This is a genomic window from Marinibactrum halimedae (assembly GCF_021234875.1).
Taxonomy (GTDB): Bacteria; Pseudomonadota; Gammaproteobacteria; order Pseudomonadales; family Cellvibrionaceae; genus Marinibactrum; species Marinibactrum halimedae.
This window is the reverse complement of sequence record NZ_JAJQVM010000001.1, coordinates 230,686-288,356: the sequence shown is the minus strand read 5'-3', so window position 1 is coordinate 288,356 and position 57,671 is coordinate 230,686. Positions and strand designations below refer to the sequence as shown.

General features: G+C 43.8%; 39 protein-coding genes (1 of these 39 running past the window's edge). 21 read left to right on the top strand and 18 right to left on the bottom strand.

The window, feature by feature from the left end:
* From LU351_RS01240 to LU351_RS01215, 6 genes are all read left to right on the top strand, one after another.
* A protein-coding gene (locus tag LU351_RS01240; RefSeq protein WP_232592171.1) for a di-heme oxidoredictase family protein crosses the window boundary here: on the top strand, positions 1–3,525 show its 3' portion. It extends 228 nt beyond the left edge of the window; only the last 3,525 of its 3,753 coding nucleotides appear in the window; the start codon falls outside the window, past its left edge; its stop codon occupies positions 3,523–3,525.
* A gap of 344 nt (positions 3,526–3,869) precedes the next feature.
* Positions 3,870–5,222 carry a homogentisate 1,2-dioxygenase gene (gene hmgA, locus LU351_RS01235; protein ID WP_232592170.1) on the top strand — a complete coding sequence of 451 codons (1,353 nt, stop codon included), beginning with the start codon at positions 3,870–3,872 and terminating at the stop codon, positions 5,220–5,222.
* 261 nt (positions 5,223–5,483) lie between these two features.
* Entirely contained in the window at positions 5,484–6,803 is a 1,320-nt protein-coding gene (gene fahA, locus LU351_RS01230; RefSeq protein ID WP_232592169.1) for a fumarylacetoacetase, read from the top strand.
* A gap of 221 nt (positions 6,804–7,024) precedes the next feature.
* Entirely contained in the window at positions 7,025–7,600 is a 576-nt protein-coding gene (locus tag LU351_RS01225) for a TetR/AcrR family transcriptional regulator (protein WP_232592168.1), read from the top strand.
* 925 nt (positions 7,601–8,525) lie between these two features.
* A complete protein-coding gene (locus LU351_RS01220; protein WP_232592167.1) occupies positions 8,526–9,851 on the top strand; it encodes an endonuclease in 1,326 nt (441 codons plus the stop codon).
* Positions 9,852–10,668: 817 nt separating this feature from the next.
* Entirely contained in the window at positions 10,669–14,199 is a 3,531-nt protein-coding gene (locus LU351_RS01215) for a di-heme oxidoredictase family protein (RefSeq protein WP_232592166.1), read from the top strand.
* Positions 14,200–14,298: 99 nt separating this feature from the next.
* Here the strand turns inward: LU351_RS01215 and LU351_RS01210 are convergent, their stop codons facing one another.
* Positions 14,299–15,414, bottom strand: coding sequence for a GGDEF domain-containing response regulator (locus LU351_RS01210; RefSeq protein ID WP_232592165.1), 1,116 nt, complete (start codon positions 15,412–15,414; stop codon positions 14,299–14,301).
* Between the two features lie 348 nt (positions 15,415–15,762).
* Between LU351_RS01210 and LU351_RS01205 the strand changes: the two genes are divergently transcribed.
* From LU351_RS01205 to LU351_RS01195, 3 genes are all read left to right on the top strand, one after another.
* Entirely contained in the window at positions 15,763–16,818 is a 1,056-nt protein-coding gene (locus tag LU351_RS01205; protein WP_232592164.1) for a bifunctional nicotinamide-nucleotide adenylyltransferase/Nudix hydroxylase, read from the top strand.
* A gap of 149 nt (positions 16,819–16,967) precedes the next feature.
* Positions 16,968–18,074 (top strand): nicotinate phosphoribosyltransferase, encoded by a 1,107-nt coding sequence (locus tag LU351_RS01200; RefSeq protein WP_232592163.1) that lies wholly within the window; start codon positions 16,968–16,970, stop codon positions 18,072–18,074.
* Entirely contained in the window at positions 18,004–18,354 is a 351-nt protein-coding gene (locus LU351_RS01195) for a hypothetical protein (protein ID WP_416053921.1), read from the top strand. The genes LU351_RS01200 and LU351_RS01195 overlap by 71 nt, the downstream gene beginning before the upstream one ends.
* A 154-nt stretch (positions 18,355–18,508) precedes the next feature.
* On the opposite strand, the gene LU351_RS01190 is transcribed toward LU351_RS01195, so the two are convergent.
* The 8 genes from LU351_RS01190 to murJ form a co-directional block, all read right to left on the bottom strand.
* Complete coding sequence (locus tag LU351_RS01190) at positions 18,509–19,018, bottom strand: type IV pilin protein (RefSeq protein WP_269783214.1); 510 nt, start codon at positions 19,016–19,018, stop codon at positions 18,509–18,511.
* A 227-nt stretch (positions 19,019–19,245) separates the two neighbouring features.
* Positions 19,246–20,175, bottom strand: a complete 930-nt coding sequence (locus LU351_RS01180) for a PilW family protein (RefSeq protein WP_232592162.1) — start codon at positions 20,173–20,175, stop codon at positions 19,246–19,248.
* Positions 20,176–20,595: 420 nt separating this feature from the next.
* Positions 20,596–21,537 carry a 4-hydroxy-3-methylbut-2-enyl diphosphate reductase gene (gene ispH, locus LU351_RS01175; protein WP_232592161.1) on the bottom strand — a complete coding sequence of 314 codons (942 nt, stop codon included), beginning with the start codon at positions 21,535–21,537 and terminating at the stop codon, positions 20,596–20,598.
* A gap of 65 nt (positions 21,538–21,602) precedes the next feature.
* On the bottom strand, positions 21,603–22,052 hold the full coding sequence (locus LU351_RS01170; protein WP_232592160.1) for an FKBP-type peptidyl-prolyl cis-trans isomerase: 450 nt from the start codon (positions 22,050–22,052) through the stop codon (positions 21,603–21,605).
* Positions 22,053–22,179: 127 nt separating this feature from the next.
* A complete protein-coding gene (lspA, locus tag LU351_RS01165) occupies positions 22,180–22,701 on the bottom strand; it encodes a signal peptidase II (protein ID WP_232592192.1) in 522 nt (173 codons plus the stop codon).
* Between the two features lie 8 nt (positions 22,702–22,709).
* Complete coding sequence (gene ileS / locus LU351_RS01160) at positions 22,710–25,511, bottom strand: isoleucine--tRNA ligase (protein WP_232592159.1); 2,802 nt, start codon at positions 25,509–25,511, stop codon at positions 22,710–22,712.
* An 11-nt stretch (positions 25,512–25,522) separates the two neighbouring features.
* Entirely contained in the window at positions 25,523–26,527 is a 1,005-nt protein-coding gene (gene ribF, locus LU351_RS01155) for a bifunctional riboflavin kinase/FAD synthetase (RefSeq protein WP_232592158.1), read from the bottom strand.
* Between the two features lie 114 nt (positions 26,528–26,641).
* Positions 26,642–28,243: a murein biosynthesis integral membrane protein MurJ gene (gene murJ, locus LU351_RS01150; protein WP_269783213.1), complete on the bottom strand. Its 1,602-nt coding sequence runs from the start codon at positions 28,241–28,243 to the stop codon at positions 26,642–26,644.
* 367 nt (positions 28,244–28,610) lie between these two features.
* On the opposite strand from murJ, the gene LU351_RS01145 reads away from it, so the two are divergent.
* The 4 genes from LU351_RS01145 to LU351_RS01130 all read left to right on the top strand — a co-directional run bounded on the left by LU351_RS01145 (position 28,611) and on the right by LU351_RS01130 (position 31,765).
* Entirely contained in the window at positions 28,611–28,919 is a 309-nt protein-coding gene (locus LU351_RS01145) for a YebG family protein (RefSeq protein ID WP_232592157.1), read from the top strand.
* Positions 28,920–29,608: 689 nt separating this feature from the next.
* Positions 29,609–30,166, top strand: a complete 558-nt coding sequence (locus LU351_RS01140; RefSeq protein WP_232592156.1) for a hypothetical protein — start codon at positions 29,609–29,611, stop codon at positions 30,164–30,166.
* Between the two features lie 247 nt (positions 30,167–30,413).
* The gene (gene rpsT / locus LU351_RS01135; protein WP_232592155.1) at positions 30,414–30,683 is read left to right on the top strand and encodes a 30S ribosomal protein S20; all 270 of its coding nucleotides are present in this window, start codon (positions 30,414–30,416) and stop codon (positions 30,681–30,683) included.
* A gap of 377 nt (positions 30,684–31,060) precedes the next feature.
* The gene (locus tag LU351_RS01130; protein ID WP_232592154.1) at positions 31,061–31,765 is read left to right on the top strand and encodes an OmpA family protein; all 705 of its coding nucleotides are present in this window, start codon (positions 31,061–31,063) and stop codon (positions 31,763–31,765) included.
* Positions 31,766–31,930: 165 nt separating this feature from the next.
* Here LU351_RS01130 and LU351_RS01125 read toward each other — a convergent pair whose 3' ends face one another.
* The 4 genes from LU351_RS01125 to LU351_RS01110 form a co-directional block, all read right to left on the bottom strand.
* The gene (locus LU351_RS01125) at positions 31,931–33,322 is read right to left on the bottom strand and encodes an L-serine ammonia-lyase (protein WP_232592153.1); all 1,392 of its coding nucleotides are present in this window, start codon (positions 33,320–33,322) and stop codon (positions 31,931–31,933) included.
* Positions 33,323–33,468: 146 nt separating this feature from the next.
* Positions 33,469–34,932: a family 31 carbohydrate-binding protein gene (locus LU351_RS01120; RefSeq protein WP_232592152.1), complete on the bottom strand. Its 1,464-nt coding sequence runs from the start codon at positions 34,930–34,932 to the stop codon at positions 33,469–33,471.
* Positions 34,933–35,433: 501 nt separating this feature from the next.
* Positions 35,434–36,180: a class GN sortase gene (locus LU351_RS01115; protein WP_232592151.1), complete on the bottom strand. Its 747-nt coding sequence runs from the start codon at positions 36,178–36,180 to the stop codon at positions 35,434–35,436.
* A gap of 2 nt (positions 36,181–36,182) precedes the next feature.
* On the bottom strand, positions 36,183–38,555 hold the full coding sequence (locus LU351_RS01110; RefSeq protein WP_232592150.1) for a marine proteobacterial sortase target protein: 2,373 nt from the start codon (positions 38,553–38,555) through the stop codon (positions 36,183–36,185).
* Positions 38,556–38,786: 231 nt separating this feature from the next.
* Here LU351_RS01110 and pdsR point away from each other — a divergent pair, with 231 nt between their 5' ends.
* A complete protein-coding gene (pdsR, locus tag LU351_RS01105; protein WP_232592149.1) occupies positions 38,787–39,485 on the top strand; it encodes a proteobacterial dedicated sortase system response regulator in 699 nt (232 codons plus the stop codon).
* Between the two features lie 64 nt (positions 39,486–39,549).
* Positions 39,550–41,799, top strand: a complete 2,250-nt coding sequence (locus LU351_RS01100) for a histidine kinase dimerization/phospho-acceptor domain-containing protein (RefSeq protein WP_232592148.1) — start codon at positions 39,550–39,552, stop codon at positions 41,797–41,799.
* A 195-nt stretch (positions 41,800–41,994) separates the two neighbouring features.
* Here the strand turns inward: LU351_RS01100 and LU351_RS01095 are convergent, their stop codons facing one another.
* Entirely contained in the window at positions 41,995–44,103 is a 2,109-nt protein-coding gene (locus tag LU351_RS01095) for a beta-propeller domain-containing protein (protein ID WP_232592147.1), read from the bottom strand.
* A 521-nt stretch (positions 44,104–44,624) separates the two neighbouring features.
* On the opposite strand from LU351_RS01095, the gene LU351_RS01090 reads away from it, so the two are divergent.
* The 4 genes from LU351_RS01090 to LU351_RS01075 all read left to right on the top strand — a co-directional run bounded on the left by LU351_RS01090 (position 44,625) and on the right by LU351_RS01075 (position 48,610).
* Positions 44,625–45,548, top strand: a complete 924-nt coding sequence (locus tag LU351_RS01090) for a MipA/OmpV family protein (RefSeq protein ID WP_232592146.1) — start codon at positions 44,625–44,627, stop codon at positions 45,546–45,548.
* 230 nt (positions 45,549–45,778) lie between these two features.
* Positions 45,779–46,336 carry a DUF3019 domain-containing protein gene (locus LU351_RS01085; RefSeq protein WP_232592145.1) on the top strand — a complete coding sequence of 186 codons (558 nt, stop codon included), beginning with the start codon at positions 45,779–45,781 and terminating at the stop codon, positions 46,334–46,336.
* The gene (locus LU351_RS01080) at positions 46,333–47,109 is read left to right on the top strand and encodes a response regulator (RefSeq protein WP_232592144.1); all 777 of its coding nucleotides are present in this window, start codon (positions 46,333–46,335) and stop codon (positions 47,107–47,109) included. The genes LU351_RS01085 and LU351_RS01080 overlap by 4 nt, the downstream gene beginning before the upstream one ends.
* A gap of 148 nt (positions 47,110–47,257) precedes the next feature.
* Positions 47,258–48,610 carry a sensor histidine kinase gene (locus LU351_RS01075; RefSeq protein ID WP_232592143.1) on the top strand — a complete coding sequence of 451 codons (1,353 nt, stop codon included), beginning with the start codon at positions 47,258–47,260 and terminating at the stop codon, positions 48,608–48,610.
* Between the two features lie 108 nt (positions 48,611–48,718).
* Here LU351_RS01075 and LU351_RS01070 read toward each other — a convergent pair whose 3' ends face one another.
* From LU351_RS01070 to LU351_RS01060, 3 genes are all read right to left on the bottom strand, one after another.
* Positions 48,719–49,441, bottom strand: coding sequence for a carbon-nitrogen hydrolase family protein (locus LU351_RS01070; RefSeq protein ID WP_232592142.1), 723 nt, complete (start codon positions 49,439–49,441; stop codon positions 48,719–48,721).
* Between the two features lie 95 nt (positions 49,442–49,536).
* Positions 49,537–50,598: a CvpA family protein gene (locus LU351_RS01065; RefSeq protein ID WP_232592141.1), complete on the bottom strand. Its 1,062-nt coding sequence runs from the start codon at positions 50,596–50,598 to the stop codon at positions 49,537–49,539.
* 163 nt (positions 50,599–50,761) lie between these two features.
* Positions 50,762–51,490, bottom strand: a complete 729-nt coding sequence (locus tag LU351_RS01060; protein ID WP_232592140.1) for a helix-turn-helix domain-containing protein — start codon at positions 51,488–51,490, stop codon at positions 50,762–50,764.
* 366 nt (positions 51,491–51,856) lie between these two features.
* Between LU351_RS01060 and gcvP the strand changes: the two genes are divergently transcribed.
* Both gcvP and LU351_RS01050 read left to right on the top strand, forming a co-directional pair.
* Complete coding sequence (gene gcvP, locus LU351_RS01055; RefSeq protein ID WP_232592139.1) at positions 51,857–54,754, top strand: aminomethyl-transferring glycine dehydrogenase; 2,898 nt, start codon at positions 51,857–51,859, stop codon at positions 54,752–54,754.
* Positions 54,755–55,283: 529 nt separating this feature from the next.
* Positions 55,284–56,390, top strand: coding sequence for an acyltransferase family protein (locus LU351_RS01050; RefSeq protein WP_232592138.1), 1,107 nt, complete (start codon positions 55,284–55,286; stop codon positions 56,388–56,390).
* Between the two features lie 64 nt (positions 56,391–56,454).
* On the opposite strand, the gene LU351_RS01045 is transcribed toward LU351_RS01050, so the two are convergent.
* On the bottom strand, positions 56,455–57,552 hold the full coding sequence (locus tag LU351_RS01045; RefSeq protein WP_232592137.1) for a CNNM domain-containing protein: 1,098 nt from the start codon (positions 57,550–57,552) through the stop codon (positions 56,455–56,457).
* Between the last annotated feature and the right edge of the window lie 119 nt (positions 57,553–57,671).

The window sequence follows — 57,671 nt, the reverse complement described above, 5'->3', positions numbered from 1 at the left end:
AATGATGCCGGCGATAATAACATGGCGCAATTGCATCAGGACTACCCCAACAGCGCCCTGGCCATTGGTGTCTATCTTGTTGGCGAGCTTGACGCGATTAACCAAGGCACACTAGATCAAAATCTTCAAACTCTGGCCCAAACATTAAAAGACTGGAACCGCCCTGTTTTTCTGCGTTGGGGCTATGAATTTGACGGTATTTGGAATACCTATGAACCTAATGCCTTTATTCAAGCTTGGCAACGCATGCACCAGGTTTTATCGAATATTCAGGCTAATAACGTCGCGATGGTATGGCAAGGCGCCACCTACTGCGGTGGCAGCTATCTCAGCCAAGGCATTGAAGAGTGGTATCCTGGAGACCAATATGTAGATTGGATGGGCCTGTCTTACTTTACCCCTCAAGATTGCAACAACGGTGCCCTTTCACCAATGGTGTCACTTGCGCGCTCCCGTAATAAACCCTTAATGATTGCGGAATCTGCCCCTCAGCGTTATGACACGACAGAACTGACCTACAACAGCAGCCTTCAGCGCACTACTTCCGATGTCGTCAAAACTGGGCCGCAGATATGGAACGAGTGGTTTGCAAACTACTTTGCCTTCATTGAAAGCAACAGCGATGTCATTAAGGCCGTTGCTTACATTAATGCTGATTGGGACAGCCAGCCAATGTGGGCAGCTCCCTATGAAAACGGGTATTGGGGTGATACAAGAATACAAGGCAACACGGATATACGCTCACGCTGGCTTGCAGAAGTCACTGGCGACCAATGGTTAACACCAAGTTCAGACCTATTGGACAGGCTGCACACGTCCGCTTCACCTCAAGGGCCTAATACCACCTCCCCACCCTCTTCACCGGAAACTACCCGTGTTGTTATTGAAGCTGAAAACAGTACACTGACTGGATCTGCCACAGTCTATTCAGACACAGCGGCATCAGGAAATGCTGGTGTTGCCTACATTAGTAATACGGGGGCAGGTTTTATTATTAACGATGCACCCTCAGCCACTTCTGTAGAGTTACATTACGCTTCCGCATTCAGCGGCTCCATTACCCTTAGCGTCAATGATGTAAAACATCCGATTACCTTTGAAACTACTGGGGCATGGACCGGCACCTATAACACAACCTCCATCGCACTTCCTATCAATCAAGGTGACACTGTCGCCTTGGCGTTCAATAACGGCGATACCGCAGTGAATATTGACCAGCTCACGTTCCTCTCTTCTCAGCCAGCCAGTCCAGGCCAAGGAAGCGACACCGGAGGAAACGCAGGCACAGGAAGCACGAATGGAGATGGAAGTACAACAACAGGGGGCACAGCAACAGGAGGTACAACAGGAGATAATACATCGGCCGGAAGTCATACTGATGAAGAACCTGTCGACACAGCATCTTGCACCGATTTAGGCGTATTGGCTCAAAACCAATCCTTCCAGTGGACACTAGAAGGGACTGGCAATGACCGAGTCGAAGTCACATCCAATAGTGCTAGCAACAGCCAACTTATCGAGCTGACCTATGGTACTCACAACACCACCAACGCCATTGATTCAGGAATGCGCTTACCACTTCAGTGGCAAGGCATTACAGGCAGCACCTCATTAACCCTCACCGCACAAAGCGATTCAGTCTCGATTGGGGAAGTCATCTTCAATGGCGCGCCACTCTCTTGCCCACAAGGTACCGGAAATACCCCTACCAGCCCCACCAACGACTCAGACAGTAATAGCGGAAGCAACAACGGGCAAAGTGACAATGGACAAAACGGCAATGGGCAAAGTGATAACGGAAATAACGGAAATAACGGAAATAACGGCAGCAATGATAATGGCACTATCGTTACTCCGCTTATTCCCACCAACGGAGACATTAAAAGCTACATCTCCACTACAGAAATTATTAATGATGTCGTCATCACACGAAGAGCTGAACGATACCGCGTTCGACACGAGCTCAGCCACAGTGACTTTAACAACTTCAATATCGAGTATTGGCGAGCCCGATTCGGGGCCTTTGAGATGCGCGATTACACTCGTGATAGCGCCACTAGCGAGCGACTTCAAAACTGCGGTACTACAGACCCTTGTGTTGTCGTTATTCTCAGCAGTGCCGTACCTATGTCCATGATTGATGTTTTTGGGAATACCAAAGATTGCAATCAACAAGTACCTAACTGGCGCTTCTCCAAAGTCTATGGGGATGAAACCAACTTCGAATACGGTTATGTGATGGACCTTGTTTTGGATAACGGTGATATCGTTCCGGCCTGTAGCGCTAGCGCCTCACAACGAGCCCAAGCCACTCGTTGGAGAGCCGTAATGAAGCCAGATCAAAACCTAAGCATTCCGTTTAACTACGGCACACAAATTGAGTTTGAAACCACCATTAATTTTGATCAAGCACAACTTACAGGCGATAACGTTAATTATTACGGGCAAACCTTTCGGTACATACTGGGAGAAGGGTTCACGACCAATAACCAAGACCCAGCAGCAGGGCTTACTGGTATCAATGATGCGTATTCCTCACTTGGAGGCGACACCACCATACCGCAACTGTCACCAACCGGAGGAGAACAGCAACGATTGGCGTACATGCAACACGCCTATAACATTGGTGGAAATCACATTGAATCTTGGCTGAGAGGCCGTCGCTTATTTCACACCGACTTTAACGACGGGCATCATGTAGAGCAGCTATTACCTGGCCCCCAAGCCTCAAATGGAAACTTAAATTTCCCTGAAATGGCGGGCAAAACAACTCAAGCCATTCAAAACTCATGTATTGATTGCCACTTTGCCAATGGCTCAGGGGAACGCCAAACAACCCAAGCTGTCATCCCCCCACGTATGCTTGGCATGGGATTACTAGATGCTATCCCAGATGCCACTATAAAATCTTGGGCACGCATGAATGGCGGGCGAGTCAATTACGTCAATTTTGAAGGGGTAACACGTGTTGGAAAATACGGCTGGGATGCCAATACTGCCACCGTAAAACATCAGATTGTCGATGCCTTAAAATCTGATATGGGAGTAGGAACCAGTGTGAATGGCTTTGGCCCTCAAGAAATTGATGATGAAACATTAAACGATTTAGTGGTATATGCCAGCCTCACCGCCATTCCGTCTCCTCGGGCGAACCTTACCGAGCACCCAGGACACCAGCGCTTTCAAGAATTTGGTTGCAACCAGTGCCACATTATGGAAGTGCAAACCGGTGAAAGTGAGTTTTCAGAACTGTCCGATCAGACCATTCACCCTTATACGGATCTACTCTTACACGACTTAGGGGAGGGTGAATTTCGAACTGCTCCATTATGGGGAGTAGGATTATCTTCCTATGTACGTACAGGTAATCAAGATAGTTTCCAACTCATGCACGATGGCACCTCTCACACTTTTGATGCGGCTATCCAACGCCATAGAGGCAAGGGCAACAATGCGAGAAACGCCTACCTCCAGGCATCGCCATCAGCACGTAAAGCAATTATCGACTATCTGCACGCCTTATGATTTTCTATACGCTTTCATTTTATTAAACATATCCATTGCGCGTATTCTTAAACCGGCCACTGGCCGGTTTTTCTTTCCAAGTTTGAGTTAATCATCCTCTAACACCCAATCGCCTAACATTGCCCCTAAGGTTGGCCAAAACCAACTGTGTTGCCAACAACGTGCTAACTAGCCACCATTTCCATAACCTTTCTACTATCAATAAAGATGATAAAAGCTCGAAAAATGGATTACCATATTTCAAAATTAGGTTAACGTAATCATTCAATACAATGAATCAAAAATAGAAATTCTGAAGCTAAGACGACAATAACAACATAAAAGATAAAAACTAAGGGGCGATGATGAAGCTTCACAATGAGATTAGTTACTTATCGGGTTTTGGAAATGAACATGAAACTGAGGCTCTACCAGGTGCCTTGCCGGTTGGACAATTCAATCCTCAACGCTGTGCTTACGGCTTATACGCTGAGCAATTTAGCTCGACCGCTTTTACCGCACCACGCCACTGTAACCGGCGCTCTTGGCTGTACCGAATTCGTCCTTCTGTGGCAATGAATGATTTTGAACCCTTAGGTTTACTTAACCAAAATACCGATAAAACAAGCATAAAAAACGAAAAAAATCTTGGCGCCATCAAAAGCGCCCCTCTTAATGATTCTTATTGCCCGCCAAATAACATGCGTTGGGATCCCATTCCTATTCCAACACAACCTACCGATTTTATCGATGGGCTTACTACCATTGCAGCAAACGGTAACGTCAAAACAAAAGCAGGTATTGCCATTCACATCTATACCGCCAATAAAAGTATGGAAAATAGATACTTTTATAACGCAGACGGAGAGCTTTTAATTGTTCCTGAACTGGGTGACATTTGCGCCTATACAGAATTCGGGCTGCTTTATGTTGAACCTGGTGACATTTTAGTGATACCAAGAGGTATCAAATTTAAAATTATGCTAATTAACGAACAAGCTCGTGGTTATATTTGCGAAAATTATGGACAAAGCTTTACGCTACCAGAAAGAGGGCCTGTAGGAGCGAATGGTTACGCCAATGACCGTGACTTTGAATATCCCAAAGCCTATTTTGAAGACATTGATGAGCCCTGTGAATTAATCACAAAATTTTTTGGCCAACTGTATCGTGCCAAATTAAACCATTCTCCACTGGATGTTGTAGCTTGGGTTGGTACCAGTGCGCCCTACAAATACCAGCTTAGTCGCTTTAACGTCATCAACAGTGTCAGCTTTGACCACCCAGATCCTTCTATTTTTACCGTACTCACTTCTCCAAGCTTTGCTGAAGGAACCGCTAATGTAGATTTTGTGATTTTTCCACCACGCTGGCAGGTGAGTGAACATACCTTCCGCCCACCCTGGTATCACAGAAACACAATGAGCGAATTTATGGGGCTCATTAAAGGGCAATACGAAGCAAAGCCAAACGGATTTCTTCCTGGGGGGATGAGCCTACATAACTGCATGTCTCCTCATGGGCCTGAAGCAGAAGTTTTTGAACAGGCCGTTAACGGCAAGCTAATTCCCGAGCAACATCAAGACACATTGGCCTTTATGTTTGAATCTCATTGGGTAATAGAGCCAACAGAGTTTGCTCTCCATACACCATTACGACAAACTAACTACATGGAATGCTGGGCGAACTTAAAAAAATATTTTAATGGACAACCATAATACACTATCAAGAAACTAACGGAGAAAGTAACGTAGAACGGAAAATAACGCCTACAACACACTCAATAAAAGTATCAGATAATGCCAAAATACTGACAATATCAAAGTACGAACAATATCAAAGTACGAACAATATCCAAGTACGAACAATATCAAAGTACCACAGAGATCAGAATTGCAATAACACGATGAGTCTCTTAAGTTGACACACCGGTTTTTAAAATACAAAAAGAATAACAATGAAAATAGTAGGCTATAAAAATGATCAACCTCAATGAAACTCACGATGCGATGTTGGAGTCATGGCTTGATAGTGCAAATGACCCAAACACAGACTTTCCAATTCAAAATCTACCCTTTGGTGTATTCAAACGTAAAAATACAGACGAAGCATTTCGTGTCGGTGTCGCAATAGGCGACAGCATCATTGATCTTACTGCTATTTCATGGTTAAAAGATTTAGAAGAAAATACCCAGAAAGCGTTACACTCATGTAATTCACCTAGCCTTAATGCATTAATGAAGTGCGGACCTGAAGTATGGTCATCCTTAAGATTAATGCTATCTAGAGCGCTAAGAAAAGGATCTGAACAAGAAGCCCTATTGAGACCCACATTAGTGCCTCAACAGAGTGTTAAGCTAAAAATACCTGTAGATATTGGCGACTACACCGACTTCTATTCCTCTATACATCATGCAACGAATGTCGGTCTATTATTTCGGCCTGAAAATCCATTACTGGCTAACTATTCTTGGGTACCCGTGGCTTATCATGGTCGTGCCTCGTCAATATACCTCTCTGGTACTGATATCAAGCGGCCTCAAGGGCAACTCAAAACTTCATTTGCCTCGTACCCAATTTATGCACCAACGGAAAAGCTCGACTATGAAGTGGAGCTAGGTGTTTATATTGGAAAAGAAAATAGGCCCGGTGAAACAGTTAATATTGACCAAACGCCCCAGCATATATTTGGTCTATGCGTGCTCAATGATTGGAGTGCACGAGATATACAAGCGTGGGAATATCAACCTTTAGGCCCGTTTTTGTCAAAAAGCTTCGCAACGTCTATCTCACCCTGGGTCATTACACTTGAGGCATTAGCTCCCTTTCAAATGCCGCATGAACGCCCTCAAAGCCACCCTTCCCCCCTATCCCACTTGAACAGCTCACAAAATCAAGCGCTTGGTGCTATTGATATTCAACTTGAATGCTACCTTTCCAGCAAAACCATGCAATCAGATAAACTTAATCCGCAGCGACTATCAAAAACGTCTTTCAAACACAGTTTTTGGACTATTTATCAAATGCTCACTCATCATGCCAGTAATGGCTGCCAATTACGCTCTGGAGACCTTTTTGGTACAGGCACACAATCTGGCCCAACGCCTTTAGAAGTTGGTAGTTTGTTGGAAATGACAGAAGGTGGTAAACGTACAGTTGAACTTAACTCTGGCGAAGAACGCAATTTTTTAGAGGATTATGATAAAATCACATTAACAGGATTTTGTGAACGTATTGGATTTCGCCGTATAGGACTGGGATCTGTCACTGGCAAAATAGTCCCAGCAAAACCCACTTAAATTAACAATAGATATTCATTTTGAGTACGAAGTATAAAATAAATATCTCATTGTTACATTTAGCTTTGAGAAGACCACAAGAAAATAATTACTGAGACATAAAAAAAGACCGCTAAATTAAAACAACGATAAAAATAAAATCGCCACCTCCACATGAAAAATTATTAAAAAAGCAGTATCTTAATAAAACTGACTTAAATTTGATAATGAGGCAACCATAAGTGGTCAGAAAAAACACGAAACTAACGATTATAGAATGTGGTTTGAGAATATTAGAGGAACACGGCGATCACAGTTTAACCATGAGAAAAGTTGCCACCTCTGCAGGCATCAGCCTCGGTAACTTACAATATCATTTTAAGAATCGAGAAGCATTACTCAAAGGTATGGTTGATCATTATCTTACCCATTGCTCAGCCTTCATCAAAATGCATCTTGGAAATTTGCCACGCAGAGAAAAGATCAAAAAAATCCATATTTCTAGATTTTTACTGAATATTATCAGTGACGAAGAACTTATAGCGTCATGCAAAACTTTTAGAGAAATATGGGCAATATCATCACGTAGTGAATCAATAAAAGATTATTTAGAAGAGTATTATTACTCAACTGCAAGACTATTGGAGAATATATTCGAGAATATTGTAGAAAATAAAAGACAACTTAATCAGATAAACAGCTTACTGATTCCATTTCTTGAGGGCTATACATTAACGTCAGATATATTACCACTGTCAAACAAACAAATTGCAGATATGCTAGCAGCAGCAATATGGAACATCTTAAAGCTAGATTAAAATTAATAAACTAGATAATTTTTAATGTCCCTTACCTAGAACGCTCTTCCCGAATTCTATTCGGGCTATTATTGAGAGCGCTTTCACACATGCTCTTATCGAGTGCATTTCACTTTATCAAGCACGCTTAAAAATTCAGCTCTAAAAACGGAATCAACAGTTTCAAGCAGAGGAGTAAGAATCAACAATATTTTTTCAAATAAATGATTATGCATATTATTAATGAAAAGGTAACGAAAAATACAAATAGTGTGATTCTTTTCAATAATCAAAACTCGAACTGATTAATATTCAACCAATTCGATTTTACAGTATCAACACATCATACCCAAATACCCCTTAAAACGTCTCTCACTTAAAAGGCGCATTCACTGAGTTGAAGTAGTTACCTATCGCACTATTTGAGAGCAATTATATTATTTTGGAAAAAATAGAAGCAATTACCGTTAAATTTAAAAGCCATTTAAAAAGGAGGTGATTTTGTTTTTCAAAAAAGCGGTAAAACCTACATCAACGTTAGTAATTTACATCATGATTAATCTGCCTCATCAAAACAAAACAAAAACGAGTTAAAAATCATATATAAATCAATAACATAGAGATCCAATTAATTTTCATACGAAAATATCAACTCGAACTTAGCATGATAATCACAAAGGATTTACAAATATGACCATACAGTCAACTCATAAAATCTCTTTTTTATAACAAAATTTCCATTTTATTAAAGACTAGGCACAGAATTCGCTTATGGATTTCAAAAAATTAACTAACCCGACAACTAAATCGGTATTCCATTATGAAATCAACTAGAAAGAATCAGCACTTAGGGATAAAAAAACTCTCAAACACAATTACTTTGCACCTAAATCACTTTATAAAGAATCCGCTATTAAGAAAATCTCACATCATCTCAGCATTAATAATGATGATGGCTTCAATCAACGCAGCAGCATTAACAAATGGGGATTTTGAATCTTGGAATAATAACCAGCCTACTGGCTGGACAACAATTGATAGCGGAATTACGATTTCTCGCTCCACTACAACAAGGTATTCTGGCAGCGCCTCCGCCTTAATCAACGTAACCACACGAAGTCAAGGTAACACCGATTTTCGCCAAGCGATCTCAGTGACCGCCGGACAAACTTACGATGTAGGAGTATGGGTGTACCACACTGACGGCGGTGTTCAAACTCGGTTATACGTAGATGGCTTTTATACCTACTCTGATGCAAATCTAACCAATCAATGGCAATACGTTTCTTATCAATACTCCGCTTCTCGAAATGGAAGTATCGAAGTGGGCCTGCGCTTCTATGATGTGAGTGGGTTTGATGGAAATGAAACCGTATTTATTGATGACTACCAAGTAAATGGCAGCACTAATGGTGGAGGAAATACGGGTGGAGGAAATACGGGTGGAGGAAACACAGGGGGAGGAAATACAGGTGGCTCAAATGGAGGAAATAACTCTGATTCATCCAATTACTATTCAAGTGCGAATGGGCTAAGCGGTTTCGCTTTAAAAACCGAATTGTTCAACATTACTAAACCACCTAAAGAATGGGGTGGCTCGCAATATGGAAAAATATGGACCTTTATTCGAGATCATGAATTAGATACATACTATGAACGTGACCAATCCGTATTGGATATGTATTCAGAAAACCCTCTCAATCCTGATCCGTATAACTTTACAGCCGGTACGCACCAATGCAGTCAAGACTTGAAGTACAGTGGGGAAGGAGATTGTTATAACCGCGAACATTCTATGCCCAAGGCATGGTTCGGTAAAGGCGAGCCTATGCACTCTGATGTGCATCATGTTTTTCCTACTGATGGCTCGGTTAACAACAAGCGTAACAATCACCCTTTCGGAGAGGTCGGCTCTAGAGAGTACACTTCCAACAATGGCTCCTTATTAGGTACCGGTAGAAGTGGACTTGGGTATAGCGGTACGGTATTTGAACCTATTGACGAATTCAAAGGCGATTTTGCAAGAGCCCATTTTTACATGGCAACTCGATATGAGGATAAAGCCTCTTCCTGGAAGAGTGATAGCAATGCCGTATTTAACGGGACGGGCAGCCAAGTGTTCCAATCTTGGTACGTCAATATGCTAAAACGCTGGCACCAGCAGGACCCTGTCAGCCAGAAAGAAATTGACCGAAATAATGCTGCATACGAATTCCAAGGTAATCGTAACCCATTTGTTGATCACCCTGAATTTGTTGAAAGAATTTGGTAACTCTCTTATTAGTGGCTCATATTGATTGCTGAACCACACCGAACCGATCTGATGGAAAGGTAAGTAGTCACATCGGTTCGTTTTTATTACTCCGCCCTTAACGCTCTCTGTTCATTCATTTAAATTTTTCTTTTCCTTATGAATGAGATTTATCTTATAAATTTCATTCATACCTATCTTTTTTCTTAATAACTCAATGCATTACCTTCATTATTAATGTCTGCCTCCTACATTTAGAAATAACCAATAAAAATTTTAGTTAAAACTATACTTGTAATCGTTTACATTCTATTCATAATAAACACACAGCGAGAAAACAGTGCGACAGCAGAGATCATCCTCTGCTCAATAAAAATGATAATTAAGTTAGCCTTGTCAATTCGTTGCTTTCCGCCTGATCTAAAAAACGGAAAATAATTATAAAAAAGTTTTTCCATCTTGTTCATTGCCCCACTTTGGGCACCTTAACGATATTCGATCAAATTATATTTTGATTTCTTCATACGCTGATTAAGTTCAAACCGATGAACCCAAAGGCATCATGAAGCGCGGTAAATACACACAACCCAAAATACTGGAATGGCCCATTGGCAATATGGAATCGATACTTTTTTGGGAATGTCTTACAGAGGTCTTGTCAGCACTCCACATTCTAAGTCAGTGGGACACCGTTTCGGTGATTGCTAACGTTGCAAAGGATTTTAATTGCTGATTTATCGTATGAATGTTTTTTTATTGATACAAACAGCCGCATTCCTATCTTTTGCACTCAGCTTTCTACATTTGAAAGCTGTTTCTATTATAGAGAGGCCTCTCGATGACAACTCTACGAAAACAATTGATGCTGGCTGCCGTCTGTACGGCAATGAGTATCAACGGAAATGTTCATGCAGATGAAGGGATACGAGCAACCGGCCCTGACTCTGGTGTGATTTATTTTCAAGATAACAATTACTCTGGGCTTTGGAATTTTATTTGTCTTAACAGTGAGGGTAACTGTCAAAGTGGCGAAAAGGTAAATGGATACTGGGAACGTCCAGTGAACGGATTAACCGATGGCTCCACTTATAATATTTCAGCCAAAATTCAAGATAATTCCCAAGGGCAAATACTAACAGGTTTTATTCCCGTTACGTTCGATTCATCGGTAACCAGCGGTGGCAGTGTTGGAGGGGATACCGGAGGAGGAGAAATTTGTACGGGTGCGGACATCCCCAGCGCGAATATTTCTGTTACCCACGAAACCGACGTTGATTTCAACGATGGTAGTCTTTCGTTTTCCTTCAGCCCAACGACTGGTCGCTCCAGCATTCAATTCAGCATAGATGGTGGTAACAATTACGACTACAGTGCTGACTTATCTGACGGTAGCTTAGATATCATTAACCTAGCACCGGGTGACTATGGCGTGAGTGCTCGCTGGGGCAACGGTGAGTGCCCTACTGTACTGGACACCATCACTATTATTGAAGCCACCCCCACAGGAGAGACATGCACGGGTTCGGACATTCCCGCCGCAACACTATCGAAAATCGATGAAAGTTCTGCCGGTGCCAATGACGGCAGTATCATCTTTTCATTCAATGATGATGCCAGTAGTGGCGGAACTCGCTCAACAATCGAATTCAGCGTAGATGGTGGTACCAGTTACCCATACCGAGTTCCAGACAATTCCGGGTCTACCACCGTTTCAAATTTGGCACCCGGTATCTATAACACATGGGCACGCTGGGGGAATAATGAATGCCCGACCTCTTTGGGAAGTATTGCCATTGTCGGTGGTGATGATGACGGAGGCAGTTGTGGCGAACCGGATGTGGACTACCCCGCTGATTTCGGCGAAGGTTATGCTTTTGGTATGACAACCAGCGGCTTGGTTTACCATAGCGCTATGCCCAATCACGGGCCCGGTTTTGCTATCTTGGGGCTCATCAGCAGCGGCGCCAACCTTCCTGAAACAGGCCCTTTCACCTACACCACCAGCACAGACGACGACGTACTTCGGTATGAAACCCAAGTACCGGGTGTCAACGCCAATACCACTTATACCCTTGAGATTCGATTACAGGGCGATCAATTTGGCGGTGGGCAATGTATCCATTCCATCAACGTGAAACCCGGCGAAGGTGTTTCTACCTCACCTTGCTTTGTCAGTAATGGTGGCGGGCAACTCCCCCCTTCCGCACCTAAAGCAGCCGTGGGCACATTGATCGAAAACGGTGGCCAATCGGCTCGACTTATCGGTGGTGCGGGTTCTGTCTCACCTAATTTCGCGCTCTATACCTTTGCCAATGACACCAATGGCAGTAGTAATTGCGAAGGAAGTTGTGCCGAACAATGGCCACCATTAACCATTGCAGATGCAGAAGATTTGGTGGGTGCAGGTGGTGTGACCGGAGGTTTTGACACCATTACACGCACTGAAGAAGTGACCGATGATTGTGGAAACACAACCGTGAAGACGGTTTATCAAGTCACTTACAATGGTAAGCCTCTTTACTTCTTTAGCAATGATACTGGCCCATCCAGTACCAATGGTGCCAATATCCCGAATTGGGATTTGGCCAGTGCGGAGTTGATTCCTCAATTACCACTGGTGGATTATCCTGCTCCGGCATTAAAAACCGCCGTGAATGGAATCATACCGAGAAGTTATGGTATGGCCATTGATATTGAAGATCGCACAGTAACCTGGAGAGCCGGTACAGGATTAACCTATCAGTTCTCGTTCGTTTCCGACACCAATGTGCGTTCTCCCAAAGATCCGAGCTTGGAGTTTTGGTGTTCCAATAATCAAATTCAATTCCATAAATCGGATATGCCCGGAACCCTCGAAGGCCCGTATTCAACGGAAATTCCTGGTGCCTGTTACGGCAAATTCTATTATTTCTTACGCTACCGCATTCGTGGCACTGTCAATGCTGAGCCGGAAGATAATTGGGTGTACACCGCGTTATTTGAATACGATGAAACCCAGCCCAATGATCGTATTAACCCGGAAGATCGCCCCACCATCACCCACACCAGTGCAAACTGGCAGCGCCATGGTCATCCTCACTCACGGGATCGTCCCGAAGAATTCATCACCTTTGATGCGATGCCTTATAACACCTCATTGCTCAGTGGTTTAGAGCGTTACACCTCCACTTACATTGATGGCCCAGGCACCGCCTTCCGCTTGCAGCCCAACGCATCCGTCGCACCTATGCGTATTGAGGCCTTTGAGTGGGGAGCCGGCAATTGCCAAGGCCCTCAATACATTATCAATGGTGGTAACCCCATTCCGGCAGAAGGGTTCGATTACGGACAAATTGTCAGCTGGGAAGCCACTTTCCCCACTTCCAATAACAGTAAATTTGGCGGCACCTCCATCAGCTCACAAATCTACAACACCATGCAAAACGTGACGGTCGGAATGGGATTCAGCACCGCCACCGGCGACCCTCGCCTAAACTCCGCAGGCCGAGGTGGTGTGCGTATGGTACATGCCAATGGATGCAACCCTGTCGAGCAAGATGAGCGCAACGCCAAATTTGCCCAACAACTCACCACCGTGGAAAGCGATGTCATGGTGAATGATTTTATCCTTGGTCATAACCTTTTCCATGGCATGGCAGACGTCAGTCAGGCAAAACCCGGCGGCACAGGCCTTGCGGGAAGCGTGGAGATTCGTGATGTAAACGGTGTACTGGTAAAAAGTGCAGGAGTTGCTTCTTGTGGCGATTGTCACGTCCGAGATGGCCGCTCTGAATTCGTCTTTAACACCCCCAAAGGGCCTCGTATTGCACCACCGACCTATGGCGTTGGCTTATTGCAATGGATTGAAGGAGCTGAAGTAGGGTTAACTTGGGATGGCTCTGTTGCTACCGTTGAAGAACAATCGGAAATTGCACTCAGCGTCGACTTAGGGTTAACACCGGCACAGATTGGTGCAGATAACTTCGACAAAATTGTTGAATACACTCGGACATTGCACGTTCCCGTCAGGCCCTATGACTCCTATACAGACCCGGAAGTCGAGGAAGGAGAGGTCGCCTTCTACAATCGCGGCTGTGCCGATTGCCATACACCAACCGCAAAAACCCGTAGCGACGCACCGGTGGAACTGCGTGATATTTATATTCGCCCTTACACCGATATGAAGTTATGGGACGTGGGTACCGGTGGTAAATTCCGCACAGCTCCTCTTTGGGGAATTGGACAAAATATAGAGATGTTGGAGCGGATGGGAATGAATCAACTTTACTTGCACGACGGTCGTGCCACTACATTAGAATCTGCCATCAGTGCGCATTCTAATGCTGGCAGCGATATGAATAGCATTGTGAAGTTCTTACGCTCATTGTAACTGATTAATGTAAGCGTACGTTTTTTACCATTTTATTTAAACTGTTACCTCAATACTCTCATGGATGTGAGTATTGAGGTTTAACGAAAATAAAGTCACTTACCTTAGCTGAGAAATAAAGTCTGCCTTTTGCTCCTCTGAAAGTAACGACGCTAGTGCTACCATTCGCTTGACTAACATTGTCTGCTCAAAATCAGATAATTCACACTGACCTTCTTGCAATTGCTCCCACAACGCATCCATCGAAAACGGTGTGGTTTTTTCCATGGCTTCCGGTGTTTCAACTTTTAATAATTGCACCTCACCCGGGCCAACGGCTTTTGCATTCTCCAGCGCCTGTTGGCAGGCTAACATCAGTTTTACCGTATCAATTTGACTGCCTTTGGCATGTGTTGAAATGCCCGCAGACGCTTTAATAGCAACCTGCCTGCCACTCACTTTTAATTTAAAAGAATTCACTTTTGCCAACAAACGACGCGCAAGCCCAAGTACACCATCATTTTTGGCCATGGGTAACGACACAACAAATGTTGCCAAACCCAGTCGAGCTGCACTGTCTTCTTTTCGCAAACTCGCAGATAATAACTTAGAAATCTCTTTGACGATTAAATCCGTGGCTTTTTGCCCAAGGGCCTTATGAATTTGATCGAAATGATCAACCTCAAATCTCAGCATGGCAATGGTTTCACCATGACGATTCACAAAAGAAATATCTTTTTTTAATTGCTGGTTAAATCCTGCTTGATTGTACAGCCCTGTAACCGGATCAAGGTTAGAACTTTCTTGCAACGTATGATTAATTTTACGATAACTGGAATGGGCATCCGCACGAGCATTTAAAATCGTCGCAGTGAACGGCTTAGTTACGAAGTCTGTGGCACCAGCATCAAAAATCTGACGCTTAATATGTTCATCATCCGATGCACCCGTGATCACGATAATAGGCAAATTCCGAATTTTTTCATCATCGTGATGTCGGATTCGTTCTATCAAACCAATTCCGTCGAGCTCAGGCATTTTTAAATCTGTAAACACCACTTGTATGGTGGGATCTTTCATTAAAAAATCCCACCCTTGCTCACCATTTTCAGCAAACACCAAGTCAAAGCGTTCAGATAACATTTTCTTTGCCGTCGCTCTGACTATTCGAGAGTCGTCACAAATTAACAACCTCGACATTTGTGTATTGCTTTCTTTATCGTGCTCTAATGCCATAACATGTCCAACAACTTATCCGGATACAATTCGTACTTATTTATGCCCAATGGCACTGATGATGCCCACTGTTCTACCCAAGGTTTTCTTAGAACTTTTCTTCAAGCTCCTCTTCGCAGTGTAGTCGCACTTTACCTCCAACCATAACAAAAACAATGGCCATGCCAGTCATCAGCCGAACCTCATCCTAAAATGATGAAAAAATAGCCTTGACACAATTAGTGGCTTTAAGCCACAATTAGATCATCAATGATTAACCCGTAGACAGTTGAGGACAGACCTCAGCCATCTACCCCCCTTCACACAGTGAATGGGTTAACGTCACTCACAGCAAGGAGCTTGCTGATCATGTCAAATTCATATGATTTTTTGGTCTTCATCGGCCGTTTCCAACCTTTTCACCGAGGCCACTTGGCGGTGATTCAAGAAGGCTTACGCCATACTCAACAAATGATTATCCTCTGCGGCTCAGCACATCAGCCACGCACCACACGGAACCCATGGAGCGTAGAGGAAAGAATGGAAATGATTCGTGCCAACTTCACCGACAACGAAAATCAGCGCATTCACATCGCACCGTTGATGGACATCGTTTATAACGATGAAGCCTGGGTGCAAAATGTGCAAATGACGGTCAACGGTATTGTGGCAGCCCATTTTGGAGTCGTACACAAATCACCTAAAATTGGGCTTATTGGCCACAGTAAAGACCAAAGCTCTTACTACTTAAAGTTGTTTCCCCAATGGGCATCGGAGAGCGTCAAAAATTATGAAGGGATTAGCGCGACACCGATAAGAGAACGTATTTTGAGTACCTCAAGTATCGATCAATTTTTACAACACGATTCCATGGCTGATTTATTAAGCCCAAAAACTGCTGAAAAACTTGAGAGCATTTGCGTCGGGGACGAATTTCTGCAATTACAGGAAGAGCACGCATTTATTGGTCAATACCAAAAATCTTGGGAAAACAGCCCCTACCCTCCGACGTTTGTTACTGTAGACGGCGTTGTTATTCAGAGCGGGCATGTGCTTATGGTAGAGCGCAAAGCACGGCCAGGAAAAGGCTTATTAGCTTTACCTGGCGGGTTTGTTGATCAAAACGAAACTCTAGAAAACGCCTGCTTACGAGAGCTCAGAGAAGAGACACGGTTAAAAGTGCCCACGCCTGTATTAAAGGGTTCAATTCGCGCTCATCGAGTGTTCGATAATCCACATCGCTCAGCTCGAGGCAGAACCATTACCCATGCATTTTATTTTGAGCTTGCTCCCAATCAGCAATTGCCTAAAGTCAAAGGAGGTGACGATGCCAAACACGCGGTGTGGGTTCCTCTTTCACAATTAGACCCAAGACGCATTTACGAAGATCATTATTTTATTATTAAAGCCATTACTGGCCTGTAGCAAAATAAAAAACGTATGAACAAAGTTGACCAAAGTAAAATTAGAATAGAATTAATTAGGTACTGTTTTTAAATAAGATAAAACGGTATCTACAACGAAGACGCAAAGACAGACTTTGCGCACACGACTAAGACTGGAGGATTTCCATCATGAGCATGTTCGACAATATTATTTTAAATGCCGACTCTTACAAAGCATCACACTATCTACAATACCCACCCAATACTAGCCGGGTATCCAGCTATGTAGAGGCCAGAGGGGGCGAATTTAAACATGCCGTTTTCTTTGGGTTGCAAATGTTCATCAAACAAACCCTGATGACCCCAATTACCCATGCTAATGTCGATGAGGCTCAAGAGATTTTTCGTGCTCACGGCGTACCGTTTAACGCAGAAGGCTGGCGTTACATCGTCGACACACACAACGGCAAGTTACCCATTGAAATTGCAGCCATTCCCGAGGGAACAGTACTGCCTATTAAAAATGCCATGGTACAAGTGGTGAATACCGACCCCAATTGCGCTTGGCTAACCAGTTACGTGGAAACCGCGCTGCTCAGAGCCATTTGGTATCCCACCACCGTTGCCACACAATCTTGGCACTGCCGGGAAATCATTCGCCAATACTTGGACGATACCGCAGACAGCAGCGAAGGGCTGCCGTTTAAGCTCCATGACTTTGGTGCTCGCGGCGCCACCTCTGAGGAAGCCGCTGCGATTGGCGGTGCCTCTCACTTGGTGAACTTTATGGGTACCGATACCCTTAGCGGTATCATGGCTGCTCGCCGTTACTACAACGCGGATATGCCTGGGTTTTCTATTCCTGCCGCAGAGCACAGTACCATTACCAGTTGGGGACGAGAGAAGGAAAAAGACGCCTACGCCAATATGCTTAAGCAATTTTCAGGGCCCGAGAAATTAGTTGCTGTGGTTAGCGATTCTTACGACTTGTGGAACGCGATTGATACACTTTGGGGAGAAGAGTTAAAACAAAAAGTGCAAGCCTCTGGTGGCACTTTAGTGATTCGCCCAGATAGCGGTGATCCTGTTACCGTCGTTACTGAAACCATCGAACGCCTAATGAAAAAATTTGGGTATGAAGTCAATCAAAAAATTACCTGCTTGCGTCAGAGTTATACAAGGCGACGGTATTTCCATGCATACGATAGGCGCTATTTTAGAAACTATGAAACAACGTCGCCAAAGTGCGGAAAATATCACTTTCGGCATGGGAGGAGAGTTATTACAAAAAATTAACCGAGACACCATGCAGTTTGCCATGAAAGCCTCTGCCGCTATGGTGGATGGTTTATGGAGAGATGTTTATAAAGACCCCATTACTGACTCTGGTAAACGCTCTAAACGAGGCCGTTTGGCATTAATTCCTTATGATGGATCCGTCAAAACCATACGAGAGCAGGATTTAGGTGAACGAGAAAATTTACTAAGGACCGTATTTAAAGATGGAGAGCTCTTCATTGAGGATGACTTTGACACCATCCGTGCTAGAGCCAACGATACTCAGTTTATAAACTGACTCAATGAACCTACTCAATAAACCTACTCAATAAACCATGTTTTACTGAGCAATAACCCAAGCGCTTCTTTTTAGAAGCGCTTGGGCATTAAATCTATCATCACCTAAATTCTACTTCCAACTTTCGCCCTTTTCTCAATTTCATTTATTGAGATTAACAACTCTGTTCCCAGCATTGGTTTTCAGCATCACCAAGAGGATCATCTCCACCACCACGATCCCACCCTCGTAATCCCGTATTCGTCAATGCCAAAGTTCCATTCCCCTCCATACGACCACCTCCTATAGGCACTGCCGCCAAAATGTAAGTGTTGGCAGTTACCATACGCAGAACCAAATTGTACATTTTATTACCCCCATCCAAAGGGGCTTGAGTAGGAAAGATGGTCGGGGCTGTATCGGTTGTAATTTCATCCATTGAACCATCGGCTCCAATGTAAGTTCCATTATTAGTGAAGTGCCGCTCCATCGCCTGCGCGAAATTCATTAATGCCCCTTGAGCGTCCGCGCGACTGCTTTTATCAACATGAGATTGATACGACGGAAACGCTATGGCTGCCAAAATCGCCACAATAGCCACTACAATCATCACTTCTATGAGCGTAAATCCTCGTGCAGCCCTCGTAAATCTAATATCCAATAACCTAGTTCTCGACAGCATCATCGCCCCCTCACTGACTTATTGATCCACGCGACGTCGTACTCATGCGATGTGTGAGCAGAGTCAACGTTCGTCAAGATTCATTCAATTCAAACCTATTTGCACTATAGCACTTTTCTTTTAGGTCTCAGGGCGGCTTTAATGCCGAAAGGGTAGAAACAAAATGTTAAGATTGAAGCGATATAAACAACGCCTGGAAAGAAAATCTCGGTATAGGGAAAGAGAGCGACTTATAGCTCATAAGTTGGCAAATCTGCTGTCATACTAAAGGTACTTTTGGCGGGAATCACTCCACCCAATAAATCATGGTCGTTATGACTATCGACGGTGATTTGAACTTTTACTGATAAGACTTTACCCATATCGGTGATATGGCCTGGATTTTTAAAGGCATTAACGGACCCATCGCCATCAGAATCTTCCCCATACAATACATTTAACTCTGACACATTGGGAATCAGCTCAATTTGTGTTCCATTCTCCCCAAGCATAAGCGCGTAATGGCCATTCGCTCCTTCATCAATGAAATATGTCTTATCTCGGTATGATGAAGATAAAGCAGAATGCAGCGTCTCAACGTGTTTGATTTCCAAATCTGGTATCGCTTCAGAGACACTAACAAAATTTTGATTATTATCAGGAGAGACACTCCAATCCCTGTCATCAAAACGGGGGGAATTCTGAACAGAGGCCAATTCCAATTGCGGCTCGGAAAATATCGCTTTTGTTTTGCATCGTGCCGCCACATCACGGAAAACCAATCGATCCTGGTCACCACTCTCCAACGTTAATAACGTACTCATGTGACTTGCACTATTAGCAAAGTTATTAACATCAACAGAATTAATCCCATTGACGGAGTCATTGACATTGGGTGTAACCACTCCATTCACTGTAGAAGAATAACGATACGAATCATGTTTTTGCTGGCTTTCACCTTGATTTTCGCAATGGCCATCAACCACAACACTATTCAACTCCTGAGCAATTAACGCCAAGGCCAAACGGCCCGACTCTTGCGCATTCACTGACGTTTCTATACTACTGGAAAAAAGCTTGCCGCTATTAACGGACTTAATCGCACCCAATACAATAATCAGAAATAAAATGAGTGCGGCAGCAATATCAAGCACAGAAACTTTGGAATCATCTTTTAGCATTATTTTGGACTCCAATTGCAATTTGAATAGATGACTTAGAGAGTTAGTACAATAACCCTAGATTCAACTCCCAGAGATATCACTCCATAAATCAATAAAAATAGGGCGTCGCCCTATACATCAAAAACTTAAGCCTCCACCTCTTAGATATAAGAGGCGATGAAATATAAGGATTTAGGAATGTACGCCACTACATTCCCTGAGACTCAAGCCCATTTCGCTTTCTCAAAAAAAAACGAAGAACTTTCAGCTTTTGGGATACAGTTAGAAAAAAAAGGCTGATCAACTTCACTCATTGAAGTAACGTATTTCAGTATTCAATCCGCCTACGAAATACGTCAACCCCAAAAGAGTAGCGATAGAATGGAAAAGAGGTAAAGACAAAGTTTGCTTACAAAAGCGACTGACAAAGTATATGGGCTACACCCGTAACTCTACAGGAAGAGAAAAGCGAACATTTTCCTCTGTACCCTGTAATTCTTCAGGGGTCATACCCCCCAAGTCTTTTAATGTGTTAATTACACCTTGAACAAGCACCTCAGGCGCAGAGGCACCAGCGGTGACACCAACCCGTCGGACATCGGTAAACCACGATTGATCGATGGAGGTAGCGTCATCCACCAGAAACGACTTAGAGCCACATCGCTCCGCTAACTCACGTAAACGGTTTGAATTGGAAGAATTCACTGAACCAACCACCAATACAAGATCGCACTCTAATGCCAATTGACGGACCGCATCTTGACGATTTTGCGTGGCATAACAAATATCATCTTTTTTAGGGCCACGAATATTAGGGAAAGTCTTTTTCAGTGCGTCTATCACAATGGCAGTATCATCCATAGACAGCGTCGTTTGAGTAACATAAGCCAATGTGTCAGGGTCTTTTACGACCGAGGCCAACGCTTCTACATCACTCTCGTTTTCCACTAAATACATTTGGCCACCAGCACTGTGGTCGTATTGGCCCATGGTACCTTCGACTTCAGGGTGGCCATTGTGACCAATCAATACACACTCTTGGCCATTTTTACTGAACCGAAGTACTTCCATATGCACTTTGGTCACAAGCGGACAAGTGGCATCGAATACCTTCAAGCTACGATTTTTTGCCTCATCCTGTACCACACGAGAAACCCCATGAGCACTGAAAACTACAATTTTATCATCTGGCACTTCGTGTAATTCATCCACAAAAATAGCGCCACGATCACGGAGGGAATCAACCACAAATTTGTTATGAACGACTTCATGACGAACGTAGATGGGGGCCCCAAATACATCCAAAGCACGATTTACAATATCGATCGCTCGATCTACGCCCGCACAAAAACCTCTTGGGTTCGCTAATTTAATTTCCATGATTAATAATCGCCTCCGCAGTAAAAATTGAAGATGACTTAACTGCTCTCACTCAAGTTAACAATTTAATGCGTTGTCACTGGAGCAATGTCAATAATTTCTACTTCAAAATGAATGTCTCGCCCAGAAAGAGGATGATTGAAATCCACAAACACAAACTCTTCATCAAAACTGCTTACAACGCCGGGCAATTCAGCGTTTTGAGCATCCGCGAAAGACAATACCAAGCCTTCTTCCATCTCAATACCAGGATCAAACTCTTCTCGTGGTATCTCCTGAATATTTTCAGGATTTCTTTGACCAAAGCCATTTTCAGGTTTAATTACTAACGTTTCTTTGGTACCAGGGGCCATACCAAATAAAGCGCGCTCAAACCCCTCAAGTAGATTACCGTCACCCACATCAAAAGTAGCGGGCTCGCCACCAAAAGTGGAATCAACGACCTCGCCATCTTCCAGTTTCAGCGCAAAATGCAAAGTTACCCTGGTTCCAGGGCCAATGGTTAAATCACTCATATAATCTTAGGTATTCTCTTTCGTCACCGACGAACAAAATGAAAATAGTCTCTCAATGCTCGTCGTTTATTAAATGCGGTCTTAAATGGGTAAAAACAAATACGTAAACAATGTACGTAAAAACAAGTCAATGAGACTGCTGGGCATCTTTTTCGGAACTTTTTATCCAGAACAGATCAATAATCAACATCATGGCGCCACCACTGATGGCCATATCCGCAATGTTAAAAGCCGGCCACGCATGCTCTTCATAATGAAAGACAATGAAGTCTACGACATACCCTAGAACCACACGATCGTATAAATTACCAATCGCCCCCCCTAAGATAAGCGCCAGCGCAAGTGGCTCCCAACGTTTGTGAGCCTCAATGCGGGCAATCCACACCACCAGTACACTACTAACGACAGCCGCAATGATGCCAAAAAACCATCGTTGCCACCCACCTGCATCACTTAAGAAGCTAAATGCAGCGCCATAGTTGTGCAGCAAAGTAAAATTGAAAAACGAGGTAAACACGACTGGCTCTCCGTATTGCAGAGAGGCACTCACAGCAGCCTTACTCCACTGATCGAGGCCAATGACCACAAGAGCAATGGCATACCACAACCAAGTTACTTTGGAAATTGACAACCCAGATCCAGCTTTCATCAAAGCCATTATGCAAAAGACCTCTTCTCACCTTCGCCTTCTATATTATCCACACAGCGCTGACAAATCTCTGGGTGATCTGGGTTCGAGCCAACATCTTCGCGGAAGTGATAACACCTTACGCACTTCTTCCCTGCGGCTTTCTCAACAGTAACACTCAAACCAGAAAGCTCTGAAGGTTCCGCATCATTGGCTTCACTCAAACGTTTAAGTGAGGCTTTAGAGGTAATCAACACAAAGCGCAATTCATCACCCAATGATGCTAATACATCATACAAATCACCATCCGCAAACAAAGTTACCTCGGAGTTTAATGAGCCACCAATAACGCCTTCATTACGCTTAGCTTCCAGAACCTTATTCACGGCCACTTTTACATCTGAAATCTGCTCCCAATATTGAAAGTCAGTATTCACTTGAGGCAAGGAGATCCACTCTGCGGTAAAGATAGTCGAATCACGTTCGCCGTGTGCTGGTGCCGGCATAGACGCCCAAACTTCCTCGGCGGTAAAGCTTAAAATGGGTGCCACCCAACGCACCATCGCCTCAGCAATGTAATACAAGGCCGTTTGGGCTGACTTACGCGCCAAGCTATCGGAACCTGTTGTGTAAAGACGATCTTTGATGATATCTAGGTAAAAACCGCCCATGTCCACCACGCAGAAGTTATGCAACTTCTGATAAATCAAATGGAATTGATAGGCGTCATAATCCTTGATAATGGATTCTTGCAATTGCACCGCTTTTGCAATGGCCCACGCATCTAAAGAAAGCAGTTCATCGTCAGCGACCAGATCAGCGGTGGCATCAAAACCATCCAAGTTGCTAAGCAAGAACCGAATGGTGTTACGAATACGACGGTAGGAGTCTGCGGTACGCTTGAGAATTTCGTCAGATACGCTCATCTCACCACTGAAATCTGTGGCGGAAACCCACAAACGCAATACATCTGCACCCAGCTCGTTAAACACTTTCTGAGGTGGGATGACATTACCAATGGACTTAGACATCTTACGGCCATCCTGATCGACCGTGAAACCATGGGTTAGAACGGCTTTGTAGGGCGGCTCATTATTGATGGCCATTGAGGTTTTTAAGGATGATTGGAACCAACCTCGGTGCTGGTCAGACCCTTCAAGATAAAGGTCTGCCGGGAAACCCAGTTCTTCACGGGCTTTCATTACAGCAAAATGGGTAACCCCTGAGTCAAACCACACATCAAGAGTATCGGTAACTTTACTGTAAAATTCAGCCTCCTCACCCAATAACTCAGCTGGCTCTAAATCGAACCACGCATCCATACCCTCTTTTTCTACCCGCTGTGCCACCGCCTCAAACAATTCAGCCGTCTTAGGGTGCAGTTCTTGAGTCTCTTTATGCACAAATAACGTGATGGGCGCTCCCCAAGTCCGCTGACGCGAGATACACCAATCTGGACTGTTCGCCACCATAGACTCAATCCGTGCCTTGCCCCAACCTGGAATCCACTCTACCTGGTCGACCGCATCGGCCACCATTTGTTGCAAGTTATTTTGCTTCTGGCTTACAAACCATTGAGGGGTCGCTCGGAAAATTAATGGTGACTTGGTCCGCCAACAATGAGGGTAACTGTGCGTGATTTTGCCCGAGCATAAAAGGTTATTGTGCGCTTCTACTTCAGCGATGATTTTTTCATCCACTTTGTAAACATGCTCACCCGCGAACTTCTCAACAGACTCGCGATAGAGGCCATTATCATCGAGATAATTCAGCGTACCAATGCCGTATTTACGCCCTACATTAAAGTCATCAACACCATGATCTGGTGCTGTGTGAACACAACCTGTACCCGCATCGGTAGTCACATGATCACCCAAAATAATGGGCACTTGGCGATCGTAAAATGGATGATTTAACGCGAGATTCTCAAGCTTGGCGCCGGTGACCGTACCAACAACTGCGTAATTTTCGATACCGGAACGGGTCATCACTGATTCGTAAAGCGCTTCGGCCATTAACAAACGTTCTTCACCCGCTTGTACAACCACATACGGTAAATCCGCATTTAAGCTTACGGCTTGGTTAGAAGGCAGTGTCCAAGGTGTGGTCGTCCAGATCACAACCGAAATACGACCACAACCCTCCAATTCCTCCATCACAGAAGACAATGCCTTTTCATCAGCTACGGGAAACTTCACATCAATGGAAAATGACTGTTTATCTTGATATTCCACTTCCGCTTCCGCTAGGGCAGAGCCACCCACAACTGACCAATAGACCGGTTTAAATCCTTTTTGCAGATGGCCATTTTCAGCAATCTTACCCAACGCACGAATGATATCGGCCTCAAATTGCTTGTTCATGGTGAGGTAGGGGTTACCCCAATCACCCAATACGCCTAAACGAATAAAATCCTTCTTTTGGCCTTCCACCTGTTTGGCAGCGTACTCACGACATTTTTGACGGAAGGTTTTCATATCGACCTTCACACCCGCTTTACCCACTTTCTTCTCAACGTTGTGCTCAATGGGCAAACCGTGACAGTCCCACCCTGGGATGTAGGGTGCATCAAAACCACTTAACGTCTTTGACTTGATAATAATGTCTTTCAACACTTTATTTACCGAGTGGCCAATATGAATATCGCCATTAGCGTAAGGAGGGCCATCATGCAGGATAAACTTATCTCTGCCTGCGCGCGCATTACGCACTTGTTGATATACTTCTTCACTTTGCCACTTTTTCACAAAACCCGGCTCACGTTGAGACAAGTTTGCTTTCATCGCAAAGGACGTTTTAGGTAAATTGAGCGTCGATTTATAATCAGTCATAAGTATCTTAATTACTGTGTTACCGGCTCACTGGCCGTATCTGAGAAATAATTCTGTGCTGCATCGATATCCGCAGCGATTTGTGCTTGCAAAGCCTCCAAGGATTCAAATCGCTTTTCATCTCGCAGTTTGTGCTTAAATTCTACTTTCAATGCCTTTCCGTATAAGTCACCCTGAAAGTTCAACAGATGCACTTCCAAAATGGCCTTACCATCGCCGTCTACCGTCGGGCGCACTCCCACATTCGCCACACCATAATGGGTCTGCTGGGTTTTTTGAAGGGTGTCATAACAGGTCGCCACAACAGCAAACACACCTTTAAGCGGAGACCGGAAGCGATGCAACTCAACATTGGCGGTCGGCGCATTCAATTTACGACCGAGCTGTTTACCATAACCAACTCGACCGGTAATCGCGTAAGGTTTTCCTAATAGCTCTTGAGCAAGTCTAAAATCAGCCTGATCCAACACTTTGCGAATTCGCGTGCTACTGACACGCTCACCGGCCATTTCAAACGTAGGAGTATCACTCACAGAAAATCCGAAGTGTTCCCCCTGCTGTTGGAGGAAGGCGTAGTCGCCGTTTCGATCACAACCAAAACGAAAGTCATCACCCACAATCAAATGCTGTACACCCAAACCCTCCACCAAAACCGTTTCCACAAACGCCTGAGCAGATAATGACCGTAAGGATTTATTAAACTGCAAACAACACACGCGATCGATGCCCGCCTCAAACAATGCACTGACTTTTTCACGAAACCGCATCAACCGTGCGGGTGCTCGTTCACCAATGAAAAATTCGTGAGGCTGTGGCTCAAAAGTCATAGCAACAGATGGTACGCCTCTGGCTTTGGCACTTTCGATGACCTGTTGAATGATGGCTTGATGCCCCAAATGCACCCCATCAAAAGAGCCGATCGTTACCACTGACCCTTGATGACAAGGTCGAAAGTTATGCAGCCCACGAATTAGACATTGTTTAGGTAAACATTGCTCGGAATTTGTCATCGACATATGGGCGTCCTACAACACCATCGGCCTTGAAAAGGCGGCGATTATACATGATCGAAGGCTTTCCAAGCCATACACATTCAACAGCGGCCCAACCAAACGTCGAAATTTTAATCATTACATCGATGATGGTCGTAAGTGTCTCAATCGGAAACCGGTTAAAAACAAGCCCGACACATAAGCAATGGCGCCAAGCACACACATCAACAGCAGTTGAAAGACTCTGTCAACCACGCTCATGGTGAGCCAATCTCCGGCTAGCGACAACCCAATAAAAAGCACAAGAACCATTGCGGCATTGGCAACCAACTGCTGAAGAATCACGCGCATCCATCCAGGCCTCGGTATATACACCCGGTCTCGACGCAACCCTTTTAGCAACAACACTGCATTAATAAATGCAGAAGCAGAGGTGGCCAATGCCAACCCCACATGACCCAAATTAAACCAGAAGTACAAAGGCGCGACGAAAATGACGTTCAACACCATATTACTCACCATCGCAACAATGCCTATTCGAACTGGAGTAGCGGTGTCTTGCCTTGCAAAATAGCCCGGCGCCAATACTTTGATCAGCATAAATGCCAGCAAGCCCAAGGCATACGCACGTAAACTCCAGCAAGCCATATGGATATCATGGGTGGTGGTTTTTCCATAATGAAATAAGGTCGTCAGAATGGCCTCCCCCAAAATGATTAACGCCATTGCCGCAGGCACAGCAATCAAAATAATCATACGCAGCGCCCAATCCAATGTGCTGGAAAATCGCTCCGGTGATTCACTGGCGTGCATTCGAGAAAGATTGGGTAAAATCACGGTACCAATCGCCACCGCAAACACCCCCAGCGGTAGTTCAGAAAGACGATCTGAGTAATACAGCCACGACACACTGCCGGTTGGCAAAAAAGACGCGAGCACGGTGTCTAACAGCAAATTTAGCTGGCTAACAGACACGCCAAAAATAGCAGGACCCATTAATTTTAAAACGCGCCTCACTCCCTCATGCCCCCAATTGACGGCGGGCCTTGGTAACAATTGCAACTGAGCAAGAAAAGGCAGCTGAAACACCAGTTGAATAACACCCGCAACAAACACCCCCCACGCCAGTGCAAACACCGGCTCATCAAAATGAGGGGAAATAACAATAGCCGCTGTAATCAGACAAACATTCAACCAGATAGGTGTAATCGCAGGAATATCAAAACGATCGTAACTATTCAAAACCGCGCCCGCAAATCCCGTCAATGAAATCAGCATGAGATAAGGAAAAGTAATGCGAACAAGATCTGTAGTTAATGCCAGTTTACTATCATCACCAGAAAACCCTGGAGCAAAAATCAAGGCAACAATGGGCGCACCAACCACTGCCAGAAAGGTAAACAAGGCCAATACCAGCCCTAAGTTCCCAGCAACATAATTTATGAAAGCTTTAACCTCATCATGCGCTCCCTTTTCTCGGTATTCGCTGAGCACAGGGACAAACGCCTGAGAAAAGGCCCCCTCAGCAAATAAGCGTCGAAAGAAATTAGGGATTTTAAAGGCAACATAAAAAGCATCAGCGCCCGCTTCTGCACCAATAAATCTTGCAAACGCAACATCTCGCACCAGGCCCAGTATGCGAGAAAGCATAGTCATTACACTGACGACCGTGCTTGAACGTAAAATTCCCGATTGTTTTTTAATCGAATCAGGTTGGGACGACTTATCTGATGGATCCAAAGGGCTATACTCCTCGCATACGTCTCTTAGCCAGTGCCTTGTAATGATCAGTGCATTTTTTCGACATTCCTCTTATGTGTTATCGAGCAACGCAAAAAATGATGCGGTTGTGCAAAAAGCGAGTTTACCCTAAAGTCTTCCGCCAATAGAGCAAGAGAGCCTCTCGTTTCATTTTTTGTTATAAATAGAATCAATACACACCGCATTTTGATTATTACAACTCTGAATGAATCACCAAAGGCCACTATGATTTTCAAATACTGCTCATAAAAAGTACTGTGCATAAAAAATTCACACAAAGACTCATTGACGACATCCACTTTTTCAAATACTGTTCAAAAAAACAGTAATCAACAGGAGACTCACCATGGCAGTAATCGCTGTTTGGAAATGTGATCGGGACGGTAGCATGTTTGATGATAAAAAAGACGCTGAAGCCCATGACAAAATGTTAGAACTCGCCGCTAACATTACTTACGTCATCGAAAAAAACATTCAATCCGTTTCTGAGGAAGATTGCGAAGCAATTGGACTTCTCTTGGCAAAACACAGTGACGTTCTCGCCAAAGCGTGCAAAGGAAAACCGGAGCTTTTATTAGAAGAAGTGAACGCTACCGAGAATAAAGAAACCAATAATACAGATAACAACGTCACCCCCATGACACAGACTGGCTAATGTTATTTGTTTAACGATTCGTAGAGTCAAGTTTTACTGATAGCGTAAAATATACGAACGTCGGTTTAGCCATTTTGATTTTACTCGCAACTCTTTTATTAGCGAGAAAGATGTCAGTGTTTTCCTAAGTACCGCTTTTGATACAAAAGGCAAATCACTGGCTTCGTCTCTCCCTAGCACCCTGCTTTTATTATTTCCCCCATTCCTACCACCGCCCTTTCAACAATAATCACAAACACAACTATTGCGAATGCGACTATCGTATGAAAGACGTACAAACTCATTACCCCTATAATCCTCGATGAAGCTTTCATTACAGAGGCTCCAAAGATTCGCCGAAAGTTAGCGTTCGAATAAAAAGAGTATTTTTTTATTACGTTTTATTTTTCTCTTTTTATATGCACCGTTTATCCGGTAAGTATCGCCAAACAACATAAAAGATTGGCGTCAAAATCAAAAATACTCTTTACTATTAAGACTTTTATTGACATCTTTATGCCGAGAAACTATCTAAAGAAAAAATATTATTCTCCCTGCAACACGCCATGGCGAAAAAATGATAAATTTGCAGTGGGAATAGTTGAGCTGCATAACATTAGTTTTCTTAGTATTAGTGACAGCAATTTTAGTGAAAGTGGCCGTAGTAACAACACGCTCACTTCAAACTCAAGAAACAACAGGACGTTCACATGAATACTTACCGTATTGTGTTTTGGGGAGCCACCTCTCCAGAAAAGGACATCAACGATGTAAAGCGCTTATTTGCTAATCGTTTTGGCATTAAAAATAACGCTTACTTAGAACAACTCTTCTCTGGCCGCGTCGCAACATTAAAACGAGGGCTAGAAGAAACCGCCGCACGACGCTTACAAAATATGATTGAAAGCTTAGGGGTGATATGCCGTCTTGAGGCCGAGAATCAACTATTTTCACAGCAATTGTCAGCGGCCCAGACCATAATAGGAAAACAGGACGCCAACAACGACCCTCCCCAAAACGCTCTATTCAGTAGCACCGACTTCTCCACCGACTTTTCTATTGGCCAGAGATCAAGCTTTGATCGCACCGTCCCCGGTAATGCAGTTACAGAAAAAACGCAGGGTAATAACCCTATCGAAGTGGGCAACCACTACCCACAAGGCCTTGCAGAAAAGCTCAGAAGCGCTCTCAACGAACCACCTAGGGTACTGGAGCCTAATATGACGGAGGTGTACAAACGACCCGTTTTTGCTTCACAGCACCACTAAACCGTTACCCACCAGTAAAGGCTTACCTAAAAATACAGTAACATAATGACTATCGATAACCTCTTGCTCAGATATGCTCGAACCTCGGCCTTTCTGAGCGAATTAACGTCTTCACCAAGAAGTGACATCAAATTTTCGCCCAAAAAAAGAACCGTGGGTTGACATAGGGTGTCAAAAACGCATAATGTCGCGTCCTTGATTTGTGACCCTTACACATTGAGCCTTATTTTTTAACAGGAGCAACACGGTGGCCAATTCACCTCAAGCTAAAAAACGAGCGCGTCAAAACGACAATGCGCGCAAGCACAACGCCGGCCTGCGCTCCATGGTGCGCACTTACATCAAAAAAGTAAATGCAGCCATCGAAGCAGGTGATGCAGCTGCCGCTAAAGCAGCTTACGAAGCGGCAGTTCCAGTGATCGATCGCATCGCTGATAAAGGCATTATTCATAAGAATAAAGCTGCTCGTCATAAGAGCCGTTTGAACGCTCAAGTAAAAGCTTTAGCAGCCGCTTAAGCCAATACAAGACGACGAAGAAACCGGCATTATGCCGGTTTTTTTGTGCCTGTCGTTTTATCACCCGCTTCATCTCCCCAACTTAAGCCTACCAAGTTAAAACCTATCAAGTTTAAAGCCTACCCAAGCCGTACTCACACCAGACCACTCTAAACAAGCACTCCACAAACATCACTCACAACAATATACCCCCACCCTCCATGAGTCTCGCCACATTTCGCCACAATTGATCCTAACCTTGCCCGAAACTCACCTCAGTAGCGCCAGATTTGTTTTGTTTACTAACACTGTACCGGGAACACAGACCCAAAACGTTTTTGAGAAATATCTCTACGAATACAAATCAACGACATAAAAGCGACTTTGAGGAATTCAACATGAAAAAGATTTTATCTATCTCTGCATTAACTCTGACTGCCCTAACCACAACTGTGAATGCTAACGCTGAATATTTAGAAGCCAAACAAAGCGCCAGCTTTTTAGGGGGGGCCATTATGGGAGCAGCCGTTGGCGGACCAATTGGTATGTTTGTGGGTGCACTCAGCGGTGCTTATGTTGCAGAAGAATTAGAAAGCGCCGAAGAAGGCCGTATTGCACAAGCTTCCCTTAACGAAGCCGAACAAGAAATTTCATCATTGAAGAAGGAAATGGCTATGAATGCAGCGCTATATCAAACAGAACTGAACAGCGCAGCCAAGGAAGAGTCGATCGTACTCAATGAAATCGAAATGCATGTTTTCTTTCACACAAATTCAGACACACTCACCGATGAAGCCACTCGTGTCGTGGACTCATTAGCCCAAGTCATGTTGGAAAACCCACACCTCACCGTGAATCTTGCCGGCCATACCGACCCAAGAGGTAACGATGATTACAATAATGTCCTTTCTCAATACCGTGCCGGAGCCGTTGAAGAAGCCTTGCTAAGCGCAGGTATAGAACCTGCCCGAATCCGTACCACCGGCTACGGGTCGGATAAGTCCACATCCCCAAAGGGAGACCGTGAATCCTATGCGTTAGAACGTCGCGTGGATATCGAACTGATCAACAGCGATAACATGGCCCTAACCAGTAGTTTTTAACGCCAAGCTCATAAAACCTAACTTGTAACAACACATGGCCTGTAACGACACATGACTTGTAACACTTGGTTTTTAGCACTCGCCTTTCAACACATGACGCACCGCTAGCAACTTCGCCCAAGCCTTGCTTGGGCTTTTTTCATGAAAAAGCCAATGAAAGCCGAATTAACACTCAACCAAACTCACTGCTAACCCGCCTAATGACGTTTCTTTAAATTTGACGGACATCTCTAGGCCCGTCTGTTTCATCGCCGCAATGCAACTGTCTAACGGCATCACATGTTGCCCTGTACCGTGCAACGCAAGGGATGCAGCCGCATAAGCTTTAATGGCACCGAACCCATTTCTTTCAATACACGGCACCTGCACCAACCCCGCCACAGGATCACACGTCATTCCCAAGTGATGTTCCAAAGCAATCTCTGCGGCATTTTCCACTTGGGATGGCGTTCCACCTAATACCGCACAAACGCCTGCTGCCGCCATGGCAGACGCAGACCCCACCTCTCCCTGACAGCCCACTTCTGCGCCGGAAATAGACGCTCGATGTTTAATGATGCCCCCAATGGCTGCCGCAGTCAGTAAATAATCATGAATTTCCGGGCCAGTAATGCGCTTATGTTTCACCAAATAGTACAGCACAGCAGGAATAACACCCGCTGCACCATTAGTGGGGGCCGTTACCACCAAATGACCTGCGGCGTTTTCTTCATTCACCGCCATGGCGTATGCACACAACCAATCGTTGCTATCAGCACGCTCTGGGTTTTGTTGCAGCACTTGGTATATCCGCTTCGCCCGGCGTTGGACCTTCAGAGAACCCGGCAATACCCCCTCTGTTTTTAAGCCATTTTCGCAACATAACTTCATCGCCAGCCAAATATTCTGTAATTGATGCTCTAACTCTTCCTCTGTGTAAACACTCAATTCATTCGCTCGTTTCAACTGAGCAATACTCAACCCGGATTGTTCGCACATGGCTAACATTTCTTTCGCTGAAGAAAATGGGTATTCACAGATGGGTAACGTGCCAGTCACCACAACCGTATCCCCCCGAGCAAACTCTTCTGCCGTTTTAATAAAGCCGCCACCAATGGAAAAGTACGTTTTCGATAAAAGCACTTTGCCTTGGGTATCCAATAACGATAACTGCAATCCGTTAGGATGCTCTGGTAAAGGCTCGCCATAGTCGAAGATCACATCAGATGTCGGATCAAAACGAACTCTTAATTCAGAATCACTCCATGACAAAGCTTTTTTGCTTTTAAGTGTCGCAAATAAGCCATCAACATCTTCTTGGGCAAGTTGATGGGGCAAGTAACCATGCAAACCTAATATCACGGCTTTGTCTGTTGCATGACCACTTCCAGTAAAAGCCAAAGAGCCTCTTAAAGTGGCTTGCACACAAAACTGATGCGCACTCTTACCTAATCGGTTTTGTTGAATAAAATCATGCAAAACGCCTTTAAATTCTGAGGCCGCCACCATAGGCCCCATAGTATGAGAGCTAGAAGGCCCAATTCCAATTTTAAAGAGGTCGCATACACTAATAAACATTGATATTTCCTACAGGTTAGTAGGTGTTAATTTTGCTCCACTCTTTGTTAAAAATAAACTATTTTAATCTCAAGAAAGAAATAAAAAATGCCTCAGTTAAATAACCGAGGCATCTTTTTACATCGTAGAGAATAGGTATAGCAAAGCTAATCGCAAGGGGTACTTACCACGCCACTGCCCACGGCTACATTGTTAACGGCCGTAATACATTGGCCAGTTGCATTATCTTGAATTTTATATTCAATATTATAAGTACCAGAAGTCACTCCCGTTTCACGCTCATAGCGATTACCCACTAATTGGGCTGATCGACAATCGCTGTTTAAGCATAGATAAACAAAGCCACCAGTTTGCCCACCATTAACATGATAAAGCGTGCCATCGGCTTCAATACCAAACGCAAATCCTGATGGCGTTGGGGTCGGTGTTGGTGTTGGTGTTGGTGTTGGTGTTGGTGTTGGTGTTGGTGTTGGTGTTGGTGTTGGTGTTGGTGTTGGTGTTGGCGTTGGCGTTGGCGAGCCAAGCTGATCAAATAAATCTGGAGACGCATTCAACCACTGACCATTCGTAATCGTATTTACCCAATTATTTTCAACCAAATTATTTACTTGAACTCGAGTATCCCCCCAATAACCTTCCGGGTAATTGTCCGCCCTATTTCCCCATAAAGGTTGACTATCCCAATCGGCATTAATAAATGCTACGGCTTTAATGGCTGAGTGGCTATTCACGAAATTGAAAATACTGCGATACCACTCGTTCCAAATTTGATTACCCGATTTATTTTGCCGACTACTATTATTATTCGGGTTAGAGCCAAAACCATGATAAAAACCTTCTTGAATATCATAACGCTGTGGTGCTGCCTCAGCGATCATCACAGGTTTATTTCTCCGTTCAGCGTAAGAAATAAAATTATTGATGGCGGCATCATTACAATCGGCAGGGGTAAAGTAAGACATGCCTATCCAATCCACATAGTTATCTCCAGGCCACCAACTACGATAGGGATTTCCACCAAAAGTGACCCTTGAATTACCTGGCGTACAATAAGAGGCACTTTGCCAAACCATAACTATATTGTCAGCACCTGCTGCCACTTTTTTATCATACATACGACGCCATGCCTGAACGTATGCACCAGGATCATACTCATTCCAAGGCCCATCAAACTCATATCCCCAACGAACAAAAACAGGTCGTTCCCAACTTTTCAATACACGAATGAGCTCATCAAGATTTCCATCCAGCTGTCCATTATTGATTTGACCCAACTGCCCCTTCATCCAAACACCAATGGCCAAAACGCTGTTAGGATAGTTGGCAAAAAGCCTCCCCATATTGTTAGGACCAGCACCATTGTCTACGTCTGTCGTTAATCCACTTAAATCACCGATATTAATATAACCTGTCACACCACCAGGCGTTACCGCTACGGAATTATTGTAATTATCAATACTGATCGTATCTTGCCCAACAATCAGGATTTTTTTTCCATTTGGAGGAAGAAAAGGGCCTTCCACTGCACTCGAAAATGAAGCACCCAAACTAACAGAAACACCAAGCACAATTTGAGTAATACAATTAGAAAGTACTTTAGGTTTTATCATTATTCTTTCACCTTCATTAGATTTGAAATTACGAATACCCTCACAACAACATCATCACCACAACACAATTCATTCAGGGTTCATTGACTGATAATTTAAAACAACATTCGTGTACGCAAGCACGCCATACACGACAAAAATCGCTAAAAAATAATCAATGCTTCAATTTTCACATTTAAGAAAATGACCAAGGTACAGTCGCCAAGACACACATTACACAGCAAAGCAAGAATGTAATCGTTTACATTTAAAGCCAATAAAAAATGGCTTTTCACTATTAACTGACAAATGGATAAAAGGGGTACTGAATACACACTTAGAATTATTATTATTTTCTCTAAGCGCTTACATAAATTAAACCCATTACCTTCCAAAATCAACACTGCTTGATAAAAATAGTCATTTCAATTTTTAAAAATTGAAAATTATCATTAACCATATTTATACTAATTTCGCCGATCAATTTAAAACCTGTTTCTTATCAAGAAAAAGAATTTATTATCAAAACTCAATGCCGGTATAGCCATCCATGTCTAAACGCCTGTGACTGGACACCAATGTTGCTTTTGATTGTTCCATTTCCAATTCAACAACATAACGCAGTGATCCACCTTGATCAAAAGCATCAAACGGATAGCACGTTACCAATAGTAACGATTGTGGATGACGCGCCGTTGATAAACGACGGTTGTGACTATCTACAACAACCATATTCGTCACAGTATATGTCCTCCAATCTCCCGATTTATTCTGCAGAAATAACTCATCTCCCATCTCAATATTCTTCAAAAATTTAAAATGGGTATCACGATGACCCGCAATGACCGGTGATGCATCAAACACATTTTGAGTGTAATGCCCATGCCTATGATGAGAAAAAGGATTAACCATCAGACCAGGACCAAAGGCCAACGATTGACCATGTACGCCATGCAAAACAACCCAATCAATGTTGTGTTGCTTAGACACTAAACGCGCTACAGGCCAAGTATCTGCCCACCTCCACGGTTTTTGTGGAGGCAATGGCATTATCGGCAGCGAAGATAAATTCACCTCAGAATTTTCATATAGGGGCGCAGCAATGGTTTTCTGCCAAGCATTGTGAATCAAGTATTGTGCAAGTTGCGCTTTACTATGAATCCAAAGAGCGTGCCCCCAACACAATAGGGCACAGAATAATAAAGTTAACATTAATAGGGTACTTATTTGATGTCGATAAAGCATCCGTAAACTCATGATCAATTTCATTATTATTGCCCTCGCGTAAAAAAAGATAACGTTTTTATGCTATTCACTCCTCTACCAACGACAACCTGATACCAGCGAACCATTGCCAACAAACACAATAAAAGCGTTCCAATCCACATTAATAAATTCGCACTTGTCGCTGTAGAAGGATAAGGCTGAGAAAAAGATTGAGAAGGGGAAGCTTGTGTCGAGCCATGTGGCATAAGATTCGGAACACCTGTACGGGATAACCGCTCTGAATGAGGCCTCTCAATAATTTCTTCTACCGCCACAAAGCTAGTATAAGGCGACAATAACTGATGAGATAAAGCAATAGACAACACCTCTTCTCGAACAGAAAATTCATTGGCACCACGGATTTTTTCATCAAGCCAATATTCAATTTTACGACGAGCCCAAACACTCCCAACACCATTAGCAAGCTCACTCTCACTTAAATCATCGTGCAAGTTTCTCCGAGCTACTCGTAATTTTTGCGTCCATACTTCTCCATTTCCTAAAAGACCTCTTACGGTAACATCACCTTCGGCAAGCCCACCTTGATCCCATTTCACGGCAACCAACAAAGGCTCTCCAGAATACAATTCCGGTATTCTCTGCGGCCACATTTCTACTGGTGCCGGCCACTCTATAGAAACCTGGGTTAATACGGCACTTTCTAATTTGGTAAATAAGCGTTGCATTTTTTCTGTAATCTCATCCACTGAACCAATATAGGTGAAGGTACCACGACCGAATTCGGCCGCCTTACTCATAAAATAATGATTCGGAGCAGAACCAATACCGATGGTAAAAAGGCGAGTTTTATCAAGGTTATGATGAATAAGAGAAAACAGTTCAGCTTCGTTACCGACACTGCCATCCGTAATAAAAACCACCTGCCGCAAACGATTTACATTACGATGAGGCTCTGAGAAACGGGCATCCACTAGAGCTTCTTTCAATGGGCCCACCATTTCCGTCCCACCCCCTGCTTTCAACCCTCTGACAAAATGTCGAGCATGTGAAACGTTTCGAGAATACGCCAATTGTGGTTCAGAAAATAATGAGCGAAAATCGCTATTAAATTCAATTACATTAAACATATCATCGGCATGCAAACGATTTAGGGCAAAATCCAAACTTGCTTTTGCTTGTCGTATTGGCTCTCCTCCCATGGAGCCCGACGTATCCAAAATAAAAATAATTTCTCGGGGAATTTTTTCTTGTGTAGTTTGGACAGAAGAGGGCGGCATCACCATCAACAATCCATAGTCTTCTCCGCTCACTGATTCTTGAAAGAAAGCAGCTTTCGGTTCTTTACCCACCGCAGGCCGCCAATGCAAAACAAAATCTCGATCCATTGTGACCCACTTTTCGGATAACATAACTCGATGTGACGCATCTTGTTTTTCAATGGCAATATCATGGTAGGGACTGGAAATAGAGGCCAAGGGAACCCCCGCCTTTAAATTAAGATCGATATGAATTGGATTGGGTATACCCGAAGGTACCGTTAACAGCCCCTCCCGATCTTTCGAGCGAAATACAGGTTCATTCGAGGCTTTCTCTGAATACGTCGGCCACAATTGATGAGCCTCTTCAGAGTGCACTTGCATTGGAGTAACCCTATGAGCATCTGGCACAACCAACGTTGGCATTGCCCACCCCATGGATACATCTATAGTCGAGTGATCCTGCTCTTTCTCTAAATGCTTTCCTAGCGAAGACGAAACAGTATTCGGCCTCGCTAGCCACTTTGGAACAGATGGAATATAACGAGGCGTTAAAGTCGTCGGTAATTGGTAAGTGAACACGCCACTTTCATAACCGACGTCGTGCTGAAACCGAAGTTCAATACTCACGGTTTCACCAGGTGGAATATTCGCCACTGATTGAGTAAATAAATTAGGGCGCTCCTGTTCAGTCATGGCCGCTTTTTTCCCTGCTTTTTTTGCAGCCTGATAGATTTTTTTCGCTTCACTTCGCTCTTTAATTTCACCCACAATCCGCCGATCTCCAAGCACCATTACCATACGATTAACCGCCGCGTTTTCAGGCAATGGAAAAACATACACCCCTTCCTGCCATTGATCGGTGGTATTAGAAAATGTCTGCCGCAGCTCTACCTGTGCCATCAAGCCCGTAATGGTCACCTTGGCCTCACTATGTAAATGAAGCGCATGACCTGACGCCGTTCCCTTAAACATTAATTGCCCTGTTTGTACTTGGTTTATTTCTTCAACCATCTCGGCTCGTACCCAATCACTGATGCACAACAATACGATGACGCTAGAAAGAAAAATAATGAATTTTGTCAGTCTAATGCGCCTAGGATAATCAGGCTGATCCGTTAACAATAAGTGTTTTGGTATACGCTGGCGTTTAAAGCACATGATAGGCTCCTTCGATAATTTACCCTTGTATGACGGGAAGTAAACCAAAGCATTACGGCGAGCCTGAGACAGAAAACGTCAAACCTATGATGAATCATGGCAAATGATGGCAAACACTAGAGCGTCTGGTAAGAAAGCCCCATAATAGGGATCGAAAACAACGGCACCGTCGAGTACCGAATATGATGAATAGACACGAGCAGGAATAAACACAAACATGAGCAGACATCAATGAGTAGACACATTGCCATCGTAGAAGATGAAATCGCCATTGCAGAGAATTATCGTGACGCTATGGTGCGACAAGGGTTCAGCGTCAGCCTCTACAGCAATCGTCCAGCCGCAATGACGGCGTTTCAACAAAAATTGCCTGACTTAGCGATTATTGATATCGGCCTTGGAGATGAAATTGAGGGCGGCTTTGATTTATGTCGAGATCTTCGAGCCATGGCGCCCACACTGCCGATTATCTTTCTTACGGCAAGAGACAGTGAATTTGATATTGTCTCTGGTTTGCGCCTAGGAGCCGATGATTATTTAACCAAAGATATTTCCCAACACCACATGTTAGCAAGGGTTACTGCCTTATTTCGGCGTGTGGAGGCACTCAGCACACCACAAGAGAGTGCTTCATCAAATGCAGTTATTGAACAAGGATTATTAACGTTAAACATGGACAGAATGAGCGTACACTGGAATGCCCAACCGGTGGATTTAACGATTACTGAATTATGGATAGTACACTGCCTGGCTCGTAACCCTGGTCATGTCAAAAACCGTCAGCAACTTATGGATGCCGCCAACGTTGTGTTGGATGACAATACCATCACATCACACATTAAACGTATTCGAAAAAAGTTTGTACAACTAGACTCAAATTTTTCAGCCATTCAAACCGCATACGGAATGGGTTATCGGTGGGAAATGTAACTTCAGTGGAAAACAAAAATGGAAAACAAAAATGGAAAATACAAATGAAGAATGTAAATAACACATGAAATTACGGCAACAATTGATACTGGTCAGCTTACTTACTCTTAGCTTGCCATGGGCCGGTGCGCAATACGTTAAAGAAATGGAAGCTGCATTACGTTACGGTCAAACTATGGCCATCACAGCTAGCGCACAGGCTGTCGCAGACCGTATTAGCGCCAGTGAAATACTCAATAGCGCCATACAATCAAGCCACCCAGAGAATGTCATCAAACAAAGAGACCACAATCAAAACAACAAATCTCGACACATAGCATTATACGCTCACCCACTTCCACGTCCTCTTTCTATCGATGGATACCGTGATGATTGGCGTGCATTTTCTTTTTCACCCCAACGATTTACACCACCACATTCAGCAAAGAATAATGGGTTTAAGGATGACACCAAACTGATTATGGATGTTACTGCAGGCGTTTCTGAGCGCGACCTGTATCTCTTCGTCGAAGTCAAAGATGAACATTTACATTATCACCATCCTGGTTTTGATGAGATTGCCAGCGGAGATCATCTACTCATGCGACTTGGTAAGGCTGAGCACTGGCGAAATTATATTATTCGCACCAGCGCACCAGGCTCCGCCAATGTCATGTACAAAGCCGGTTCACGAATTGTGACAGAACATCGCATCAAAGCGCATTGGCAAGAGTCCGAACAAGGGTACCAAGTAGAAATTAAAATCCCGCAACATTTAGCAGCTGGGCACCTCGCCATTTCCGCCTACGACAGCAGCAATGCCCAATATGTTGGAAATATTAATTCAGGCTCACAAGCCAAACCTCTTCCTTATGTAAGCATTGAGCCATCGCTGCAACAAACTGCCGACACATTTACACACGAAGGTACTCGATTACGCATTATCAGCGACCAGCAATGGATACTTGCCGACAGTGGTAGTGTCGACAACCTCACTAGCAGCAACACACCCAAAAATATGTGGACAACGTGGATTTATCAACTTGCCCTAGGACGACAGCCTTTCCCTGAATTTGACACACAATCAGACTCTGGAAAATTACATTCAAAAGCAATTCTTAGTGCTCTGAACGGAAAAACCAGTAATCAATGGTATCGTCATGGTATTAAAAATGCCGTACAAGTTGCTGTTCCGATTTTTAACAACCTCCCTGACAGCAACATCACGAACTATAACAATAACAACACGGATAATAAAATTGATACCAACATTAATAACAACACCCATAACGTTTCAGAAGAAATTGTAGGAGAAGTTGTAGGGGTAGTTATTGCTGAGCAAACATCTCAAGAGTTTCTCGCATTAACCAACAGCGCTTTTACCCGCCTTTTTCAATATAGCCTCATGGCACTGGGAATATGCGGCATTGGTTTGATCAGCTATGCGAGTTGGTTAAGCTTTCGCATACGTAAGCTCAGTCAAGCCGCTCAATCGGCTGTAAATGGTGATGGTACAATTAACAATACATTTTCAGCCTCAGCGCATCAAGATGAAGTGGGAGATTTGAGCCGGAGTTATGGCGTTTTACTAGCGCGATTAAAAGAGTACACTGATTACCTAAGAACGCTTTCCAGTAAACTGTCACACGAATTAAGAACACCGCTGGCCATTGTGAAAACGTCTTTGGATAATTTACAGTATGAATCTGATCCAGAATTACAAAAAAAATATGTCTCTCGCGCTCAGTCTGGAGCAGATCGACTTTCCGCTATTTTAACGGCCATGAGCTCTGCTAACCGCCTTGAAGAAACGCTCAAATACACAGAAAGCGAGCTGATTAATTTATCACAAATGCTGACAGATCTGTCTCAGGCTTATGCTAGCTTATATGAAGCTAAACAGATTATCGTAACAACCGACATTACTCTCTCCCACCCCGACTTCCATGGCGCAGCCGATTTAATCGTACAAGCACTAGATAAACTTGTGGAAAATGCCGCTGACTTTTGCCCTCAACAAGGTAAAATTATTTTGGGGGTACGGAAAAATAAGTCATTCACTATCATCAGCGTGAGCAATAACGGACCCTTATTGCCTTCTAATGTTAACACCCAAATCTTTGATTCATTAGTCTCACTAAGAAATACCGAAAGCGCTAATAGCAACTCTCATACACTCAGCGAGAGTGAAGGCCACCAGACTCATTTAGGCCTTGGACTCTACATTGTCAGGTTAATTGCAGAATTCCATCATGGTTTCGCAAAAGCGTATAACAAATCAGATGAGTCAGGCGTTATTTTTGAATTACACTTACGAGAGAAGAAAATCGAATAGAATCCAGATTTCCCACAACAAAGCCAATTATCGCTATTTTTTATTTTGGCTTAATAAAGAAAAAATTAGAAAAATAATTAAAAAAAGCAAACAACATAGGCCGAGTGTAAAGGCAGTGCACCAGAGGAAATACCTATGTTATTTGCTAAAGCGCGGAATTAATAATGGAATTTATCGCTATGAAAATAGCGCGGTCTAATTCCAATCGAAAACGATTACATTTTTATTCATACCGGGTAAATACAGCCCTCCTCCCTCCAGTAAGACACTACGACTTCTATAATAGCCGTCATCATATGGCATCTCTGCGGAGCGTTGATTGCTCACAACAGGTGATTTTTCATAAACTTTAGCCGTGCCTTCTTTCGGCATGTCAATTTCAAATGGAAACAGCGCAGTGTACGACCAATCAAATATTTCCCGCTCTGGATCGCCTATGCCAATAAATGTTGAAGGTTCTTCATGCACACTCACTGGCAATGCAAAGCGGTACTGATCCTCTAATAATAAACTTGAAAAAGCGCGGTGATCACTACCAACCGCTGTACTACTTCCACGTTTACCAATCACTTTGCTGTAAATTTCTGTTGGCGATGCCATATCCGATACATCAAATACAGAAACTTTTACACCTTGAAACCAAGTCGTACCACTGGCACCCACTTTCGCGTCTTTTCCCACGCCAATCACCAACGAATCTTCAACCGGGTGTAGATAATCACTCACCCCAGGAATTTCCAACTCTCCAGCAATAACAGGGTTTTCTGTATCTGACAAATCAATCACGTAAAGAGGATCAACCTGATCAAATGTCACTAAATACAAGCGGTTTTGCATAAAGCGTGCGCTGTAAAGTACTTCTCCAAATTCTCCAATAGGTTCAGGATGCGCCTCATTGGGTAACGTAGCAATAAGACCATAGTCGCTATTTGTCGTATTATTTAGCTCTAATATTTGCAACTGATATTCGACATCATCGCTGGAAAAAATTTCATATTCTAACGACACAACCGCGCCTAAACGGCCATCAGAAAGCTCACCCAAACAGAAACGCCTTGGATAACAACTTAATAGTCCGCTGGCCATGGCTGAACCGGAATAAATCAAATTCTCATCTAAGGCAAAACCATGAATAATCGTTGCATATTGGCTGTTATCAAAAAGAGCATTTTGAGGGAAATCAATCCGATTCTTTAGTGTCGCGAGCCACTCTGTACGATATAAATAAGCTGTATTTTCTGACACATATATATCTTCCACATACCCAAAGGTGCAGCGACTCAAAAATTCTCCCGAGGCCAAATCAATACGAGTTAATGTAGTGATTACAGTCATAGACTCCTGCACTAAATCAGTGGAATAACACGATTCAGCTTTTACCAATGGCTGCTCCACACCATTAACATTCACCTGTGGAATCAAATCAGATACCTCTAGCTGTGCAAGAACATCAGCATTAGCATTCACCTCTGCTTCCGTTGTTGGGTAAGCATTTAATGTATGAAATGTTGGCCATGACTGAGTGACAAGATAAAGATACTGTCCTATTCGACGATCTGCTAACAAGCTGCCTTCAAGCGTCATCTCCCACTCTTTTTGAGCGTCACCACTACCACCCTCCAAAGCGCTAACATCATAATGATCAACATGGGTATAAGTATTCCAAATAGGATACAAACCGATATCCGACATACCCGAAAAATGAGTGACAGAACTGTCCGGTGCTTCGGAGTAACTAGAAGAGATAACCGTTAAGCCCTGCCCTTCTAAATGTAAATCTTCTGATATACGATCGAGAGGAATTGATGAGACTGCCTCTAAGGCTTGATCCTCATACTTCATCACTTGTATATCTGCACTCGTACTTACATAAAGATAATTTCCATTGAATTTCCATATGTCCGATTCATCTACGGCGGCCTCTTGTACATTAGTTCTACTAAATTGGGGGCGACTAAACTGTCCCCCCACTCCACCACTCGAGTCAGCAGCAGGCGAGTCCGAATTTAAAGTTTCAACATAAAGATTACCTTCATCATGAAGGCTTAAATAAGATTGAGAAAATTGCTCTATTAAAGCGGCATCACTGACAATAGGCTTGAGTGCTATAGAGTTTGATTTTTCAGAAGGGTTGGGCCGTGGCTGTGATTCATTTCCCCCACCTCCTCCGCCACAACCGGTTAACATTAATATAAAAGAGCCAAGCAACAGCCATTTTCGCAGGCCAAGCAACGATGTTACATCGACTTTTATATACACACTATCATGCTTAAAGCTAATAGCTTTTATTTTTCTTAGTGTCATACTCTTGCCCTCACATTTCATTCTCAGTAATTTTATTTCAACAATGCTATTTTCTGTATTTCTAGTTCAGTAGTTCTAGTTCAGTAGCTTTGGCTCAGCCGCTCGATTCAAAGAAGCGATTTCATGGTGTTTATTCAGTCGTACTGCTGCACAGCACAAACCAATATCAACATTGAGGAAAGGTCATAACGTATTAATCAGAGCGAGGCATAGCAATGAAGTAATTCATTCAGGTCAATTATGACTCACCCTTACGTACTAAATTAATCAAGTCCGACTTAAAACACTGTTAGAAAAATGCATAAGATTGTGAAAAGCTGTAAACACCAACCAACAGAAGTAATACTTCACAATTTGTTACAGCCATCCTCATCAACCCGCCTTATAATGGTAAATAGCTCGTCTAATTTGAATGAGCTGTTTAAATAAACGGTTTGAATAAACTATTGGCCATTGGCGTAACAATGTTTATAAAATTCATATTTGAATTAGGGACTCTCGTGTAAGGAGCATATTCAATCGTGAGCACCACATTAAAGACATTGGTCATTACGCTGATAAGTGGCTTGCTTGCCATGAATACACATGCTACTGCCACAGACGATGTCGTAAGCGATAGCCGCTGGAATATTGGCGTTGCCATGGGGTATGGTAAGCGCAGCAACCCTCTTTCCGGGCATAAGGATTTACCCATTGTTGCTGTCGTTGATCTCAGCTGGTACGGAGATCACTGGTTTTTTGACAACGGCGATGTCGGCCTTACTCTTATCAACAACGACTTTTTCACTGTCAACCTAATCACTCAACTGGCCCCACACCGCTGGTATTTCGAACATACCAGCCGCCAATTAATCACATTCGGCGGTACAGCCTCTTCGGGGGTAGACAATAACGGCGTTGTTGGTGACTCTGGTGCCGAAGGCGATGGCGCATCCAACGGAGGAGACGATACCCCCAACGGTGATGATGACAACCAGGGTAATGATGAACAAAATTCTTTATTAATCCCAGACCGAGATTGGGCTATCGAAAGTGGAATTGAAATATTGGCAGACGGGCAATGGGGGGCGATAGAGGCGTCCATTTCTCAAGATATATCCAGTAACCACAACGGATTCAGCACTACCCTCAGTTATGGGAAAAACTACGTTGCTGGACGATGGCTTTTTTCTAATCATTTCGGCATTACTTGGAATAACCAAGATTTAAACCATTATTACTACGGTGTGAACGACTACGAAGCCAATAGAGCAACGCCTCCATATCGCGCAGACTCCGGTTACAACGTCTACACTCGATTTCTTGCCCGCTACTACCTATCAAAGCGTTGGAGCTTCGCCATTTTAATGGATTATGAACAACTCAGCAGCGCCATCAGTGACAGCCCTTTTATAGATAACGATTATATCTGGAGTGTTTATTCAGGTTTTAAATATCGATTCTAGTTCAGCACGAAAGCTTCTGAAGTCTGTTTCATCATCCATATTTATTCATACGCCTACTCACCAATGGATTCTTTTATTCAGGTTGCGTTTGTCCCAATAAGTCTTCACACTTTACAACAAACCAAGCCGCTGGCGTGTTTATGGATCTATTTTGTCGTCATTTACATACAACATCAGAGTCACCGACGCCATCGTGTTGAACATAATTTCAAGAAAAATCACTCGATGATATGAATAATACAGTGTCAATACGTCGTTATGTTGGCTATTTATGCACCTTCATTATTTTTTTGCATTCAGTGTTGGCCCTCGCCGAAGATAACTCCACAACGCTGACTATTACACCAACGTTATGCCTCACAGATAACCCAGAGCGAATTTGCCATATGAATTTACAATTTTATTGGCAAGCAAAACTAAGCGGGAATTATTGCCTTGCAGACAATCTAGACAGGCACAACCAACAACGAAACAATTTACAATCTAGCCAAAACTTCAGTGGAAGCTCTTCTTCACAGACTCCCGAAGGCTCCCCACCCCACACTGCAACATTACAATGTTGGGCCGCACACAAAGAAGGTGAATGGCACAAAAAATATCTCATAGAAGAATCAAAAATATTTTTTATGACGCAAACTCATTCCATCACGGAATCGAAGTCAAACAACGAAAGCACACATAAAAATCAATTCAAGACTGTTGCGGAAGAGTCGGTTGAAGTACTATCCACTCACACGAAGGATCGACGGAAAAATCGACGTCGTCGACACATATGGAGCTTGCTATGAACACAACAATACAAAATCCGACGCAACAACCTGCCAATATTCTTCTTATAGAAGATGATAAAAGACTCGCTGACTTAACCAAACGCTACCTTGAACAACATCAATTTCAAGTAACGACCGAATTACGAGGCGATAGTGCCATTAAACGGTTTAAAGAAGTCAATCCGCAACTGGTTATTTTGGATTTGATGCTGCCAGGACAAGACGGTATTGAAGTATGCGCACAGCTAAGAAAACATTTTAATGGGCCAATTCTGATATTAACCGCTCGCAATACCGATATTGATGAAGTCATTGGCCTGGAAAGCGGTGCGGATGATTACCTCAAAAAGCCTGCAGAACCTATGGTGTTACTGGCGCGAATTCGAAACCTATTGCGACGCACCCACGCGGTTACCACACAAACCACCCCAGGCATACACGCTCATCCCACTTCACACAATACATTCATTAGCGATGCCTCTATTAATATTGGTCTATTAAAAATCTGCAAAAAATCTCGGCAAGTGTGGTTGGCCGATACGCCAGTGGGCATCAGTACACAAGAATACGAAGTTTTACTCCAATTAGCCGAAAATGCCGGCGAAATTATGAGCCGAGATCAATTACTGACCCAAGTAAGAGGCATTGAATACAACGGTTTGGATCGCACCATTGATGTCTATGTGTCTCGATTACGAAAGAGATTAAATGATGATCCGCAGAAGCCTTATCGAATTAAAACTGTTTGGGGAAAAGGGTATTTGTTGGTAGCCGATGCGTGGTCAGCATAAACCGATAAAATAGATTAATTCATCATCATATTATTTTGACAGACCCTTCTACCGTTACAGCTAATCTAACTACGGCAAGTTGAATTACAGTAAAACTCACTACGATAAAACCAACTAAAAAATAAAAGCAACCACAATAAAACCAACTATGGTAAATTCAACTTTCGTCAAACAGTATTGGCAATCACAGCGACTATTGATTCGATTTTACGTCATTGTCGTAATTGGATTGGCTGGGTTGGGCATCGTGCTGGATGGCGTACTGCGTCACCTTCAAGAACCCACTGTGAATGAAGACGTTTGGCTCCACCTTTTGGGGCAAAACCTGCAATATCAATTAAATAATTCAGAACCTTCGCAGTGGCCTACCCTGTTAGACTCTCTGGAATTGCCTTTTCACTATACCCTACATACTTCCCAAGCGATTCAAATCGACCCTTCTGCTGACATGAGCGATGTCGACATTATTTATGATCACTCTGATGAAGCCAATCTTTATGTGCGTTTAAACCGACACCACTCATTCATCACGTTTGGGCCTCTGCCCGATCACACCTCTGTCGATACCTTTCCTACCATCATCCGGTGGATACCAGCGATTTTTTACGGTGCTATTTTTGTATTGGTAGCCGTCTGGATAAGACCATTACTGATTGATATTGAAAGACTCAACAAAGCACTACAACAATTCAGTGATAATTACCAAAGCCCATTGCCTGAATTAAAAAACCGTTCTGCCCTAACAGGGCTGGCAACCAGCATTGACTCCATGGCAAGCAAAATTCGAAGCTTAATTAATTTACAGAAAGAACTGACCGGCGTCTTATCTCATGAACTACGAACACCATTAGCTCGAATTCATTTCTCAATTGCTTTACTAAAAAATGAATTAGGCAATCACAATGAGCTTCATGCCATCAAACAAGATATTCAAGACATTGATGAACTGTTAGATACTATTTTAAACTTCACCAAACTCGACCAACCAGACGTACCTGTTAATCCCCAATCCATACCTGCAAAAGAATGGATGGATGATATCATTCATAAATTTAAACGAACTGCTACATTCACCAAAAAATCGATTAACATTTCTGTGAATATACCTGACAAAATAAAATTTTTTGCAGACCCAACACTACTTTCACTAGCAGCAAACAACCTGATTGCTAATGCAGGACGACATACCAAAACACGAATCAACATATCCATTGGCAAAAAAAATAGTCAGTTTATCTATCTTTCGGTTGAAGATGATGGCGAAGGTGTCATGACGGAAGATCAACAAATTATTTTCGAACCCTTTAAGCGTAGTGGTAATAAAGAGTATGTATCTAAGCAAAATACTATTGGAGATGAAGGAAGAGGTTATGGGTTAGGGTTGGCCATTGTTAAACGTGTCATCACATTACATAAAGGAAAAATCTCGGTTCAGCCTAGCGCTGACTTAGGCGGCGCGTTATTTACCCTGTCTATCCCGACGGAGGAAAAACAACTGTGACTTATGGCAGGCTTCATTTTAATATTTAGACTGAAAGTGATTTAAGCTGAATAAGTATCGTGCATCGACACTTATTCTTATTTTCTGAAAATTGAAGCAGTATCATGACTATGCAATAAAGCCATTTCTACTCAATGTATCATACCCCACCAATCCTATTTGCTCTTGATTTAACGCTGCCACACATTGCCCATTTCTATCCCAAACAGCGGATGAACCTGCCCCCACAAAATCATCGCACGGCCCCATACAGTTTGACATAATCACAACTATTCTTTGTTCTCGTGCGACCTTCTGATAAAAAGGTATTGCCTTTTTTACATCTGTGGCAGATTTTGCCACACTGGCCATGTAAACCGTTGCACCCGCTTGCACCACTTCGGCGACATGCTCAGGTTGACAAGACTCATAACAAATTGCGGGGCCTATCTGCTCGTCCCCCCAAGTCAAACAACGCAAAGAAGTGCCAGCAGAAAAAAACGGCAACTCGCCAGAAAATAATCGTCGCTTTGCGTACCATTGTCGTTTCTCATTTGGTGTAAAAGTCACCATTCCAATAAAAGGAAGATCACGGCTTTGCAGTGGCGCTCCCAAAGAGATCATCATGCTATAGTGGTCGCTCAATTGCTGGAAGCTATCCAATATCGATGAAGATGGCTGCAGGGCCAAATCCTTGGCATGTTTTGGCTCATAGCCTGTTAACGACAATTCCGAAAACACAATACAATCCACTTTCTGCTTCGCAGCCTTATGAATCAGTTCATAATGACGATGGCTATTTTCTTGAATATCTCCAGCTACCGTCTCACACTGTGCAGCAGCAATGCGCATTTACACCTCTCTATTTTAATACCGACAAATTAATACCGACAAATTTAATACCGACAAACGCTTTAATATCGACAAACGTTGATTTGTTTTTCGAGTCAATGATTTTTCGCATCAATCAACATGCCTGCCAACTCATTAAATGAATCGTTATTCAACAGTGCCCAGAGATCCCCTTCTTTTAATAAGGATTGCAATTCTGGGTCTTGCTGTAGCTGTTGAAATTTTGGATCTGCCTGAAGATAACCAATTTTGTGATAAAATGTGATCATAGTTTGTGCAAGCACTGCATTCCCATCGTCGCCTAATGCCTGTTCTTCAAAAAATGTTTTCAATTGATCAGCACCCTCGCTGGCACTTAAATTTCGATAGATGGCTTCATTCATTAATCCATCAAGATTGCTATTGGCCATTAACTCCTGAGAGTAAGGGTCGTTCATAAAAACCGAAAACATAGGCTCTTTGTACAAACCACGAAAGGCACCCAAGGTTGCTTGGGGCTGTTCAACCATTACCGCTACCAAAGGCGCCTGAACATCTTCAGATTGGCTCAACCACCCAGTTAAAACAGGATTCACCAACTTTTTCGCGAGCAATACCACATCCTTTGGAAACATCCTTTGATGAGTGTTAACAAGCTCTGTTGTTTCATTTTGAGGTGGTATTTCATAGTTAGCATTTATTTCATTGTGAAGTTGTGTTTCATTGTGAATATTCGAATAAGCCAATTGAGTATCCATCGGCTGCATCTCTATTAGCAGTAAAATAAACCACACCGTGATCAACATCACCATACTGCCATAGAGCGTACCCACTCCTAAACCACTGACTCTGGAGGCAATACTTTTGTAGCGCAAGGGCGAGAAGTGAATAATTAATCGAGAAAAAACAGCCGTAATCACAAGTGTACCAACGAACAATAACGTTACACTTAACCAGTGCAATTTGAGCCCTGACAACATGGTTTGGCTATCTACCCAAGCTCTCATCTCATCGGTATAAAACCACACCATTGCATAAGCGAGTACCAACCCCAGTAAATCAAAAATACTCAGCCATATACCCTTACGCCAACCGCGCCACGCCCCCATCATCACGGGAAATAAAATAATGCACCAGCCAATAATGTGTGCGACGTCACCCGACACTATCGCTTGCATAAAAGCTCCTTTATTAAAATTCGATTCTCTCTGCCCTCACTGTGTATATAACATTTCTGATACACCAAAGATTTTAACTGCAACGGAAATAAAACATTCGAGAGCCAAGCAAGCCGTTAATGAAAAAGTAAGGATTAAAAAAGATCAATCACAGAACCCGACTTTAAGGAGCGGTTACCCATAATACTTGCGCATCGGTGTCACTGACAGAAACCAAACAATGCCCCATTCTCGCATCGTAATACATGCTATCCCCTTCCTTGAGTGTCACGGGCTCATAGAACTCGGTGTACACGGCAATGGCACCGGTGAGCACCAATAAAAACTCCTCCCCTTCATGACGAACCCACCCGTCAAAGTCCTCAAATCGACGTGCCCGCACTGTGCACTTGAACGGCATCATTTTTTTGCGACTAATATCCACTGCCAGCAGCTCATGCTCATACGTTGTCGTCGGATGCGGCTTGCCTGCACCGTCACGAGTAATATCGCGTCGACCATTGGCTTCTGGCCCCTCTTCAGGTGGTGCAAAAATCTGAGGAATATCTAACCCCAAACCCGCCGCCAACTTTTGTAGCGCTTGAAATGTAGGGGAGATTTGCTCGTTCTCAATTTTAGATAACGTGGACCGCGCAAGGCCCGTGCGCTGGCTCGCTTCTTCCAACGTTAAATTTTGCGACAAGCGCAGCTCTTTTAAGCGTTCGCCCAATTGAATAGGCTGGACACGCTTTTCGTTTTCGCCAACTTGAATATTCATAATCGGGCCATCTGGCGTGACAGTCTGGCCACTGACAACACCTTGCTGCTCATCGACCACACTTTGCTTAGTCTGGGCGTCATTTTTTTCCTTCGATGCTGTCTCAATGTCACTCACGGTTTTACGATCAGCCATACTTAGTCCTGCATTGTTATTGGTATCTTGTTTATCAATACCTTGGTTATCAATAGCTTGAAATCACACTTGCGCTCTGATGAACGCCCCCACTCATCATTTGATGAGAAAAATGACCAACGAGCGGCCAAAAAACTGATATGGCGTCAAAAGCGTAAAGTTTCTATTGCAATAAAAAGTTTCTTATAGGAAATACAAATTGCCGATAGGAAACTAGGTTGCTAAAATCGCGCCCGTTTTCAAACCTGTTACTGAATAGCTGTGTTTATTTGGTGAACAAACGGGCAAATTACGATCCGGGTCTTGGGCGAATCATCATTCATCGCCCCACCTTTGAGTTAAGTACGAGTACATAAGGGTAATGCAATGACGAATCCACTGCACAATGCGCCTCTCTCTGCCTTGCAGTATGACGACGAATTTATTCAACGACATATCGGCCCCAATGACCCCCAAGTGCAAGCAATGCTAGAAACCCTGGGCGTCGAAAGTGTACAAACGCTCATCGAAAAAACCGTTCCAGAACAAATCGCTAAACGTGACGATTTGGCGCTAGAGCAAGCACAAAGCGAGACTCAAGCGTTAGCAGAACTGAAAACACTTGCCGAAAAAAACCAGGTTTTCAAAAGCTACATTGGCATGGGCTATCACGACACCCATGTGCCTCATGTGATTTTACGCAATGTTCTGGAAAACCCTGGTTGGTATACCGCCTATACCCCCTATCAACCTGAAATTTCCCAAGGCCGATTGGAAGCGCTGCTGCACTTTCAACAAATGGTGATGGACTTAACCGGTATGGACTTGGCCAATGCCTCCATGCTGGACGAAGGGACTGCCGCTGCAGAAGCCATGACCATGTGCAAACGCCAACAGAAGCGTAACCCTTCCGATAACTTTATTGTGGATGAGCAAACCCACCCCCAAACCCTAGCGGTGGTTCAAACCCGTGCCGAACATTTTGGCTTCAACGTATTGGTGGGTAACGTAGATTCCCTGCTGAAAGAGCACGACTGTTTTGGTGTGTTGCTGCAATACCCCGGCAGCAATGGTGAAGTGAAGGACTTGACCCATACTATTCGTAACGCACACGAAAAGAACGCTTTAGTTACTGTCGCAGCAGATTTGCTGAGTCTCGTTCTCTTGAAATCACCGGGAAGCATGGGCGCGGACGTAGTGGTGGGTAGTAGCCAACGTTTTGGTGTGCCGATGGGCTTTGGCGGACCACACGCTGCCTTCTTCGGATTCCGCGATAAATACAAACGCTCAGCACCTGGCCGAATTATTGGTGTCTCGATTGATGCCAATGGCAAACAAGCTTTACGCATGGCCATGCAAACTCGTGAGCAACACATTCGCCGCGAGAAAGCCAATTCCAATATCTGTACATCACAAGTTTTACTGGCCGTAATCAGCGCATTTTATGCCATTTACCACGGTCCGGATGGTTTGAAACGGATCGCTCACCGCGTACATCGGTTAACGGGCCTGCTTGCCAGTGCGTTGAAAACTAAGGGTTACTCACTAGAGAATGACGCCTACTTCGATACCTTAACCGTGAATACCGGAGAAGAAACCGCCAGTATTTACAAAGCCGCACTCGATGCTGGCATCAACCTGCGTTTACTCGATGGCAAAGTGGGCATTAGCCTCAATGAAACCACCCGCCTAGAAGACGTGTCTGCTCTAGTGCGTCTGTTCGGTAAAAAGAACCAGCTCGTGGACTTGGCCTCACTGGATAAGACTCTGCAATCGCAATTTCACGGTATTGAAGAAAGTTTACTGCGCGAAGACGACATACTCAGCCACGAAAACTTCAATCGTTTCCATAGCGAATCGGAAATGTTGCGCTACTTGAAGCGCCTTGAGGCCAAAGATATTGCCCTCAATGAAAGTATGATTCCGCTCGGTTCTTGTACCATGAAACTCAACGCTACCGCTGAAATGATTCCAGTGACCTGGCGTGAATTCGGCGGATTACATCCGTTTGCCCCAATTGATCAGGCTCAAGGCTACACCCAACTCTTCAACGAGCTGGAGCAAATGTTGAAAGCTTGTACAGGATACGACGCCATCAGCCTTCAACCCAATGCTGGTTCTCAGGGCGAATACGCAGGCTTAGTGGCCATCAAAAAGTACTTTGAAAGCCGTGGCGAAAACCAACGTAATTTATGCTTAATTCCTGCTTCTGCCCACGGCACCAACCCAGCCTCGGCTCAAATGGCGGGTATGGGTGTGGTGGTGGTTGCCTGCGACGACCAAGGCAATATCGACCTTAACAGCCTTGACGAGAAAATCACCCAACATGGTGAACGTGTCGCAGCAATCATGATCACCTACCCATCGACCCACGGCGTTTTCGAGGAAAACGTCACCACCGTGTGCGAAAAAATGCATGCCATTGGTGCTCAAGTTTATATCGATGGGGCCAACATGAACGCGCTGGTCGGATTGGCGGCACCGGGTAAATTTGGCGGTGATGTGTCTCATTTGAATTTACACAAAACATTCTGTATCCCTCACGGCGGCGGTGGCCCTGGAATGGGGCCAATCGGTGTTGCTTCTCACTTGGCACCGTTTTTACCGGCACACCCAGTGCAACCGGTACCTGGCACAGAAGCCATTAACGGCACTATTTCTGCGGCGCCTTGGGGCTCGGCCAGTATTCTCCCGATTAGCTGGATGTACATTCGAATGATGGGCCAGACGGGAATGCGTCGCGCCACTGAAATGGCCATTCTCAATGCCAATTATGTGGCTCGTTGTTTAGAAGACCATTACCCCATTTTGTACAAAGGCAAGAATGGCTTCATTGCCCACGAATGCTTACTCGACCTGCGCCCCATCAAAGACAGCAGCGGCATTACGGAAGAAGACATCGCCAAACGCTTAATGGATTTCGGTTTCCACGCTCCCACCATGAGCTTCCCAGTGGCCGGCACGTTAATGATCGAGCCTACAGAATCCGAGTCCAAGCATGAGCTGGATCGTTTTATCGAAGCGATGATTACCATTCGAAAAGAAATCGCTGAAGTGGAATCTGGCAACTGGCCTGCTGACAATAACCCGCTGCGCCGAGCACCCCACACACAAGACGACTTACTCGGTGATTGGGATCGTCCTTACTCTCGTGAAACCGCCGCACGCCCAGCCACTTGGTTGAAACAACACAAAGTGTGGCCGTCCGTGAATCGCGTAGACAATGTTTATGGTGATCGAAACTTAATTTGCTCGTGCCCAAGTATTGAAAATTACATGGATTAACCGCGAACAATATTAATCTCGAACAATAGCGTTTTACGGACTTTGGGGATCGTCCGCAAAAATGAGCCCTTATGGACTTCTACAACCCAAGTAAAATTTAGCGGGCACCTTGTGCCCGCTCTTTTTATTCAAAGTAATTATTACTGAAGTAATTTCTAACAAGATAATTTCTGCTTTCTTCTCACCTTCTGTTTCACTTTCCCGCGTTCATTTTTTTGTCATAAATTCTTAAATCACTTTCTTTGAGAGCATTTTTTGAGAGCAGACCACCATCGACCTCTTTATTTGACACAGTTTTATATACAATTTTAACTAGAGCACTTTTTTCATGAAGTTGACGATTTTCTCTGGTATAGAGGTTTATAGATTTAACAATGCCCGTACAATGTACGTCGAAGATGGTATGTGATCTAAATCGTACGTCGCGTTATAGTAGTCGAATCACAGAGCAGTCGAGTGGTTTTATAAAAATACTCATCGTGGACAACAACCGATACCCATCCCTTTTGCCAAGGATGCTCACACTCTCATGACAAAAAATGAAATGATTGAAACGCCACTGACAGCAACGACCCGAAAACTCACCTCTCTTGATAATACAGCCCAAGAGGCAAGTTATTTTCCTTATTTTGATTATTTGAGAATATTATTGGCGTCTGTGGTGATGCTTCACCATGATGATGTTATTGGATGGCATCACAGTGGTGCCTTAGCAGTAGATGTTTTTTTTGCCATGAGCGGTTGGTTAATTGGCAGTATTTTACTTGAAACACCCCGCCATAAATTACCCCGCTTTTACTTTAACCGCGCCATTCGAATTTGGATTCCATACTACCTTGCTGTCGGCGCCATGATCGCCGCTAGTATTTTAAAAGACCCCATTGATACAAAGTGGTTTGAATTTGTTATTTACAAAATCACGTGGGTATACAATATCTTTGGTACACCACAACTGGCCGACTGCGTCCAATGTATGCCACTGGACGGCACCGGCAACCACGTTTGGAGTGTAAACGCCGAAGAACAGTTTTATCTCTGGGCGCCCATCTTTCTTGTTATTCTCGCATCATTTGGTCGCAGCCCCGTCACATGGGTACTGTTTGCCGGGGTTTCCTGGTACTTTGAAATTTACGCTCCTATTTCACTCGGTGTACTTGCCGCTATCCTGGCAAAGCGTTACGGAGATTTCTACAACAATGCCAAAGCACGATTGGCCTTTGGAATTGTTATTGCCCTGTGTACTTTAGGGTTTATTTTCGACGATCATTTCTATTGGTATTCACCACTGTTTTCCATTGCCGTGGTTCTATTTTTTGCCATACACGGCAAGCAACATAAATACGGTGCACTTCTCGGAGGTATGTCCTACCCGCTGTATCTCAATCATTGGATCGGCGTCTTTGTTTTTAATATGGTGCTCGACCCCTTTGGCCTTCGGGACTCACCATTAAGGCAATTACTTGCCTCCCTCCTCAGCTTGGGAATTGCAGCCTTTCTATATTGGTTTATCGAACGTAAAGTATTGGCGATGAGAAGCAAAATCTATACTGAAAAATTGGGGAAATTCTTCACTGCATCGGCGTATCTGACAGTAATTGCAGGTACAGCTTATGGTGTCTATATGTTGAACGCTTAATCTTAATACACTTAATATTAATACACTTTATCTTTCCATTTTAATTCTTACTGTATAAGTTAGTTTAGTCGCCACCCTTTTTAGGGGGGCGCGGTGTTTTTTCAGAAAAGTCGGCCTCCCCACTTCTTACCCCCATTTTTCGCCAACGCACCGACCCTAAACGTTTCGCTAACTTTTTCATACTCACCACCGAATCTCGTTCATCGACGATGTTAGTACCCAATAAGTTTTCAAAAATATCCTCCATGGTCAATATGCCACGCATACCACCGTATTCATCGACCACCAGCAACATATGTGCATCACGGCTAATCATGGTTTCAAACGCCTGAAGTAAACTTGCTTCTCCCACAATTGCCGGCAAATCTCGTGCATACGTTTGCAAACAATCTTGATCTTGTCCTCGCATGAAAGCCAATAACAAATCACTACGTAATACAAAACCGGTTACTTTTTCCGGTTCAGAATAAATAGGCAATCGTGAAAACGATGCTGCTTCGATTTTTTCACGCAACGACGCCAAAGTGGCCGCCTCATCAAAACCCAACACAACAGGCCGAGGTGTCATTGCGGCATTAACGCTGCGCTCCCCCAATAAAAAGACATTCCGTAATACAACCGACTCTTGCTGTGTTAACTCCCCCTCTTCTCGGCCCAATTCTGCCATGGCCGCAAATTCCTGGCGGCTAAAACCTTTTAAAGTGGCCTCTGAATGCTCCATCCGTTCCGTAATTTTCTTGGTGAGCCAGACAAACGGTCCCATCCAACGGACTAAAGAAGATAAAACAAATGCCGTAGTAGGTGCTAACATTCGCCAATATTGGGCACCCAAAGCCTTAGGAATAATTTCAGAAAAAATAAGAATAACCAGCGTTAACACACCTGAGAATATGCCCATATAGACATTCCCAAACAACATCGCCGCCTGTGCGCCAGCTCCGGCAGCACCCACGGTATGAGCAATGGTATTTAAGGTGAGAATAACGGCGAGGGGGCTATTGATATCAGATTTTAACGTTTTAAGCCGTCGACCAGAGGGCTTGCCTTGCTGTTCAAGCGCAGCAATGTATGACGTGGTAACACTTAAAATCACCGCTTCAGCAATTGAGCACAAAAAAGAAATACCAACCGCTAAAACGACGTAAGCGACGAGAAGAACCATGGGGTGTTATCCAGTGACTATAATTATTCGACTATCACTCTGCCATTTTGCGTTTTTTAAATAACAATCATCAGTGATACACATTCATCAGTGATACACATTCATCAGTGATACACATT

Bases quoted from the DNA above. Each gene is read 5' to 3' on its own strand.
- hmgA (WP_232592170.1), top strand. From the start codon at position 3,870: ATGAAGCTTCACAATGAGATTAGTTACTTATCGGGTTTTGGAAATGAA.
- fahA (WP_232592169.1), top strand. From the start codon at position 5,484: ATGATCAACCTCAATGAAACTCACGATGCGATGTTGGAGTCATGGCTT.
- LU351_RS01220 (WP_232592167.1), top strand. From the start codon at position 8,526: ATGATGATGGCTTCAATCAACGCAGCAGCATTAACAAATGGGGATTTT.
- LU351_RS01215 (WP_232592166.1), top strand. From the start codon at position 10,669: ATGACAACTCTACGAAAACAATTGATGCTGGCTGCCGTCTGTACGGCA.
- LU351_RS01210 (WP_232592165.1), bottom strand. From the start codon at position 15,414: ATGGCATTAGAGCACGATAAAGAAAGCAATACACAAATGTCGAGGTTG.
- LU351_RS01205 (WP_232592164.1), top strand. From the start codon at position 15,763: ATGTCAAATTCATATGATTTTTTGGTCTTCATCGGCCGTTTCCAACCT.
- LU351_RS01200 (WP_232592163.1), top strand. From the start codon at position 16,968: ATGAGCATGTTCGACAATATTATTTTAAATGCCGACTCTTACAAAGCA.
- LU351_RS01195 (WP_416053921.1), top strand. From the start codon at position 18,004: ATGAAACAACGTCGCCAAAGTGCGGAAAATATCACTTTCGGCATGGGA.
- LU351_RS01190 (WP_269783214.1), bottom strand. From the start codon at position 19,018: ATGATGCTGTCGAGAACTAGGTTATTGGATATTAGATTTACGAGGGCT.
- LU351_RS01180 (WP_232592162.1), bottom strand. From the start codon at position 20,175: ATGCTAAAAGATGATTCCAAAGTTTCTGTGCTTGATATTGCTGCCGCA.
- ispH (WP_232592161.1), bottom strand. From the start codon at position 21,537: ATGGAAATTAAATTAGCGAACCCAAGAGGTTTTTGTGCGGGCGTAGAT.
- LU351_RS01170 (WP_232592160.1), bottom strand. From the start codon at position 22,052: ATGAGTGATTTAACCATTGGCCCTGGAACCAGGGTAACTTTGCATTTT.
- lspA (WP_232592192.1), bottom strand. From the start codon at position 22,701: ATGAAAGCTGGATCTGGGTTGTCAATTTCCAAAGTAACTTGGTTGTGG.
- ileS (WP_232592159.1), bottom strand. From the start codon at position 25,511: ATGACTGATTATAAATCGACGCTCAATTTACCTAAAACGTCCTTTGCG.
- ribF (WP_232592158.1), bottom strand. From the start codon at position 26,527: ATGTCGATGACAAATTCCGAGCAATGTTTACCTAAACAATGTCTAATT.
- LU351_RS01145 (WP_232592157.1), top strand. From the start codon at position 28,611: ATGGCAGTAATCGCTGTTTGGAAATGTGATCGGGACGGTAGCATGTTT.
- LU351_RS01140 (WP_232592156.1), top strand. From the start codon at position 29,609: ATGAATACTTACCGTATTGTGTTTTGGGGAGCCACCTCTCCAGAAAAG.
- LU351_RS01130 (WP_232592154.1), top strand. From the start codon at position 31,061: ATGAAAAAGATTTTATCTATCTCTGCATTAACTCTGACTGCCCTAACC.
- LU351_RS01125 (WP_232592153.1), bottom strand. From the start codon at position 33,322: ATGTTTATTAGTGTATGCGACCTCTTTAAAATTGGAATTGGGCCTTCT.
- LU351_RS01120 (WP_232592152.1), bottom strand. From the start codon at position 34,932: ATGATAAAACCTAAAGTACTTTCTAATTGTATTACTCAAATTGTGCTT.
- LU351_RS01115 (WP_232592151.1), bottom strand. From the start codon at position 36,180: ATGAAATTGATCATGAGTTTACGGATGCTTTATCGACATCAAATAAGT.
- LU351_RS01110 (WP_232592150.1), bottom strand. From the start codon at position 38,555: ATGTGCTTTAAACGCCAGCGTATACCAAAACACTTATTGTTAACGGAT.
- pdsR (WP_232592149.1), top strand. From the start codon at position 38,787: ATGAGTAGACACATTGCCATCGTAGAAGATGAAATCGCCATTGCAGAG.
- LU351_RS01100 (WP_232592148.1), top strand. From the start codon at position 39,550: ATGAAATTACGGCAACAATTGATACTGGTCAGCTTACTTACTCTTAGC.
- LU351_RS01095 (WP_232592147.1), bottom strand. From the start codon at position 44,103: ATGACACTAAGAAAAATAAAAGCTATTAGCTTTAAGCATGATAGTGTG.
- LU351_RS01085 (WP_232592145.1), top strand. From the start codon at position 45,779: ATGAATAATACAGTGTCAATACGTCGTTATGTTGGCTATTTATGCACC.
- LU351_RS01080 (WP_232592144.1), top strand. From the start codon at position 46,333: ATGAACACAACAATACAAAATCCGACGCAACAACCTGCCAATATTCTT.
- LU351_RS01075 (WP_232592143.1), top strand. From the start codon at position 47,258: ATGGTAAATTCAACTTTCGTCAAACAGTATTGGCAATCACAGCGACTA.
- LU351_RS01070 (WP_232592142.1), bottom strand. From the start codon at position 49,441: ATGCGCATTGCTGCTGCACAGTGTGAGACGGTAGCTGGAGATATTCAA.
- LU351_RS01065 (WP_232592141.1), bottom strand. From the start codon at position 50,598: ATGCAAGCGATAGTGTCGGGTGACGTCGCACACATTATTGGCTGGTGC.
- LU351_RS01060 (WP_232592140.1), bottom strand. From the start codon at position 51,490: ATGGCTGATCGTAAAACCGTGAGTGACATTGAGACAGCATCGAAGGAA.
- gcvP (WP_232592139.1), top strand. From the start codon at position 51,857: ATGACGAATCCACTGCACAATGCGCCTCTCTCTGCCTTGCAGTATGAC.
- LU351_RS01050 (WP_232592138.1), top strand. From the start codon at position 55,284: ATGACAAAAAATGAAATGATTGAAACGCCACTGACAGCAACGACCCGA.
- LU351_RS01045 (WP_232592137.1), bottom strand. From the start codon at position 57,552: ATGGTTCTTCTCGTCGCTTACGTCGTTTTAGCGGTTGGTATTTCTTTT.